The following is a 55,210-nucleotide window of genomic DNA, read 5'->3' as shown; positions in this document are numbered from 1 at the left end:
ACGACCCGGATCCGGTGACCGCGCCGACGGTGCGGTGGATCTTCGCGCAGCGGCTCACCGGCCGCAGCGTGTCGAGCATCGCCGCCGAGCTCAACAGCAAGGGTGTGCCGTGCCCCTCGCGGGCCGACGCGGCGCGCAACCCGCACCGGGCCGGGACCGCATGGGGGTTGACGACCGTGCGGGCGATCCTGATGAACGCGAAGTACACCGGCCGGCAGGTGTGGAATCGCCAACCCGCGCATCACACCCCGCCGCACCTGCCCGGGCCGTTCAAGACCCAGCGGTGGGCCGCCGCCAACCAGTGGGTGGTGTCCAGACGGACCGTGCATCCGTCGCTGCTGGATCAGTGGCGGGACCAGCCCTGCCCCGCCTACCGGTGCCGGACCGGCCGCCTCGTCGCGGGCGACCAGCCGGAAGGGCTGGGCCGTCACCAGCGGGACCGTGACTACACCCGCGACTATTACCGCCGGCTGTACCGGGAGGCGGGCACCTACCAGGTGATCACCGCCGAGCACACCGGCATGCTCACCCGCCCGCAGCGGGAACGCGTCGAGCGCGCCTTCAAACTCGGTGAGGCTTCAAGGCGCCGAACGTGCTGTCCTGCACGCCCACGCTGGAGATGGGCATTGACATCGGTGACCTGTCGGCGGTCGTGCTGGCGGCGTTGCCGCGCCGTCCCGCGAACTACGCCCAGCAGACCGGACGGGCCGGTCGGTCACGTCCATGCCACCCGGTGTAGCCGCCAACGAACATCATCCGGCGGGATGCTCTGAAGAGCGCCCGGTGATCTCACGGGCCGCTGCTGCGCCGTCGGAGACCCTTTACGCTGGAATTCTGGCAAACGTCATGACTCGCCGCGCCTCCGGTCTCCGGGAGGGCCATATGCGTATTAGTGATCTACTTCGCGTCAAAGGCGGACAGGTCGTAACAGTCACCCCAGACAGCGACGTACGGTACCTGCTCACCGTGCTGGCTGAGCACCGCATCGGCGCGGTCGTCGTCTCGCGCGACGGCACTTCGGTCGGCGGAATCGTCAGCGAGCGCGACGTCGTTCGGGCGTTGGCCAAGCGAGGCGCGGCCGTGTTGTCCGAGCCGGTTACGGCGATCCACACGGCCGAGGTACATACTGTCGAGCCGGATACCCACCTTGAGCAGGTCATGCGGATCATGACCGAACACCGGGTCCGGCACGTGCCGGTCGTGGTGGCCGGCACCTTGCAAGGGATCGTCAGCATCGGCGACGTCGTGAAGAACCGCATCGATGAGCTTGAAACCGAGCGGTCCGCATTGAGCAACTACATTTCGGGCACCCGCTGACGATTCACGCAGGGGGAGCAAGCCGCGGCGTTCACCACCCCGCTGGCCGCCGCCACTCCCAGCCTGCCCGCGCAGCCGCTTGACCTGGAGCACGCTACAGGGTTGACACTGGGGTCGTGATCGTGGAACTGCGGGCAGTACCGGATTGCCCGAACCTGGACGCCACCCGGAAGCTGCTGCACGCCTGCCTGGCCGACGCCGGCGTGGCGGTGTCGGTGATCGAGCGGATCGGCGCCTACCCGTCGCCGTCGGTACTCATCGACGGCGTGGATGTCACCGGCGACGACCCGCACGGGCCGGCGGCGTGTGTGCTGCGGCCTCCGACCGCCGACCAGATCCGCACCGCGCTGCGCGCCGCCGCTGGCCCGGCCGGGGCCGGCCGGGAGGTCACCGACTCTGCATCGGCGGCCGAATACAGCCAGCTGGGCGGGGCGATCCGCACCGACCGGCCGCAGCGCGCTGCCCGCCGAGGTACGTGCGGTGCACCGGCAGGTGCTGCGGCACTCCAGCAGCCGTAGCTGACCGGGCGGTCGGGCAGGCGGCGGCTGGCGGGATGCTGCGGGTGGCCGGGCAGATCACCGATGCCGGCCACCCTCAGCCGTTGGTCAGTTCAGGCCATTGTGGACAGCGGTGGTGAGCGTGCCCGTGTCTGTGTCGCCGTCCAGCGACCACACCATCGTGCCGCCGAGGCCGTTCGCCTTCACGTACGCCGTCTTCTGGGCGATCACCTGCGGATCGTCGTACGACCAGAAGTTGCGTCCGTCGAAGAGCCAGGACGCCCCGGCGCTGGCGTCGTAGAAGCGGCTGCCGTTCTTGGCGACCAGTTTCTTGTAGTCCTCGATCCCGGCCTCGTAGGTGCCCTTTGCCGGACCGGAGGAAGGCCGGTAGAGACCGTTGTTGGCGTTGGTGACGCCGGTCCAGCCGCGCCCGTAGTAAGGGATGCCGATGGCGAGCTTGGCCGCCGGGGCGCCGCCGCTCACGTAGGTGCGGACGGCCAGGTCGACACTGTACCGCTCGGGGGCGGGATCGGCGGCGGGGGAGAAGAGTTGGCCCTGGTGGTTGGTGGTCGGCTCATACGCGCCGTGCAGGTCGTACCCCTGGACGGTGGCGAAGTCGAGGTAGCCGAACAGCGGCGCCACCTCGATCCCCGCGGCGATCTTCGCCGGGTCCGCGGGCAGGAACGCGGTCAGCGAGTACTTCCGGCCGACCTGAGCGCCGTACTCGTCGAGTTGCCGGCGGAACTCGGCGGCGAGCAACGTCAGGTTCTGCTTGTCCTGCGCTCGGATGACGTTGCCGGTATTGCCCTCCGATCCCGGCCACTCCCAGTCCAGGTCGATCCCGTCGAAGACGCCGAACGCGCTGCCCGGCCCGCCGTGCGGGGAGGTCCCGAATATCGGCAGGTTGCCCTTCAGGAACAGATCGACGCAGGAGGCGACGAACGCCTGCCGCGATGCCGGGGTCAGCGCCGCGTCGGAGAAGTACTTCGACCAGCTCCAGCCGCCGATCGACAGCTGCACCTTGAGGTTCGGGTACATCGCCTTGAGCTTGCGTAGCTGGTTGAAGTTGCCGGCGAGCGGCTGGCTGATGACGTCGCCGACCCCGTCGACCGAGTCGCCGGCCTTGAACCGCTGCTGGTAGTCGGCCCACGCATCGCCGACACCGGCCTGGTTTGCCTCGAAGCAGCGGCCGTCGGCGCCCACGTTGGCGAACGCGTAGTTGATGTGCGTGAGCTTCGCCGCCATCCCCGAGGTGTGCAGGTTCTTCACTTGGAAGTTACGGTGATAGATGCCCCATTGCGTGAAGTATCCGACCTTGACGTACGGGGCAGCGGTCGCCGCGACGCCGGCGGCGCTGGCCTGGGTGGCGGTGTTCACCACCGCGAGGCCAGCCGCGACCAGTATGGCTGCTGCGGCGGCGCGGGCTGTGCGCATCCTCATGACACCTCCACCATCGTGGTGCGGGCCCGTTCGGGTGCGGTGAACGGTATCGATGAAAGATCTTGCGGCGCAAGAGTTACCGGAAACTTTCTTGACAGTCGCACTCTCGCTGCCGGGGCGTGCTGGCGGTCCGCGCCGTGCGGTCGGCCGGCGGCCAGGGCCGTCCGGTTGCCGCCCGAGATCAGGACCCAGGTCAGGCAGGTATTGGCGGTGCCGGTCAACGGCGGACCGGCCGTGCCGGTCCAGCCGGGATACCGGCCTGGCCTGGGGCTCTGCCGTGGTCACGTCGGACGTCAACGGCAAGCGGACCGACGTTGCGCACGACCCGCTCGGCCGCATCACCCAAGTGTGGCTGCCGACCGCAAGCGGTCAGCCTGGCATGTCGCAAACCGGCGCCATGCGAGCACTTCAGCGGTAGCGGACCCGCGAATCGCGCACCTTCATTCGCTGGGATTGCTTGCTTGGGAGGCGCCGTTTGGGAAGGCGACGCGGATCTGGCGGTCGTCGATGTCCAGGTCGAGCCGGATGGAATCGCCGCCGGTGACGTGCCAGCCGGTTGTGTCCTGGCCGTCGACGGTGACGGATACCTCGGCGGGGCTCGGGAGCTGGTCGATCGTGAAGCTGGTGCGATAGCCTCGCCGCGAGGGCGTGCCGGCCGTGGTCTCGATGGTGAGGATGCGCTGGGCCATGTCGGTTTGGGCTCGGCGGATGCCCATGTCGGGGTAGTCGACACCGCGCAGAGTCGGTCGCGACGTCAGTCCGCGTTGGGGCTCGTTGAAGACCCGCCACCACGCCCCCGGGCCGGCGCACTCGGTGAGCATCATCGTGGCGTTGAGCTGTCCGCGGGGCCAAGTGGAGTCGTAGCCGAACCAGAATGCGAAACGGTCGTTCTCGTGGCCGAAGAACCGGGGTTGGAAGTCGCTCTCGGCGATGGCCCGGATGCGGTCCTCGGTGGCGGTGTCCCCAACTTCGCGTGCCATCCACAAGGCTGTACAAAGCTGGTGCGGGTCGAGGCCGAGCTGGCTCGGGGGCACATCAGGGTTACTCCAGCCGAGTCGGTGCATCGACAGCTCGTACAGCCAGGCGGCGAACTCACGGTCCTGCGGGTGCAAGTACAGCAGGCAGGGAAGCACCATGTGGGCCACGAAAGGTCCGGGCAGGGTCATGAGGCGTTGTTCCATCGGGTCGTAGTAGGACGCGAACGTGTCCAGCTCGCCGGTGCGGGTCAGGCTCATGTAGTGCCGGCGGGCGTAGTCGATCCAGCGCGGGAACGGCTCGTGCAGGTTGGTTCCGAGCAGCGCGTCGTAGAGCTTCAGCCCGAGCCCGGCGGCGCTGACGCAGAATGGCCAGATCTTGGTGTTCTCGCAGTGCGGGCCCTGCGGGCGGGCCCGGAACTGGGCGGAGATGAACTCCGCAATCCGCGAGTGGGTCCAGGTGAACCGGCGGTTCTGGTACCCGGTGATGTCGAGTGGCTGGTGCTCGTTGGTGTCACCGGACACGTAGCGGCGTATCCCGAGCAGCAGGTTCAACCAGCCCCGGTAGAACAGGTTGCCGTCGGCGCCGACCGGGTCCGGCTGCAGCCCCCATGGTTCGACCCCGTTTCCGGTCCATCCCGGCATCGAATAGCGGCCACGAAGCGGCTCGGGAATTCTGACCAGCCACTCAGGTGGGTAGCGGTCCACACCGGGATCAGGCCCGATCAGCGTGCACCAGTCGACTGCGCCCCAGAATGATGTATAGCGGTGGATGAGTTCGTCCGCGATCCGGGTGTAGACCTCCTGCCATGCCGGGGTCGCTTCGAGCATGAGCGGAAGGACGAAACCCATATATGCGACGTCGAACCGGGGAAAGGTGCACATCGGCGCAGCGCTGTAGCGATCCCACCACGGGTGGGGTTCGCCCAGGTCACTCCAGTCGTCAGCAGTCGTCGCCTTGTCCCACATGAACCGCAGCCAGCCCAGCGCGCGGTCGTTCAGTCCGGCCGCGGGCCTTCCCGCCCGGGCCGGCGTCGTCGGGCCAACCGCGGTCGCGGTAGCCGTCGGCACGGGCATGCATGTCGGTCAGGTCGCGGCGCACGGCTGACTGTACGACGCCCGCCGGGGCTCGCCAGGCGTTCAGGTTGCCGGCCAGGTACCGGGTCGGGTGCGGCACGACGAGAACCACCTGACATCGCGCCGGTTGGTTGGGCGGAACCGGCGTCCGAATGGTTCAACGCGGCTCACAGCCGGTGACCTCTCCGCACAGGCGGTGACGGCTGGCCGGCATCCCAACGCCGCGGCCAGTCGAGCGCCGCCCAGCCTGCCAGCGCGGGCCCGGCCGCGGTCAACATCATGCCGCGGAGCACGCGCGGCGGTTGGTGGATGGTTGTCACCGTCCGTAGCGACAAGTTGCGGCGGCTCTCCGATCGTGGTGCCCGGACGTGCCGATGTCAGTGCGTTCGAGGATGTCTCGCCGAGTCGAGGGCCTGAAGCCTGCGTCAGATTCAACGGCCCGCACGGTGATCGGCCCACACGAGCGCGGTCAATATGCTGGCTGCGCCGCTGTATGAATCGCGAGCTGCCGGTGGGTGGTTGGCAGCGGTTTAGCCGGCCACTGCGTCGAGTTGGCCGAGGCGCCCGGTCTTCAGGTGTGCGATGTTGCCGCCGGAGTCCATAGCGGCGTCGAGCAGCATGACGAAGGAAGTGCCGAGCAACGGGACGTCGGCTGGGTCGTCGGCCAGGCGGAACCGGGGCGTGGACCGTCCGGGCTCGCCGATCTCCACCACCCGGCACAGCACCCAGTAGGTGATCATTGTGGACACGTCGGTCGCCGAGGCGATGGTCCGGCCGTCGGCCAGCTCGATGAGCGTCTCGGTCCACAGGTCCAGGATGTCGGTGTCGATGTAGCGGCGCTCGTTCGCCGGCACCAGCCGCCAGCGGCCGCCGAACAGGGTCGCGGAGCCGACGCGGTGGTAGAGCGCGATCACCTCGACGGGCGCTTCACCGGGCACCTCCTGCGCCGGGGTGGTGTCGTGCTCACGCACGATCCGGTCGATCACGTCGTCGATCTCGATGACCGCGGGCGCCACGTGCCACGCGGCGACCGGCCGCAGCGCGCCGTCGGGGTCCTGGGCGACGCCGACGAGGCCGGCGTACAGGGCCACCACCCGGTTGTCGCCGGAGACCCGATCATTGACGTTGACGACCACGCGCGACAGCGTGGCGGGGATCGAGGAGCTCTGGACGCCTGGGCCGGTGTAGAAGCTGCGGGGTTCCACGATCACGTCGCGCGGCTCGCCGATCGGGAGCTCCAGCAGTGTGTTCGGCACGTCGACCGTGATGCCCTTGAGGTACGGATAGAAGCGGGCCGCCCAGCCGGTGATCACATTGCCGCCGTACGCGTCGATCGGGTTGTAGATCCGCCGCCAGAACTCCGGGTCAGGGTCACCGGCCGAGGCCCGGACGAATTCGTCAGCGATCGGCGCGAGCGATCGGCACCACGTCTCCAGGCCAAAGCCGGCGATAGCGTCGACCCGCGCGCGGATGCGTCGCCAGTCCTCGACGGTGCCGGTCAGCGTAACGGAGGGGATGCCGCAGATGGATTGCAGCCACAACGAGAAATACGGCGAGTAGACGTCGAGCAGCACCACCCGCCCCGCCGTTCGCTCGACGTCCGTGCTCGTGGAGAAGTCACACTCGAACAGGTCGGCGTCGATGATCTCGGCGGCGAGCAGCTTGGTGAACAACTCGGTCGTGTGCGCCCACGAGGCGGTGTCGTGCGGCACCGCCCCGTCGATGGTCACGGTAAGTCGCTTCTTGCCGGTGTGGCGGACCAGCCGCGGGCGCAGCTGCTCGGCGTGCAGCCGGACGTGCTGGGCGACGCCGTGCGCGATGGTCAGCCACACCGCGTCGGGCGACAGCACCAGCGGCCGATGGTCGGCGAACGCCCGGGCGACAGCGCTGAGCAGCGGGTGCACCCCGTCCGGGTCGAGCACCGGCAGCGCCGGGTCACCACCGAACGCCAGGGCGTCAGGAAACAGCCCGCCGAGCGGCCGGGTCGGCAGCGGCGCGCCGGCGGGCGTCACATCATCGACCGGAAAGGTGATCATGCCCGAACCATAACCACCGACCGCGCACCGCACTGCCCCGCTGCTACGCGGCGACCGCGCCGACCACGGCGGTCGAAACCTTTGCGCTACAGCGCCTGAACGTCGCCCATAGGTTCCCGGGAGTTCCTAAACCCCGTCCTGGTGATCGGCACGACAGACATGCGTTGAGCGGGACTCGGCGACCCCCCTCAAGCGTGCACCGCGACGCACAACGAGGCGCGGCGCAGGCGAACGCACTCGACGCGGATCTTGCGGGGCAAGATCTCGTGAGGCCGGTTCGAATCCGGAGCAGACCCGCGCCGCCGCTCGCCGGTTCAGCCAACCTTGGGCTGGCGGCGGTTCGACAAGCGGGCGGCCAGCGCGATGACCAGGTTCCCACCGCCCAAGAGCGTGCCGAGGTACATCATGGCTCGGGCGGTTTCGCGGGCGTCGTTGCGCCTGTCAGCCGGGGAGTCCACTGCGTTGATGTGGACATGGTCACCGTCGAGGCGGACCGGTGCGCCCCGGTAAACGGTCACCTGCACCGGGGTTCCCACGCCGGAGCCGTCGACATGGTGCAGCGACACGACCATCGTCAGGTGCCGGCCGCCGGCGAATACGGCGCTCGTCTAGCGATCGGCGACACCGCCAAGGCAGCTCCGGACGAAACGTCACTCTGGAGGTGTCGTGATCTGCCGCGAGTCTCGCGCGGCGGCCGACCTGAAGACCGGCACGCTCTGTGGCGACAGCTCGGCGCCGCCGGTGCGCAGTTGTGCCGATGTCAGTGCGCTCGATGGAGGCAGCGGGGCTGGGGTGACGTCGTGTCTACGGGAGTCAGGCGACGTGGTTGTCGTACGTCGCGCGGTTGGCGAGCACATCGTCCATGTGCATTTCGGCCCAGGCCTTCAAGCCGCGCATCATCTGGTGCAGGGAGAGGCCGAGGTCGGTCAGCTCGTAGGTGACCGTGACGGGGACGGTCGGCACCACAGTGCGGGTGATCAGACCGTCGCGTTCCAGGGAGCGCAGCGTCTGAGTCAGCATCTTCTGGCTGACGCCGGCCAGCAGGCGCGACAGCTCCGAGTACCGCATCGACCGGGGTTCACCGGCGCAGTCGGCGCCGAACTGATGCGAGCCGTCGCTGCGTAGCGCGGCCAGAACCAACGTGACCCACTTGTCCGCGATTTGGTCGAGCAACTTGCGACTGGGACATTGCGCCAGGAAAGCGTCGTACTCCACCTTGGCCTGCGCGCTCTTCTGCGCCGCTGTCGTCGTTGTCATTGAACCGCTCCTTCCACCGCTGGGTGCGTTACGAACCTCTAGGTGCCTACTTCCCGCGAGAAAGTTACCCCCTGATAGTGGAGCAGTCATCCGTGATGCACCAGAACCGCTCAGCGACACGAAAGCCAGAGGTATGAGCATGGCCTCCACTTCCCTTCCCGGCGGCACCTGGACACTGGGAGACCTGACCGTCACCCGGTTCGGCTACGGCGCGATGCAGCTCGCCGGCCCCTGGGTCATGGGACCGCCGGCCGACCACGACGGCGCACTCGCCGTCCTCCGCGAGGCCGTCGAGCTCGGCATCACCCACATCGACACCGCCGACGCCTACGGGCCGCATGTCACCAACCAGCTGATCCGGGAGGCGCTGCACCCGTACCCCGAGTCGCTGCACATCGTGACCAAGGTCGGCGCGAACCGCGACCAGCAGGGCGGCTGGCCCCCTGCCCGTGACCCGGAAAGCCTGCGCCGCTCTGTGCACGACAACCTCGAGAACCTCGGTCTCGACGTGCTCGACCTGGTCAACCTCCGGCTCGGCAATGCTGAGGGACCCCAGCCCGGTTCGGTCGCCGAGGCGCTCGAGACGCTCGTCGAACTCCAGCAGCAGGGCCTGATCCGGCACCTCGGACTGAGCAACGCGACGCCGGAACAGGTCGCCGAGGCGCACACGATCGCCCCGATCGTGTGCGTGCAGAACATGTACAACCTCGCGCACCGCCAGGACGACGAACTGATCGACGCGCTCGCCGACCAGGGCATCGCCTACGTGCCGTTCTTCCCGCTCGGCGGCTTCAACCCGCTGCAGTCCTCGGCACTCTCGACAGTAGCCGCCCGGCTGGAGGCAACACCGATGTCTGTCGCCCTGGCCTGGCTGCTGCAGCGTTCACCGAACATCCTGCTGATCCCCGGCACCTCGTCCACGACACACCTGCGCGAGAACGTCGCCGGCGCGGGACTTTCGCTCTCCGACGACGACCATGCCGAGCTGGACAAGATCGGCCGCTAACGCAACATCCGCCGGCCTGGGCTTGCCATGTTCGACCGACTCACCGGACATCAGGTCCACCCGACGCCCCGGCCCGGTCAGATGAGGACGGCATAGGTTACCCGCCGCCCGAGGACGTCGAAGGCGACCTCGGGCGGCATCCTCGCCGACCTACCCGGCCCCGAGGAAACGCACTGCCGCGATGCGCGCGCTCGCCGGCCGTCCACTCGCGGAGTCGGTCTTCGGAGGTTCACGCCGCCGCTCGGCGAGCCGACCTGGCGCCGTGGATGCCGCCGTCACACCGAGTCCTAGACCTGGGAGTATGTGGTTGCTACCGTGCCCCGCCCGGTCCAGACGCGGGGCCGTGGTTTGACATCGGCGTGTTCGGGCCCGGCCGGAGCCGCCACACCCCCGCCCACAACCCAATCGCTACAACCGCGATGACGATCGGGAGCGGTCCAGGCCCAGGGCTGGTGGTCTCACGCACCTTGGTGCACGGACTTGACGCCGAGTACCGCAGCCTCGAGATCCCACCGATGTGCACGTCACGCGGCAGCGGGTTGGAGCCGGAGTCCACCTGGGCCGAGCAGATCCGCCCAGCCACGTCGAACCGGACGTCGTAAACCCGCCGACCCGAGGAGATGTCTTGGATGCCGACCACCTCGGCATCGACCGTACCTCCCCGCGCCTCGTCGACGGCAACCCATCCAAAGCCAAGCGCGGCCGCCGTGCAGCAGACGGCACCGACCAGCAGCCGGCCGCGCAGCGCACGCCGGTTCCGACGGCTCGGGATGTACATGCCTGCTCCTCAGGACTTGCCGTGGTAACCGAGACCGCCCGCGACCGAGTGGCCCCCGAGTTCGCCAAGTGCGCGTGGGATCGCGGTGTCCCGCGACGATCATGGCATCCGCTCATGCCGCCGACAGCGCGCTCCTTACGCTCGAGTACGGCGCTTCGGCATTAACGGATCAGCGTGGCGCTGTCATGGGTCCCGCGAACCTGGGCCACGACGGCGCTATACACGACACAGGGAGCGGCACGAGCCTGCGGCCTGGAGCCGGGCACAAAGCGAGCAGGCACTACGGGGAGGACAACCTTGCCACGAAACGCGATCATTTTCCACGGCACGGGCGGGAACCCGGACGTCGTCTGGCTTCCCTGGTTGGGCCGGCGACTGACCGAACGCGGGTACGCGGTGCAGATCCCGCACTATCCGGACATCAACGTGGAGCCGATCGCGACCTTCCTGCCGAAGGTGCTGGCCAACCACCGCTTCGATGAGCACACCGTGCTTGTTGGGCACTCGGGCGGTGCCGCGCTGCTCCTCGCGCTCCTTGAGCACATCAACGTGACGGTGCCGCAGGCCATCCTCGTCGCCGGCTACTGCACGCAGCCGAACGCCTCCGACGAGCCCGTCCTGCAGGAGCAGTACGACTGGGCGGCGATCAAGGCCCATGTTCGGGACCTGTACTTCATCAATTCGCGGGCGGACCCGTACGGCTGCGACGACAAGCAGGGACGTACCATGTTCGAGCGGTTGGGCGGCACGCAAATCGTCCGTGACGACGGGCATTTCGGCGACTACGACCAGCCATACGACACGTTCGAGTTGCTCGACAAGCTCATCGACTGAGCACCGGTGAGCGATGAGCTGACCCGGCGAATTCCGTGAGCATCGACAGTTTGCGGCATGGCGGTTCGGTGGGATTGTCGACATGGTGCATCGGCTCGCGCAATGCATGAGATCCGAGCCGTCTTGGTGCGCCCGAGCCAGTGGCTCGACATCGGTGGCGACGTTCTTGATCAGCTGCGCGCACACGCCGCCGATCGTGCGCGCCGTCTCACACACCTTCGTCATGCTCCGTACCGGCCGTCGGAATGGTGACCCGGGCCAGGGCGCTCAAGTCCTGAAGCGGAGTCAATGGCGCTCCGCAGCGGCGCTGGGGCAGTCTTGAGCTCCGAATGGCCCCTCTCCTGGGCGCCACACCATCCACTCCGGCCCATCAGCGAATCCGCGAAGCATGGCAATCTCCGGGCGCTCTACCTCGCTGGGCCGAGGCTTGATCTCGACTGACCCCGGGCCGAAGTCGATGACAAGGCCAACTTCGCCGCTCTCCGTGGAGGATGTGACCGTGTGCCCGATCAGTGCGCACAACGCATCGCGGTATCCCGGATCACTGATGCGACGGATGTCTGTGCCAACGGCCACGCGGGGCCAGACGTACACGGAGAGCCGAGGTCCGTCAAAGTCAAGTTCAACGTAGTCCCTGATGAAGATCACGGACGCCAGCTCCTCACCAATCAAGGCAGCAAGCAGCGAGTCGTCGCCATCACCCATGCAGGAATCTTGTCTAATCGGCGCAGCCATGGCAGCTTGACGCGCGCGACGGGTATTTCCCTCGCCAGCCACCAAGGTCAAGTGGCGCAAGTAGCCGCAATCCGCTCGGGTGGCGTTCAGCGCCCGCGGCCGACCGGCGTTGCCTGGGAGATGGAAGCTGATTGGCACGGACGGACCTTGCTGGCATGATCATGCGACCGTAGGGCGGCCGCTCGGACGCCGCCATGATCGAGGTGGTGCAGTGGGACTCTTCAAGCGGCAACCGCCGACTCCCGTCAAGCGGCTCATGGCCGCCGCCGGGCTGCCGACCGCAGGCGGTGAAATCCCCGTGCACGACGTTGTCATGGAGGTGGTACGTCGCAGTAGCCAGCGGATCGCGGCGACCCTTGTCGTGGTCGAGGACTTGCTTGTCGAGGAGGGCGACATGTCGCGTGTCGCGCTGGAGTTTCTCGAGGATCTTCAGAACGCGGCGTCGCACGGAACGGATGGCCTGCTCACCACAGAGGAACTGTTGCCGTTGCGAGGGCCTCGGACGGTGGACGGCTGGGAATCAGTGGACCAGTTCTGGGCCACTGTCGTCGCCTGGTGCGACGACAACGGGGTGGAGCTGGAATCGAGTGCATCGCTCCGCGCCGTCGAGCATCCGGGACTGCGATCGATTATGTGGCCGTCGTGTCGGAGCCTCGCCGACGGGCGACGGGTAGGCCTCAGCGACGTGGTGCTGTACGAGAAGGCGACTGGCGCGTCGATGGCCGCCTTCGGGCACCACCCGACGGGATGACGGGGCCGCGGGCGCTCGTCAGGATCACTTGATCAGCTGCGCGCACATGCCGCGATGAGCGCGGCCCCATCCGCCTCTCGGTGGATCACCCCAAGATCAATGAGACAGCCCGACCTCCGGTGCGTCTCACCTGCCTGAGGCACGGCAGCTCTGCGTTCCGCGCATGCCTCATGATCACCGAGACAGGACAGCCGGCCTGGTCCTGGTCGACGGCGTGCGGTACCTCGAGCCGCAACGTGCGGCGTTTGACGCGATGCTGGAGGGCTGGGCGGCGCAGCAGCGCACCCGGTTCCTAAAGACCCGTACGATCGGACCGCGACTGGGTCTGGTCCGACGGTTCGCGGCGTTCTCCAACCAGTACCCGTGGCAATGGACCCCGACGGAGGTCGAGGCGTTCTTCGACTCGCTGCGCGGTGGCGAGCGGCCGATCGTGGTGTCCACGGCGCGCGCCTATCAGACCGTGCTGCGGTTGTTCATGGCCTACGTGACCGACGCCCGGTACGGCTGGCCGCAGGTGTGTCTGGACCGCTTCGGTGAGGTGCCGGCGCAGATCCTGCACGAGGACAACAGCATCGTCCACGTCAGCACGTTCGAGGGCCGGCCGCATCGTCGGCCGCTGACCTACGACGAGGTGCAGGCGCTGTTCGATGCCGCTGACGGGTTGGCCGAGGATGTTCGCGTACGAGGCCGAAAGGGCGCGCTTGTGGCGCAGCGCGACGCTGTGCTCCTGAAGGCGATCTACGCGTTTGGGCTCCGGCGTGCGGAGTGTGCCGGCCTGGATCTCGCCGATCTGCGGCGCAACCCGAAGGTGCCGGCCTACGGCCGGATCGGTGGCGTGTTCGTGCGGTACGGCAAGTCCAGCAACGGCGGCCCGCCGAAGCGGCGGACCGTGCTGACGGTGCCGGAGATGGACTGGGTGGTCCCGGTGCTCGAGCACTGGATCACGGAGGTCCGGCCCCGGTTCGGGCCGGGTGCCCACCCGGCACTGTTCGTCACTGAACGCCGGGGGCGGGTCAGCAAGGGCATCATCAATCGGGCCTTTTGCACGGCGCGGGATACCGCAGGTTTGCCGGACGAGCTGGACCTGCACTGCCTGCGGCACTCCTATGTGACGCACCTGGTCGAGTTCGACTATCCGGAACGGTTTGTGTCCGATCAAGTCGGCCACGCCTACGCCTCGACCACCGCGATCTACACAGGCGTCTCCGACGCCTACCGCAACCAGCTGCTGACGCGGTCGCTCGCGCAGCGCCACGGCGACCTCTGGGAGTCCGAGCGATGATCAAGAAAATGGGTGTGCGCTGGAACCTGCGCCAGCTCATGGCCACGCGCGACATGTTCAACACCTCGGACCTGGTGCCGCTGCTGGCCGAGCGGGGCGTCGACCTGTCCCGGGAGCAGGTCTACCGCCTCGTCACCCAGCCGCCGCAGCGGCTGTCGATGGACACGCTGGCCGCGCTGTGCGACATCCTCGACTGCACCCCGAACGACCTCATCGCCATCGAGGTCACCAACGCGACCGTGGCGAAGCCCGCGGCCGGAGCCGGCGCGCCACCGCCGGTGCAGCGCACCCAGATCCGCCGGCCGAGGGGCGCATGAGCACCGACCGGTGTGATCCGGCCTGCCCGGGGTGTGGCCGGGCCGACCGTCGAGACCGCCGACACAACCTTCCGCGTCTACCACCAGGACCAACTGCTCGCGGACGCCGCCCGTCGCTGGCGCAGCGGACCGGTGTGGTCGTCGAACTCACGACGCCGCCGTCCGTGTCGCGGACGGTGCGCGGCTGAGCGGGGCGGCGCGGGAGGCGCTGGTGGAGGCCGTCCACGGCATGCTCGTCGCCCTGGCCCGGGTCAGCCCCCGCCTGATGGTCCGGGCCGTACCCGAGGACGGCGGCGTGCTGGTCACCATCCTCGGCGCGGCAACACCGGCCGGGCCGCTCGACACCGAGGCGGTCGGGCACGCGCGCAGCCTGCTCCGCGCGGCGGGGGGAGAGCTCGTCCTGGAGCCGCTGCCCTACGCCGAACTGCGTGTGCCGGGCGCGGCCGCGAGCTCGTAGACCTCGGTGGCCGCGCCACCAATCAGCGATCGCTGACGAATTACGGGTCGACCCAGTAGGCGAGGGTCGGCGCGTCTGCCTTCCCACTTTCACGGCCGGTCGCCAAGGCGTCGCGAATTTTGTTGGACCTGTTCCAATTCGTATTGACTTCGGCGATTTAGAGGTGGATTGCGCGTGGATGCGAGGTGGGCCAACAAAAATTGAAGTCGGTGACAGGATGGCCGCAGGTGTCGCCAAGCACCTTCATATCAGACAAGCCGCGCCCGGCGGCCATCCGACCAGGGGAGTTACCGAGTGCACATCCGAGTGTTGGCCGTCGGCGCCGTCGCCCTGTCGACCGCGTTGGCCCTCCTGCCAACGACGAGCGCGTTCGCCGCCGCCACCGCCGCCACCGGCTCCACCAAACCGACGACGTTCGACCAGTTCGCTGCCCTGCCCTACGACCAGCAAGCCGCAGTCCTCGCCCCGCTGCGCGCGGCGGCCGGGGCGCTCGACGATCTCGGCCGCGGCAGCCGTTCGGCAGACTACGGGGACGTGGTCATCGACCCGGTCGCCGACACCGTCACCCTCTACGCCACCTCACCGGCCGGCGCCGCGGCGCTCATCGCCGACGCCAAGCGCAACCATCCGGACGTCGACACCGGCCTGATCCGGGTCAAGAAGGCCGCCTACTCGAAGGCCAAGCTGCACTCCGCGCGTGACCGGCTCGCCGCGAGCAGGGCTTCGCTGCCGTACAAGATCGTTAGCATCGCGGTCGCGGTCGATGGCTCTGGGCTGGAGGTCGGCGTTGACAACCCGGCGTCCGCAGCGGCGGCCGCACCGACGGTTGCCGGAGCCGTCGGGAAGGACCCCGCGAGCATCGCCGGGGTTCCGGTGGTGGTCTCGCAGGGCGAGGGCATGCTGGGGCAGTCCAGGTACGCCGACAGCGCTCCCTATTACGCCGGCGGCTACATCGCTTCCGGCGGTTATGGCTGCACCACCGGCATACCGGTGGCGAACAACAGCGGTGGCGGGTACGCGATCATCACCGCTTCGCACTGCGCGCACACCGGCGCGACCATCTACAACGGTGGCGGAACCTACGAGGGCACCGTCTCGGCCTACAACGAGGGGTGGGACGCTGCGAAGTACCCGGTGACGTCGTCTGGCGCCTACGAGTTCGACGGCGCACCGTCCGCGTACGACCCGCGGCCGCTGTCCGGGACCAAGTACTCGTACAACGGCGACTCGGTCTGTCAGGACGGCTACACCTCCGGCGTGATCTGTGGCATCCAGGTCGTCAACCAGGATGTTCAGAACTTCATGGTCCGGGGCGAACGCTACGGCAACACGTTCGCGGCGCGCGGCGTCATCGGGCGGCGGGCCAATAGCACCGCGGTACGTCCGGGCGACAGCGGCGGTCTGGTCTTCGCCATCCCCTACAGCGGCGCCACCGTCCGCGAGGTTCGCGGCATCGTCAGCGCGTCGGTCGACGGGCACTCCGACGAAATCTTCTGGACCGAGGCGCTCGACATCTACAACGCGTTTAAGGTCCACCTGGTCTGACTCCTGTTCTTGATCACTGTCTGCCGAAACGGGTCCGTCCGCGCATTGCGCGTGCGGACCCGTTTCCCGTCCCCCGCCCCCAACGAATCGTCGGCCCTGTTCGTCTTACGGGGTGTGAAGACAAGGAGACCCGGTGGCTGACTGGGAGGACGCACTGGTCAAGCTGTTGCAGACGCGAGGCGTCGCACTGATGCGTCACGCGCGGCTGCTCACCGGGAACGAACAGGAGGCCGAGGATCTGCTGCAGGACGCGCTGGTCCGGGTGTTCACGCGCCACCGGCGCGGGAGAGACCCGGAAGCGTTGGAGGCGTATCTGCGCACTGTCATGGCGAACCTTGTCCTGGATTCGCGGCGCCGCAGTGTGCGCTGGCTGCGACTGCGCCACAGAGTGGCGACGCCGGTCACCGCCGGTGAGGGTCTCGGCGAGGCGAGCGCCGCGCGGCAGGACGTGCTGGCCGCGCTGGCCGCGTTGTCGCCGCAACAGCGCGCGTGCTTGGTGCTGCGGTACTACGACGATCTGCTGGTGCCGGAGATCGCGGCCAGTCTCGTCATCGCCGAGGGGACGGTCAAGCGGCACTTACACGACGGGGCGAAACGGCTGGCTGCGTTGCTGAGCGTGGCGGAGGAAGGCGGTGAGAGCGATGGCGGGCACCGATGAGGACGGCGAGATCGTGCGAGCGATTCTCGAGGAGGCGGCCGATATGCCGGTCGACCGGGTACCGAACCCGGCCGCGATGACCCGGCGGGTGCGCCGGCAGCGGCGGGTGCGGGCGGTCGAGATTGGCGGAGCGTCGATCGCGATCGTCGCAGTTGCACTATCGGTCGCCGTGGCGATCGGCAGAACGGGAGGATCGGGTGATGGCACGAACGCGGTGCAGGCGGGCGGTCCGGTGACATCCGATGGCGCGGCACCGGGTCCGACCGCGAACTCGGGCTCCGCGAGCACGCCTGGACCGCCGGACGGCGGGAACGCCTCCGGGCTGACCGGGATTGCGTGCGGCCAGCCGTTCACGGTGAAGTACGTCCCCCAGGGCCCTGCGAACGTCCGAATCGCAGCCGCCGGCGTGCACCGCGGCGGCGGCGCGGCGGCGATGCCGGACGTCGACGTGCTGGTATCCGCCGACCAGGCGGTGCGGATCTCCGGTTCGCCGGCCCAGTTGGGCATTCAGGCGGTCATCGTGCGCGACGGCGTGACAGTCGACCGGATCGGCGGCGCGGACCGGCCCGAGGACGCAACGAGCACACCGGGTCAGGACAGCGGCGGTGGCGCGATGGCACGCTCCTGGCCGGTGGCGCCCGGCGCGCCGCACGCGGAACGGATCAGCCGGTCCCGATGGACCGCGTGCCCTGGCGTCGACTGGGCGGCGATCAACGCGGCGCCCGAGCAGTACCAGCTGGTGGTGCTAATGCCCGCGCCGATGGTGTTCGGGCCGGCCGGGCCGCTGGCCGACCCCTCCGACACCGTCATCGGGGCGGCGGTGACACTGGCGGCGGCGCCGGCCTCGTGAGAGCGGAAAGCCGCCACCCGGCGGGCGGCGAGCACGGACAAGGTCGAAGGGCATGGCGCACACCCTGCGCCGCTGGCTGCTCGCCTGTCGAACATGTACCGACCCGAGCAGGTGGCCGGTGTCGCCGCCAAGAACCTGCCGTCCGAAAGGCCGACGGTTGTCCGGGAGAGCTACGACACGCTGCGGAGGCGACGTGAGGCAGCAGGCTCTTCTCCTGCCGGCGTTCGGCAGCTCGTTCAGGGCTCCGGTACGACGGCTTCCAGCGCACGCCCAACAACCCATGAGTGCTGGCGCTGACACAGGTGCCTTCAGCTTGGCGTCGCTGCTGACGTGCAATGCGTGCGACCAACCCTTGCAACCCTCATGGGACGCCAGCGACCAACGCGCCTACGTGTTCCTGTACGGGTGTCGGCGCTTCGTGGCCGACGCTGCGGTGGTGCTCGTCGCACGGTCGCGCCGGCGACCCGTTTCGCATGCATCAATGACTCCGATCGGTGGGCGCTTGTCCATCACGGACGTACCGCTGGTCGCCGAGGTCTGGAGCAGCAACACCATCCCACGCCGATCTGCCGGTCCGGCGCCGCGGCGGGGCGCCGTCCTTGACGAGCTCGCCGCGACCGGGGCCGCGGCCCGGGCGGCGTCAGCGCCGATCGATGACCTGGGCGGCTGGCGCACGGCGCGGGCCGGACGGCGGCATAGTGGCGCGGCCGAGGCGCAGCAGCAGATACGGGTAGCCGACACAGCCGATCATGATCTGGACCGCCTGCCGCGTGGCGACCACCTCGACAGCCGCGCTCAAAGGCAGGACCGAGACGCCGGCGGCGGTCGCGGTCAGCCAGCCGGCGGACAGCGCCTCACCCGCGCGCAGCCAGTCCTCCGGCTCGTCGGTGTGGCCGTAAAGCAGCGCGAATGTCGCGCCCCGGTCATCGGCGAGGCCCGCCGGCCCGGCGCCGATCGCCCGGTCCCCTGATCCGGACCAGGCGGGCCGGCCGCCGGAGGCGACCCGGGCGAGGTCGAGGACCTCGTCCGGGTAGAGCACGTGCAGCGACGTCTCCTCGGCCCGCACTGCGGCGGTGACCGCCTTGAGCTGCGCGGCTGCGATCCGCGCGCCGGTTACCGGCGACCGGTCGGTGCGGCGCAGGCGGATGCTGCTCATGAGCGGAGTATTCGCCGGCCCCGCCAGCGAGCGCTCCTCGAGCCGCAGCGACGCGAGCCGGTCCGGATCCGCGGGGTCCGGCCGGCGGTTCATCTTGAGCCGCCAGCCCTCCGCCGCCAGCGCGATCCGGGCGTGGTGGAGGGCCGCCCCGCAACTGATGATCGCGAGGCGGCCGTCGACGTCGACGTCATCGACAATGCGGTCGCGGTCGAGGTACAGAGCCAGGGTGTTGCCTGTGAGCCGCCACCGCCACGGCTGGCTGTCGAGGATGGAGGGCGCGAACCCGGCCGCGTTGGCCGCGGCCAGGAGCGCATGGACCACGGCCTGGGCCCCGATCGGGTAGATCGTCGCACCGGTCGGCACCGCATCGACCGACTTCACATTGGCCGGGCCCGTCGAATCGTGCCGACGACCTGGCCTGGGGTTGAATTGCATGACCGGCATTGGGCGGACCTCCGGACCGGCGCCGCAGAACGGCGGGTGAGGGCGAGAAGGAGTAGTCGCCCGGGCCACGCGCGGCCGCATCAGAACGGGCCGCGACGGAAGCCTACGCCTTTCGATCCGCAGGCCCCATGACAGCCGGCGGCGCCGCACCCGCCATGAAGGGTGGGTCATGCCGGGAAGGCAAGGCTACCACTCCGTTGATGCCGATCCCCGGCCCGACGGACGTATCGAATGACGATTTCTTACGGATTTCTGAGCACCTACTCGCCGACCCGGTGCGGCCTGGTGACGTTCACGGCGTCGTTGCTACGCGCGCTCACGTCGCCGGTCGGCGGCGACCGGGCACCTGCTGCGGCTCGGCGATGACGTCGGGTTGCTCGAGCACGCCGACCACGCCACCCCCCGTCATGAGCGCGGCTATTGCGTCGGCGACGTGGTGCGCGGCCTCATGGTGGTCTGCCAAGAGCGGACCGGTCCGGGGTGTTGTTGTCAACCCTGCAGCATGCCCCCCGGCGGGCCTGACCACAGGCCGAATTGCGCGGCGGCGTTCGAGCGGTGCACGCCACCTCGGAGAGAAGATCTGCATGACCGATGACGTTCACGACTCCGTCTCCGCCGGGCGCCGCAGTGCGCGGCTGGAGTCGCGCACCACGTTCCCGACCCCTACGGCCGCGCTCGACGGTGCGTGGTGGCCGCGCAGCCGGGGTAACGGGGGCAGCGCCGGCGAGCTCATCGCCCTCATCGGCGCGCTGGATTCGTCCACAGCCCTGGGGTGGGTGTGGCGACAGGACCCGGGCGGGAAGCCGGCCGCGGCGCATCGGTTTGGTGGGCGTGTCCATCGCATCCGTGCCTTGCGGGTATCAGGCCGCCGCGTAGGCTTTGTCGCCGAGCTCGCGCAGGATGTGATGCGAGCGTCGAGCGATCTTGCGGGCGACGGAGATGGCGGCCCGTTTGTGGTCGATACGCTCCTTGACGCTGGTGTAGAAGTCGTGATCCTGGGCGCGGGTGCGGATGGCCATGCAGGCTGCCTCGTACAACGCCCAACGCAGCAGCGGCGGTCCCTGCTTGGCCAGGTGCCCACGGGAGCGTTTCCCGTCCGAGGAGTACACCGTGACGCATGGCGGAGTGGCCGGCTGTGAGATCGCGGTCGGCGGCGACGTGTGGGGCTCGCAAACCAGATTCGGCTACGTTGCCTGCGAGTATTCGTTGATCAACCCGCCCAGGATCGGGCGTCGTCGGACTCGAGCGGCGTCTATCGACGGAGAGCCTATCTTTCAAGCGCTTGGACAGCTACTCGTTCTGCGGTCGTCGTGGCCTCCTGGCTCATTAGGGCGCAGACGTCCTGCCTACGACAGGCGTTCGCCCGGGTAGCGCGCATGGCCGCGCGGACGTCGTCAACGGATGCGGTAACGGACGATGGCCAGGAACCCGGTGAGCCTGTCGGGTAGAGGAGTCGATCGCGTTGTTGGGGACGCCGCCGGTGGAGCGGCTGTACTCCGGGGTGGCGAAGACGGCGCCGTTGCGGCCCGACAGTGGCTCGTCTTGGTTGAAGGTGTCGCGCGGATCGCCTTGCGCCTCCGACCCTTCAATGCGCGACCGGCTATGACGTTCTCGCCGGCCGAGCTGTCACGATCAGTGCCCGAGGCGGTGGTCGGCCGGAGGAAGTCGCTGCAGCGCGACGTCAGCCGCGGGTGAGCCGGTCGCTGACGGACAGAGCTTTGTCCAGGATCGAAAGTCCGGTGGCCGCGTCGGCGTCGGACAGATTGCACGGGGGCACCAGGTGCACGCGGTTGGCGTTCGTGAAAGGCAGCATGCCCAGTTCCTTACAGGCAGCCACGACGTCCAGGGTGCCCTGTGAGGTCATCGGTTCCCGGGTGTTGCGGTCGATGACCAGTTCCACCGCCCAGAAGACGCCGATGCCGCGGATGTCGCCGACGCTGGGGTGGTCCTCGGCGATGCGGCGCAGGCCCGGTCCGAGGACGTCTTCGCCGAGGCGGGCGGCGTTCTCGATGGTGCCCTCGGCCGCCATGGCCTCGAGGGTGGCGACTGCCGCCGCGGTGGCCAGCGGGTGTCCGGAGTAGGTCAGTCCGCCTGGGTACGGCTGGTGGGCGAACGTCTCGGCGACGGCGTTGCTGAGGATGACGCCGCCCAGCGGGACGTATCCGGAGTTGACGCCCTTGGCGAAGGTGATGAGGTCGGGTCGGACGCCGAAGTGGTCGAGGGCGAACCATGCGCCGGCGCGGCCGAATCCGGCCATCACCTCGTCGAGGACAAGCACGATGCCGTACCGGTCGCACAGCTCGCGGACGCCGGGGAGGTAACCGGCGGGGGGAATCATGATTCCGGCGGTGCCGGGGATGGTCTCCAGCACGATGGCGGCGATCGTCGATGGCCCTTCGGCTTCGAGGGTGCGTCGCAGGTGCGCCAGGGCACGTTCGCACTCCTCTTCCTCCGTGACCGCGTGGAATTCGGAGCGGTACAGGAACGGGCCGAAGAAGTGCACGACGCCGGCGCTGCCGGTGTCGCTGGGCCAGCGCCGCGGGTCCCCGGTCAGGTTGATGGCGGTCTGGGTGCCGCCGTGGTAGGAGCGGTAGGCGGCGAGCACCTTGGGCCGGCCGGTGTGCAGGCGGGCCATACGGATGGCGTGCTCGTTGGCGTCGGCGCCTCCGTTGGTGAAGAACACCTTCGACATGCCCTCGGGAGCGCGTGCGCTGATCAGGCGGGCTGCCTCGGACCGGTGCTCGTTGGCGTACTGCGGAGCGACGGTGCACAACCGGTCGGCCTGGTCCTTGATGGCCTGGACGATGCGGGGGTGGGCGTGGCCCAGGTTCGTATAGACCAGTTGCGAGGAGAAGTCGAGGTACTCGTTGCCGTCCTCGTCCCACACCCGGGATCCGCGGGCGTCGGTCAGGACGATCGGGGTGATCTTGGCCTGGGCCGACCAGGAGTGGAACACATGGGCCCGGTCCAGGTCGAACGTGCGTGAGGGCATCAGGCGCCTGCCGTCATCGGTTGCTGGGAAAGGACAGTTCGAGGCCGCCTGCCGGCGCGTTCCAGCGCGAGGTGACTACCTTGCCGCGGGTGTAGAACTGCACGCCGTCGGTGCCGTGGGCGTGGCTGTCGCCGAACAGCGAGTCCTTCCAGCCGCCGAAGGAGTAGTAGGCCACCGGTACGGGCACCGGGACGTTGATGCCGATCATGCCGACCTGGACGTCGGTCTCGAAGCCGCGAGCGGTGCCGCCGTCGGTCGTGAAGATGGCCGTACCGTTGCCGTAGGGATTGCTGTTGACCAGCTGCAGCGCCTCGGCGTAGCTCGCCACGCGGACGACCGACAGCACCGGTCCGAAGATCTCCTCGGTGTAGATGTCCATGCCGGGTTCGACGTTGTCGAACAGGGTCGGGCCTAGCCAGTAGCCGTCGGCGTCTCCGTCGGGGGTGACGGTGCGGCCGTCGATCACGACCGTGGCCCCGGCGGTCTCGCCGTTGGCGACGAAGGAAGCGACCTTGTCACGGTGCTGCTCGGTGACCAGCGGGCCCATGTCGGGTTCCCGGCTCCCGTCGCCGATGCGCAGCGTCGCGGTTCGCTTGGCGATGCGGGCGACCAGGTCGTCGGCGATGTCGCCGACGGCGACGATGACGCTGACGGCCATGCATCGTTCCCCGGCCGAGCCGTAGCCGGCGCTGACCGCGGCGTCGGCGGCGAGGTCGAGGTCGGCGTCCGGCATGACCACCATGTGGTTCTTGGCGCCGCCGAGGGCCTGCACGCGCTTGCCGGTGAGCCCGGCCCGCTCGTACACGTAGCGGGCGATGGGGGTGGAGCCGACGAAGCTGACCGCGCTGATGTCGGGGTGGTCGAGCAGCCCGTCGACTGCGACCTTGTCGCCGTGCAGGACGGTGAACACGCCGTCGGGCAGGCCGGCCTCCTTCCACAGCTGCGCGATCCACACCGCGGCGGACGGGTCCTTCTCGCTCGGCTTGAGTACCACGCTGTTACCGGCGGCGATGGCGATGGGGAAGAACCACATCGGCACCATGGCGGGGAAGTTGAACGGGCTGATCACGGCCACCACCCCGACGGGCTGGCGCAGGCTGTGCACGTCGATGCCGGTGGACACGGTGCTGGAGTGGGCGCCTTTGAGCAGATGCGGGATGCCGCAGGCGACCTCGACGACCTCTTGTCCGCGGGACACCTCGGCGAGAGCGTCGGACAGGACTTTGCCGTGTTCGCGGGTGATGATCTCGGCGAGCTCGTGCTTGCGGCTGTTGAGCAGCTCCCGGAAGGCGAACAGGACCCGGGTACGGGCGCTGAGCGAGGTCGCCGCCCAGGCGGGGAACGCGGAGCGGGCCGAGGCGACCGCGGCCTCGACGTCCGACTGGTCGGCCAGGCATACCTGCGCTGTGGTGCGCCCGGTGGCCGGGTTGTGGACCGCCCCGCGCCGGGTGCTGTTGCCCGAGGTGAGCGCGCCGTCGATCCAGTGCTCGATAAGGGAGGTGGTGGCTGACATGCGCTGAGAGTAAGTACGCGCAAACGGCGCTGACCATGGTCAGTGTGTCCGGCATCGAACCGGCGACCGCACACTATGTCGGCGAGTGCACGTCTTACGGGGTGAGCGTCTCCCACAGGTGTGGGTGGCGGGTCAGGTAGACCAGCTGCTGGGCCAGCCGTCGATGGGCCGGCGTCTGGGTCGAGGCGCCCCACAGCGGTGCGGTGCTCATTCCGTCCGCCGCCGCCACGACCAGCGCCAGCAGCTCGGGCGGCAAGCCGTCGGCGGCGAGGGCCGCGTCCATCTGCTCGGCGTCGGCCCGGGCAAGCTCGGCGACCGCGGGCAGCGTCATGAGCTGGACGACCAGAGCCAGCGATTCGCGCAGTGTGACGTCGTCCTGGGCCGGTGTCAGCGCCGCCCGGATGTAGGCCCGGGTCAGCCGTCCCGGTGCGGTGTCCGACGGGTCGAGCGCGGCGTCGATGCTGGCTTGGAAGGCGGCCAGCTGGTCGCGGGCCAGCTCCAGGATCAGCTCGTCCTTGCTGGCGAAGTGGTAGATCAGCCCGCCCTTCGACACCCCGGCGAAGCGGGCGATCTCGTCCAGGGAGGCGTGGATCCCGCGGGCGCGGACGACGTCCGCGGCCGCGTCCAGCAGGGCCCGTCGGGTGTCTTGCGGCGTCCGGCCGGCTGTGCGTCCCACGATGACACCGTACCTACGGCCGCGGGATGCGCGGCGACGGGATCAGAGCCCACGCCAGCACCGCCGCGATGAGCGTCAACGCTGCCGCGACCAGCGAAGTGACCTGGACGCCGGTGATGAACGTGTCGCGCGCACCGGCGACGGCGTCCGGTGGCAGCACCCGCAGGGCCGAGCCCAGCGAGTCGCGGACCCGCACGGCGTCCTTGGCCGGCAGCCCGCGTGGCACGCTCACGTTGTGCCGGTACACCAGCGACAGCAGGGAGCCCAGCAGCGCTATGCCCAGCACGACGCCGAGTTCGTTGGCGGTCTCGGTGATCGCGGAGACCGAGCCAGCCTTGCGCGGCGGTGCGGCGGAGATGATGGCGTCGCCGGTCAGCGTCATCGCCAGACCGATGCCGAGACCGATGGGCACGAGCGCAAGTCCGAGCCACAGGTACGGCCTGTGCGCCGCCCCGGCCACCGCCACCAGCCCGGCAGCGGCTAGGGCTAGCCCGAGTGCGATGGCCCGGCCCCGGCCGAGCTGGGCCACGACCACCCCGATGATGGCGACGACGACGATCGAGGCGATGGTCGCGGGCAGCTCGGCCAGACCCGCCTGCAGCGGGCTGTGCCCGCGGGCGAACTGCAGGTACTGCGAGAAGAAGAACAGCAGTCCGGTCAGCGCGAGGATGGCAATGACGTTGGTCGCCACCGCCCCGGAGAACGCCGCGCTGCGGAACAGCTCGACGTCGAGCATGGGTTGTTCCAGCCGCCGCTGACGCCGGACGAACAGCACTCCGGCGGCCACGCCGACGACAACGCCGGCCACGGTCGTCGCGTCGAGGCCTGACCCGACCACGTGCTTGACCGCGTACACCAGTTGCACGATCGCCGCCATGGACAGCACGGCGGAGAGCACGTCGAAGCGGCCCGGTTGCGGATCGCGCGACTCCGGCAGCAGAAGAAGGCCGGAGATCACCACCAGGGCCACCACGGGCACGTTGATGAGGAAGACCGACCCCCACCAGAAGCGCTCGAGCAGGAACCCGCCCACGAGCGGCCCGATGGCCGATCCTGCCCCGAAGGCGGTGGCCCAGATGGCGATCGCCCGCGTCCGTTCGACGCTGTCGGTGAAGATGTTGCGAATCAGCGACAGCGTCGACGGCATCAACGTCGCACCGGCCACGCCGAGCAGCAGACGCGCCCCGATCAGCGCTTGCGCGCTGGGAGCGAACGCGGCCAGCAACGACGCCGCGCCGAACGCGACCGAGCCGGCCAGCAGGATCCGCTTACGCCCGAACCGGTCGGCCAGGTTGCCCATCAGCACCAGCAGGCCGGCCAACGTCAGCGAGTAGACGTCGCCGATCCACAGGATCTCCTCCGCGCTCGGCGCCAGGCTGGCTGTCAGCGCCGGCACGGCCAGCGAGAGCACCGTTCCGTCGATGGCGAGCAACAGCACGGCCGCGGCCAGCGCGGCGAGTGAGGCCCACCGTCGACGGGCTGACAGCGAAAGCTGCGCCGGTGTCGTCAAGGAAGTCATGTCAAAACTGTACCGACTGGTCGGTGAAGTTCGTCAGGATGATCTGCCGCATAGCGGCCGCCCACCTGAGGAGCCCGTACTCAGGAATCGAAGCCCAGGCCGAGCCGGTCCATGACGCGCAGCCAGAGGTTGCGCTTGCCGGTGGCGTCCTCGCGGGCCATCGACCACCGGGTGAGCTGGATGCCGATCCAGGCCAGCGGCTCGGGCGGGAACGGCAGTGGCTTCTGGCGAACCATCTCCAGCCGCGTCCGTTCCGTCGGTTCGCCCGCCAGCAGGTCCAGCATCACGTCGGCGGCGAAACGCGAGGCGCCGACCCCGAGGCCGGTGAATCCCGTGGCGTAGGCGGTCCGGCCGCGGTGAGTGGTGCCGAACAGTGCGCAGAACCGGCTGGAGGTATCGATGACGCCGGACCAGCGGTGGGTGAAGCGAATTCCCCGCAGTTGCGGGAACGTGGCGGCGAAGTTCTGGGACAGGACCTCGAATGTCGCGCGACGGTCGTCGTGCTCGGCCGAGATGGACCGTCCGTAGTGGTAGATGGCGTCGTAGCCGCCCCAGAGGATGCGCCGGTCGGGCGTGACGCGGTAGTAGTGGAACTGGTTGCCGGAGTCGGAGACCCCGATCGAGGGGTCCCAGTTCAGACTGGCGAGCTGTTCGTCGCTGAGGGGCTCCGTGGCCAGCACGTAGTCGTAGACCGGGACGATCGACCAGCGGGCGCGCGCGAACGGGCTGCGGAAGACGTTCGTCGCGACGACCACTTCCCGGGCGTGGATGACGGCGCCGGTGTCGGTCGTCGCTTCCATCCCGTGGTGCCGGCGTTTCAGGTCGAGCAGTCGCGTCTGCTCATGCAGCCGGACGCCCAGACGTTCGGCCGCGTCCGCCAGCCCCCAGGCCAGCCGCGCCGGATCGAGGACCGCGCCCTTGCCGGGCGTGTAGCGGCCGGCGAGGTAGGTCGGGGAGTTCACCACCGCGCGCACGGCGTCCGCGTCGAGGAAACCGGCCTCCTCGGGCTTCAGATTCGCCACCTCGTGCGCCCTGGTGGCGACGGCGAGGTTGCCTCCGCGGGCGAAGCCGCAGTCGATGCCGTACCGGTTGACGGTCTCCTCGATGCCGTCGAGGTTCCGCAGCCCGAGCTCGTGCAGGCGGCTGTACTCGGCGGGCCACCGGCTGAGCCCGTTGCTCTCGCCGTGGGTGATGCTGGCCTCGCAGAAGCCTCCGTTGCGTCCGGTGGCGTGCTCGGCGATGCGGTCGGCCTCGATGAGGACCACCGAGCGACCGGGGTGACGCTCCACCGCGCGCAGGGCGGTCCACAACCCGGTGAAACCGCCTCCGACGACGAGCAGGTCGGCTTCCAGGTGCCCCGTCGCGCTGGCGCGGGGCGCCGGGCGCGCGGGAGTGTCCAGCCACAACGGCATCAAGGCGGAGCCGTCGAAGGATCCCACCGGCCACGCTGCCGCAGCCGGATGGAACGAGGTCAGGAAGGTTTCGGGACGATCAGGCACGACTGGTCCTTCAAACGAGGGACGTGAGATCGGGGTATCGCGCCCACCTCAGGATGCGACACCCGATCGCGCTGGTCTGCCTTACTCTGCGATATCGCGCCCCTCGTCGCGGCTGACGATGTGTCGCACGATCCGATCCGGGTCCGACAGTCTGCAGACTGCTCAGCTGCTGAGCGCGGAGATCGAGGGCGTCGGTCCGAGGATGCCCTCGATCGCCTCCACGAGCAGGCTGCGCGCCGAGTCGAGGTCGACCAGCCGATACCGCAGGGCCGGGGTGAGTCCGTCGAGCATGGTGACGAGCAGCAGACCCACGCGCTCCGGATCGTGCGAGGCGCTGATGCTCCGGTCGGCCTGTCCGTCGGCGACGGCATCGGCCATGAGCGCGATCCAGGCCTGCTGCCGCTCCTTGACCGAGCCCTCGAGCTCGGCCGAGAAGCGGCCGATGGACCAGACCTGGTGCCACAGCTCCCAGCTTTGACTGATCTCCGGATCGGGTGCCAGGCAGCCGAGGGCGTAGGCGATCACCCGCCGGCGGCCGTCGAACGTCTCGCGGGCGTAGGAAACGACCGCCTTCTTGGCCCGCACGTCGGCCGCTGCGAACGCACTGGCGATCAGCTCGTCGCGGGAGGCGAAGGAGTTGCTGATGGGGGGTTGTGACACGCCGGCTTCCGAGGCCACGTCGACCAGACGGAGGGGCGCGCATGCCGGACCGGACGATGGCCCGGGCGGCCGCGGCCGACGAGCTGTTCCCGTCGTTCCTCGGCTGACAATCTCGAGTACGTTCGTCCGGTCCTCGGCATCTTTGCAGGCTATAGCGTGTGAGAGCGGTCAGGTCACGCCGCCGGTGCGGGCCGGCGCGAGAGCCAGTCGGTCGCGGACTCGTAGGCGGCCGCGGCCTGGATGACCAGCGCGTCGGCGTGGTGGGTCGCGACGATCTGCAGCGCGAGAGGCAGCCCATCCGTCGTGAACCCGGACGGCACCGTCAGGGCCGGGTGACCCGTGTCGTTGAACAGCGCGGTCAGCCGGTGGAAATCGATGGCCGGGTGGGCGACAGGCACTCCTGCCACTTCGGTGTTGCCGCCGATGTACCCGGGGTGGGGGAAGCGGCATGGTGGGCGTCACGAGCAGGTCGTACTCCTCGAAGACGCGTCCCACGGTGTGAGCGCGCTTGGCCCGGGTCTGGTACGACACCCTCCACCAATCGGTCGAGGACATCGCTGCGGCCCGGAGGGCCAGCTCCTGGCAGATCGGGTAGCTCTCGTCGAAGGACAGGTTCGGGTCGGACTCGATCATGCCCGTGAACTGAGGCGCCCAGAAATCGAGGAAGAACTCGATGGGGTCGGGCAGCCGGAGCTCGACCGGCTCGACGATCGCTCCCAGGCTCTCGAGCACTCGCAGGGCCGCCTCGAAACCGCTGCGCACGAACGGGTCGATGGTGCCGTACCCGAGGTCGACCGAGTAGGCGATGCGTCTGCCCGCCACGGAGGGGCGCCGCGCCGCGTCGAGGAACGAGCCGGGCAGCGATGACTGCGCCCCTGCTCGAGATCGAGAACCTCCGTGTCGACCTGCGCGGCCGCCATCGAGGCGACCCGCCGCGTCGCGTGATCCACGACGTCAGCCTCCGCATCGAACCGGGGGAGTCGGTCGGTCTCGTCGGCGAGTCGGGTTCGGGCAAGTCGATGACGCTCAAGGCTGTGATGGGCCTGCTCCCCCAAGGCGCCAAGGTCTCGGGCGCCATCCGGTTCCGCGGCCGGGACGTCACCGCCTTCGGTCGCAAGGACCTGGCCGGCTATCGCAGCCGGCAGGTCGCGATGATCTACCAGGACCCCCGAGCGCACACCAACCCGCTCGTCAAGGTGGGGGACTTCCTCATCGAAGGGGTGGTCGCCGCCAAGCAGATGACCCCCGACGAGGCTCGTGACAAGGCGTGCGCGATGCTGCGCGACGTCGGTGTGCCGGACGCGACCCGGCGCATGGCCCAGTACCCCCACGAGCTGTCCGGCGGGCTGCTGCAGCGCGTGATGATCGTGATGGCGCTGATGCCCGATCCGTTGCTCGTGCTGGCGGACGAGCCGACGACGGCGCTGGACGTGACGGTGCAGGCCGAGGTGGTGTCCATCCTCATCGAGCAGATCCGCGAGCGGTCGGTGGGAATGCTGTTCATCACGCACGACCTGGACCTGGCGGCGGCGATCAACGACTCCCTGGCCGTCATGTACGCCGGGGCCATCGTCGAGAAGGGTTCGGCCACATCGGTCTACGAAGCCTCGCGTCACCCGTACACTGCCGGGCTGCTGAACTCGCGGCCGAGTGTCGAGGAGGTCAGGCGACTGCAGACCATCCCCGGCCGACCGCTGTCGGCCTTCGAGGCCGGCGACGGCTGCGTCTTCTCCTCCCGGTGCCACTTCGTCACGCAGCACTGCCGGGACGAGCGGCCGGCGGCCCGGCCCGTCGACGGGCACATCGTGGCGTGCCACCGGGTGGAGGAGTTGGACAAGTCGATGGTGAGGCAGGCCGCATGAGCGGAATCGTGTTGGCGGTGCGCGACCTCCGCAAGGTGTTCGTGACCAAGGGGCCTGGCGGCCTGACCGAGCACACGGCCGTGAACGGCGTGACGTTCGAGGTGCCGGCCGGCTCGTGCCTGGCCATCGTGGGCGAGTCCGGCTCGGGCAAGACCACGACGGCTCGGATCATCGCCGGGCTGGAACGGCCCGATTCCGGGGAGGTGATCGTGCAGGCCCGCCGGAGCGGCGCTGTCTCCCGCGCGGGCCGGCGACCGGTCGGCGCGGTCCAGATGGTGTTCCAGGATCCCTTCGGCTCCCTCGATCCCCGGCAGCGGGTCGGTAGTGCGATCGACGAAGTGCTGCGTCAGCACAGTCGCAGCAGCGGCCGCGAACGTCGGGAGCGGGTGCTGGAGCTCCTCGACCAGGTGGGCCTCGACGAGCGGCACTCGCGGGAGCTTCCCCGTCACCTGTCCGGTGGGCAGCGCCAGCGGGTGGCCATCGCCCGGGCGCTGGCCATGGAACCCGAGATCCTCATTCTCGACGAGGCGGTCTCGGCGCTCGACGTGAGCGTCCAAGCCCAGGTCCTAAACCTGCTCATCGACATCCGTAAGCAGACCGAGGTCGCCTACGTGTTCGTCTCGCACGACCTGGGAGTCGTCCGCCAGATCAGCGACGAGGTCGTCGTCATGTCGAACGGACGCGTGGTCGAGCAGGGACTGACCGCCGAAGTCCTCGATCATCCGCGGGAGGAGTACACCAAGCAGCTCATCGACGCGATCCCTCGACCGGGGTGGGTCCCGCGGCGGCGCTCGGCCGCGGCGGAACCCACTCGCTGACCCCCCGGCGTCCCGCCGTCACCCGGCCTCGAGGGCCCGCGTCTTCTCGGCGATGCCGAGACCTCGCAAGGCGGTCTCGACCACCGTCCGGACACGCTCGGCGGGCCACAGGTCCGGGTGCTCGACGGCGGACAGGGTGATCCCGTTGGTCATTGCCCGCAGGAAGCCGACGGCGGAGTCGAGTTCGTCGTCGGGGACGAGACCCACGAGACGCTCCCGGATCAGGCTGCGCATGCGCTGCTCCATCGCGTCGAAGAAGTACTGGATCGACTGCTGCTCCCCGCGGTGGGGGATGAGCGCGATCCGTCCCGCCTCGGTCTCGATGTCCTCGGCGTCGCTCGGCACCATCCACATCAGGAGGTTGTAGATCCGCTCGGGACCGGACGCGCCCTCATCGAGCTCCTGGAGCATGGGCTCGTAGGTGGTGACCAGCTCGTCGGTCACCGCGGCGAACAGCTCCTTGCGGGTGGCGAAGAAGTGGGTGACCAGAGTGATCGAGCCACCGAGCTCTTCGGCCAGGCTCTTCAGCGTAAGCGCCGGCGTGCCACCTCGCGCGAGGATGCGGATGGCCGCGTTGGTGATCTCGAGGCGGCGAGCGTGAACGTCGATGGGACGAGGCATGCGGACCCTCTCAAACGGTGGTGAGCGGAGACTCACCGCGTAGTGCAGCGTGCGCTATATTGCGGGCGCTATACAAAGCTCAGTCTATACGTCTCAACGACCGTAGAGGAGTCCGGCATGTCCACTGCCGACGAGGAGATCCAGGTGGTGGCGGCTGCCTGGGAGAACGTGCCCGCGCTGCAAGGCCGGGAGTTCGTCGGGCACTGGTTCAGTGCTTCGCCCGAGCGCAACGAGGCGTTCGACGAGGTGACCTACGTGCTCGACAACGTGCACCAGCTTCACGGAGGCAACTTCCCGGACGGCCTCATGGAGGGCTTCTACGTTCTCGCCCTCCTGGACCACCTCACCAATGCGGTGGTTTACGTCGACGACGAGCGGTGGAGCGGCTGGAACTACGGCCTTGACAGGGTCCGCTTCGTCAGCCCCCTGACTGTGCGCGACCGGTTCCGCGTGCGCGGCATCGTGCGAGAGGTGGAAGTACGCAGGGACGGCTATCTCGTCCTCCTCGATTGCACGTACGAAGTCGAAGGTCGCACCAAGCCGGCGATGGTCGCGCAATGGCGTGTGCTCTGGACGCTGGAGGATGGAGGAGTCGCATGACCACGGAAAAAATCGTCTGGATGTCCGGTCACGAGATGGCGCGGGCCATCCGGGCCAAGGAGCTGTCGTCCGTCGAGGCCGTCACCGCTGTGCTGGAACAGCTTGAGAAGGTCGAACCCCGCATCAACGCCTTCGTCACCGTCACCGCTGAGCAGGCCCTGGAACAGGCGAGGCTGGCCGATGCGCGCACCGTTGCGGGCGACGAGCTGCCCAAGCTGCACGGCGTTCCCATCACGGTCAAAGACCTCACGGCGACGGCCGGCGTCCGGACGTGCTACGGCACCGACGCCTTTCGCGATCACGTGCCCGACACCGATGACGTCGACTGGGCCCGGTTGCGCGCCGCCGGCGCCATCCTCATCGGCAAGACGACCACGCCGCCCTTCGGCATGCTGGGCATCACCGACTCGCCGGTGACGGGCAGGACGTCCACCCCCTGGGCCGCCCCCACCCACACTTCGGGCGGATCCAGCGGTGGTGCGGCCGCCTCGGTGGCCTCCGGGGTGGCGCCGTTCGCGTGGGGTTCCGACGGCGGTGGTTCCATCCGCGTGCCGGCCGCCTGCTGCGGCGTGGTCGGGCTGAAGACCACGCCGAACCGGATTCCGGGCGGTAGCGGCGAGTCGCCGTGGAACACGACCGCGGTCGTCGGCCCGCTGACGCGTACGGTTCGCGACGCGGCACTGCTGCTCGACGTCACCGCGGGTCCGCACCCGGCACTCCCCTTGTCGTTGCCTCTCACCGGCGAGAGCTACGAGGCGGCGACCATCAACGCCACGCTTCAGGGGCTGCGGATCGCCTTCTCGCCGGACTTCGGTAGTGCCGAGGTCGACCGCGAGGTCCTGGCGATCGTGACGGCTGCGGTCGGCACCTTCGAGTCCCTGGGCGGCGCGCGCGTCGATGAGGTGTCGATGTCGATTCCGGACCCGATCCAGTACTTCGGGGACGTCTACGGTCCATCGTTCGCGGCCGCGCTGGAGATGGACACTCCGGCCGGGAAGCTCCGCGACACCGGCGTGCACCCAGCCATCGAGTACATCGCGCAGAAGGGCCGGGAGATGACCGCCCTCGAGTCCTACTTCACCGAGAACGTCACGCGGACCAGAATCCTCCGTGGCTTCCTCGAGGTGCTGGGCGCGTACGACCTGCTCGTGTCTCCGACCATGCCGGTCGCGGCGTTCCCTCACCCCGGCCCCGAGGCCGGCAACACGCACGTGAACGGCAAACCCGTGCGCGAGCCGATGCTCGACTTCCACCGGCTCACCGAGTCGCCGACGCACGCCATGCTGCCCGCGATCTCTGTCAACTGCGGCTTCACGGTCGATGGGCTCCCCGTCGGCTTGCAGATCATCGGACCGCCGCTCGCGGACGCGGCGGTGCTGGCGGCCGCGGCCGCTTTCGAGTCCGTCACCGACTGGGGGAATCGCCGCCCGCCAATCGCCTGAGGGGGTGCCCGCGATTTCTGGCTAGTGTAGCGAGCATTATGTAGCAGATACTATTCACGCTTCGCCGCCACCCGAACGCGCCCGGCGTCGACAGAGCGATGACTTCGGCGCGTCCTCACGAATTTGAGAGCCTCATGACTGATCGCCTGCACATCTCACCACCGAGAGATGCTCGGCATGACGATGCCGCAGGCCCTGGACCGCGCCGCGGCGAGGTGGGGGTCCCAGGTGGCCCTGAAGATGATCGAGGGCAGTGACCTCGTCGAGCTGACCTGGGCCCAGCTGCGGGACTCGGTCGCGTCGCTGCGCTCGGGACTGGGTCTCGCCGGCCTCGACGCCGGCGGGAAGGTCGGCATCATGCTCGGCAACCAGATCGAGTTTCCGCTGGCCTGGCTGGGGTGCATCGACGCCGGCGCCGTGACGGTTCCGCTCAACCCCAAGTACACGCGCCGGGAGGTGGAGTTCGTCCTCGAGGACGCCGGGGCGACGTGGCTGATCACCACCTCGGAGTGCATGTCGCGGCTGTTGCGCGACGGCCGGATCGGCCCCGTCGCCCAGGATCACGTCATCATCGTCGATGGGGTCCAGGGCGGGACCGGTCCGGCGTTCGCCGACCTGCTGGCGGCGCCCATCACGGAGCGTACGCATGTCGCGCATGTGCTCGACGTCGTGAACATCCAGTTCACCTCGGGCACGACCGGGATGCCCAAGGGCTGTCTGCTCACCCACCAATACTGGGTGGAGTTCGGCGCGTACGCCGGTGCGCTGTTCGACGACCCGCAACGGTTGCTCGCCGACCACCCGTTCTACTACATGCAGAACCAGGCCTACTTCACCATGGCGCTCGCCGGCGGCGGCGCCCTCTACATCACCCAGGGTCTCAGCATCCGCAAGTTCATGGGATGGCTGCACGATTACCGCATCGACTTCGCGTGGCTCGACGACTTCCTCCTCGACCTGCCGGAAAGCGTCGGCGACAAGGAGCTGGCCATCAAGAAGGCGCCCATGGCCGGGCTTTCGGGGGCCACCCACGCGGCCATGGAGAAGCGGTTCGAACTGCAGTTGCGGGACTGGTACGCCAGCACGGAGGCCGGCAACGGCACCTTCGTCCCGTGGGAGCGCACGGACCTCGTCGGCACCCCCACTATCGGCCTCGCCTGGCCGACCAGCGAAAGCAAGATCATCGGGCCTGACGGTGAGGAGGTCGCCGCCGGCGAACAGGGCGAGATGTGCCTGCGCGGCTCCGGCATGATGCTCGGCTACCACAACCGGCCCGAGGTGAACGCGGAGTTGTTCCTGCCCGGTGGTTGGTACCGCACGGGTGACATCGTGACCAAGACCGCCGACGGCCTGCACTTCTACGTGGGTCGCATCAAGGACATGGTCAAGCGCAGCGGCGAGAACATCTCCTGCGCCGAGGTCGAGCACGTCATCTTCGGTATGCCGCAGGTGGCGGAGGTCGGGGTCGTGCCGGTGCCGGACGAGTTCCGTGGTGAGGAGGCGAAAGCGGTCGTCGTCCTCAAGGCCGGGGCCAGCCTCACACCGGGCGAGATCGACTCCTGGTGCCGTGAAGGGCTGGCCGCCTTCAAGGTGCCGCGCTACATCGAGTTCCGGGACGCGCTGCCGATGACCGCGAGCGGTAAGGTCGCTAAATCCGTGCTGCGTGCGGAGAGCGAGCCGCTGCATGCCAAGGTCGTCGACCTGCGCCCCAGCCGCGCCGCGTCCTGAGCGTCGTCGTCGGTCCGTTCCGGAGGCAAGGTGCGAGAACAGTGATGGCTCACCTGACGTTGCGCAGCGCGTTGTGCCTGCCGGTCTTCCGGCGGGCCGAGCCGATCGTCCTCGCCGGCGAGGACGAACTGGACCGCCCCATCCGCTGGATCCACGCGACCGAGCTGCTCGCCGTCGGCGACCTCCTGCGTCCGGGCGACCTGGTCCTGACGATGGGCACGGGTATGCCCGAAGACGACGACGGCGAAGGACTGAAGAACTTCGCGCAGGCGCTGGCCGACGTCGACAGCGCGGGCCTCGTCGTCGAGCTCGGGCGGCGATGGAGGGACACGATGCCGCCGACCGTCGTGGCAGCGTTCGCCGCCTGCCGTGTGCCCCTGGTGGCGCTGACCCACGAGGTGAAGTTCGCGGCTTTGACCCAAGCCGTCGGCGAACGGATCATTGACGGGCAGCTAGCCGAGCTCCGCGAGGCGCAGCGGGTGCACGAGACGTTCACCGAGCTGAGCTTCACCCAGGCCGGCCCCGCCGAAATTCTCCAGGCCGTCCAACGTCTTTCCGGCGGGGCCGTCGTGCTGGAGAACGGACAGCACCGGCCGCTGGACTACCTGGCCGGCTTCGACGATATGAGCGGCTTCCTGGATGGGTGGCAGGCGCGTTCGTGCCGGGTTCAGATCGCGGGCCGGACCGGGTGGGACTCCGCCAACGGGTGGCTGATCACCCGCCTGGGCACGAGTGAGCAGTCGTGGGGCCGGCTCGTCATCTCCTGCCCGTCCGAGCCGCCACAGCGTCTCATCGCGGTCGCCGAACGGGCGGCGGCGGCGCTCGCGCTGCACCGGTTGCACGACCGTGACCGGGACAACGCCGTCCGCCGGACCCACCGCGAGCTGCTGGAGGCTCTGCGCACCAGCCCCGACTCCGAGGAGGTGGCCCGCCGGTGCGAGATGGCCGAGTTCCCGACACTGCGCCGCCATTTCCTGGGGCTCGTGATTCGCCGGCGCGAGATCTCCCGGGGCGGCGCGGAGACCAGCGAGATCGCGGCCGCCACCGCGTGGGCCGCGTACGGGATCCGGATCCCGGCCCTGGTGACCGAGGCCGACGGCGACGTCCGGGTCCTGCTGTCCGTACCCGCGGGCGGCGACCTCCAGACGGCCGCCGACCGGCTGGCGCATCGGCTCCGCAGTCACGTCGACGTCGTGGTGGCCGCCGGTAGCGTCGCCGCGGACCGCAACGGCATCGACCGCAGCGTGCTCGAGGCCGCTCACGTGGCCGACGCGGTTCCGGTCGGCGGCAAGGGCGGCGAGGAACTCGTGCACCGGCTCGAGGATCTGCACCTGCGCGGGCTGCTCGCGCTTCTGCGCGATGACGAGCGCCTGCGTCTGTTCGTCGACCGTGAGCTCGCACCGCTGCGGCGCGACCGGGACGAACGAGGAGCCGACCTGTACGCCGCGCTGCGGGCGCTGGTGATGCACCCGGCGAGCAAGACCGACGCCGCGGCCAGCCTTCACCTCTCCCGCGCCGCGTTCTACGACCGCCTGGCCAAGCTCGAGGCGCGGCTGGGTGTCTCGCTCGACGATCCCGATGTCCGGGTGTCACTCCACGTGGCGCTGATGGCGGACGAACTGTCGAGCAGGCCCCCCACATAGAGACAGATCGCCACCCGGGCGGACCGCCTCCCCACGACACACTGTTCGGCATGCGTCACGTGCTCAATACAAGCGGACCGATACCGACAGCACCGGTCGACGAGTCCCAGGTGATCGAAGGCTCCCCCCAGGCCGGATCGCGCGCGCTGGCCGCGGTGGCCGGGGCCGAGGTGGGCGTGTGGGAGATGACGCCCGGGACCTCGACCGACGTGGAGATCGACGAAGTCTTCGTGGTCCTGTCCGGGTCGGCGACGGTCGCCTTCGAGGACGGGTCGATCCTGACGCTGTCGCCGGGCGCCGCCGCCCGGCTGCACGCGGGCGACAAGACGACGTGGACCGTCCACGAGACCCTTCGCAAGATCTATATCGCGTGAACAGGAGCAATTAGTTGTCCGAGACCATCAGCAACTTCATCGACGGCCAGCTTCAGGAGTCGGGGACCCAGTCGTTCATCCCGCTCATCGACCCCACGACCGGCCTGGAGGACGGCCGGTCGCCGGTCTCGCTGCCGTCGGAGGTGGACGCCGCGTTCGCGGCGGCGGAGCGCGCCCAGGGGGACTGGGGACGACTGCCGCCCGGTGTGCGCCAGAAGTACCTGCTCGACCTGGCCGACGCCATCGCCGCACGACGCGACGAGCTGAGCGCCCTGCAGTCGCGGGACACCGGGCAGTTGTTGCGGTTCGTGGCCAGCGAGGAGATCGACCAGGGCGTCGACCAGCTCCGCTTCTTCGCGGGCGCGGCCCGTCTGCTGGAGGGCAAGTCGGCCGGCGAGTACCTGGCCGGGCACACCTCGAGCATCCGCCGGGAGCCGATCGGGGTCGTGGCCCAGGTGACGCCCTGGAACTACCCGTTCGCGATGGCGATCTGGAAGATCGCTCCGGCGCTCGCCGCGGGTAACACCGTGGTGCTCAAGCCCAGCGAGACCACCCCTCGTTCCACCGTCCGGCTAGCCGAGATCGCCGGCGGCGTGCTCCCCGCGGGCGTGTTCAACGTCGTCAACGGGGACGCCACGACGGGCCGGCTCCTGGTCGAGCACCCCACGCCTGGGCTCGTCGCGATCACCGGGTCCGTGCGGGCCGGGATCGAGGTGGCCACGTCCGCGGCGAAGTCGCTCAAGCGCGTCCATCTCGAGCTCGGCGGCAAGGCCCCGGCCGTGGTCTTCCCGGACGCGGACCTGAGGACCGCCGCCGCGTCGATCGCCGCGGCGGCGTACTTCAACGCCGGCCAGGACTGCACGGCGGCCACCCGCGCCATCGTCCACGAGGACGTCTACGACGAGTTCGTGGCGCTCCTCGTCGAGCAGGCCGAGGGCACCCGGCCGGGCGCGCCCGACGACGAGGGCGCGGCGTACGGGCCGCTCAACAACGCGAACCACCTGGCCAAGGTCAAGGCCTTCTTCGACGACCTGCCCGCGCACGCGAAGGTGCTGACCGGCGGTCAACAGGTCGGTGAGCGCGGCTACTACTTCGCGCCGACCGTCATCACGGGCGTGCGTCAGGACGATCGCCTCGTGCAGGACGAGATCTTCGGACCGGTGCTGACCGTGCAGTCATTCGCGACCACAGACGAGGCGGAGCGGTTGGCCAACGGCGTCCCGTACGGTCTCGCGGCCAGTGTGTGGACCAAGGACCACGGCACCGCGGATCGGCTGACCCGCGAGCTCGACTTTGGCTGTGTGTGGATCAACACGCACATCCCGTTCGTGTCCGAGATGCCCCACGGCGGCTTCGGCGCCTCGGGGTACGGCAAGGACCTGTCCGGCTACGGCTTCGACGACTACACGCGGATCAAGCACGTGATGAGTGCTCACTACTGAGAGCCGGCGCCGCGCGGTCGGCGACGACCGCGCGGCAGACGACCGGGACGACCGCGGACAGCAGGCCCACAGCTGTGGCCGCGGCGAAGGCGCCGCCGTCGCCGCGGGTGTCGACCAGAAGACCTGACACGAGGGTGCCGAAGGACCCGCCTAGCATCATCGCCGTGACCAGCCACCCGAAGGCCAGCGGCGCGGACGCGGGCGGGGTACGCCGGGAAGCGCCGTACTGCAGGGCCGCCATCCCGGGAGCGAAGCCGAGCCCGGACACGAAGAACCCGGCCAGAACCAGGGCCGGGGAGTTGGTCAGACCGGCCAGGCCGGCTCCGACCGGGGCGCTCGAGAGCATGACGATCAGACCGGCCCGTCCGAGGACCCGGTGTCCGACGAGCGCGCCGCCGATGAGCGAGGCGCGCTGGACAACGCGATCGCGGCGCCGGTGAGAACTCCTTGCCCCTCGAACTTGGCGACGGCGGCGACCTCCATGGCGGTGAAGGAAGCCACGAGCATGAACGTCGCCAGCATGGTCGCGATCATGGCGGCGTCCCGCAGAACGCCGCGCCCACCTCGCGCCGCGCGCGGGATCTCGGCCGACCGGGGGCCCAGCGTCAGCAGGAACCAGGTCATGCCGAACCCGGCCACCAGCCCGGCCGCGATCAGGCCGGCCCCGCTGAACCCCGAGGCGGCGAGCGTGGTGGCGAGCAGCGGCCCGACGATCCAGATGACCTCTTGCGCGGTCATGTCGAGGGTGAACATCGCCGACACGTTTTTGGCGGGCACGAGCGCCGGGTACAGCGACCGGACGACCGGCACCACCGGGGGAGTCGAGGCGCCGATGACGACGGCGAGCGTCACCGCGACGGCGCCGTTGAGCGGCGCGGAACCCAGTACGAGCATGCCGCCGGCGTGTACCGCGCCCGCAACGGCCAGCACCCGCTGCGCGCCCCACGCCGTGACCGCCCGGCTCAGGCTCGGCGTCGCCACTGCCTGGCTGACGCCGAGCGACGCGACCGCCGCGGTGGCCGCGGCGTAGGAACCCAGCTGAGCGTTGACGTGCATCAGGACGGCGATCGACAACATCGCATCGGGCAGTCGCGTCAGCAGCTGCGACAGCGTGAGCCGCATCAGCCCCGGCGTGCGCACAAGGTCCAGGTACGTGCGCATGCGCAATTTCTCCTCGACGTAGCTGATGTCCGGCGTACGCCGTTGTCGTGATCATCGCCCGCGGAAGACCTCGGACGGGCCGACGGACTGTCGGCACTTGCCGGGCGGGACCGGCGGATGGTCATCGCGCGGCGGGTCTGCGCACACCTCGACGATGCGTCCGGTGAGCAGGTCGGTGAACTGGAACAGGTCGGCGTGCCCACCGGTGCGGGTCAGGCCCGGACCGCAGGCGATGACCTTCGGCCCCGGCAGCTCCTGCTCATGGAACAGCCGTTTGAGGTAGAGGCCGTTCCAGGAGATGTCCCGGGCGGTGGTGAAGCCTCGCTTGAGGAGCTTCTGGGCCTGATGGACCGAGCGCATCGCCCGCATCAGCTTGGGCTCGGCGATGACCCCGAGCTCCTGGTCGCTCATGTCGGCCCGGCCGCCGGCCAGGTGCACGTGGGCGTCGATCAACCCCGGCATGACGAAGTGCCCGTCGAGGTCGATCTCGTGAACGTCGGCGTCCGGCCGGTAGTGGCTCATCGGTAGCACGGCAGTGATCCGGCCGTGCTCGACGACGACCGCGTGGTGTGGCCGCGGCTCACGACCGAGTCCGTCGACGACGGTGACCGAGGTGAGGGCGAAGCGGCTCTGGATCTTCATGCAGCTACCGCGTCTGCCCGGTTGCCACCGCGAAACCGGCAATCCACTCCGGGATCGGCCGGTAGAACCGTGAGGTCATCGTGTAACCGCCGGAGGCGGCGAGCGACGCGAACGCGGCGATCCACGTCCGCACCTCGTGGCCGGAACCGCCGCCCTCCGCGCCCATCCACTCGACCGTCCAGCCGTCGACGTCGGCCAGCGTGCCGTTCTCGAACGTGTCCAGGACGAGGTTGTCCCAGGCCAGGTTGATCGGAATCATCGTCGTCGACCCGGCCGCGTACGCACGGCCCGCGTTGACGACTCGTTCCTCGCCGCGAGCGCGTTGCTCCGGCGTCGGCGGGTGACCCTCGATCAGTGCGTCGGCCACCCGCGGCGGAGCGCCGTCCAGCACCGGCACCGGCGGGTCGTGGGACAGCCCGCCGGAGCCGAGGAAGAGGACGCGCTTGTCCAGCTCGGCGGCGGCCTGACCGATCGCGGTACCGAGCGCGCGGATGCGGGCGACCGGCCCGAGCGGCGTGGCGACACCGTTGACGAACACGGGGACGACCGGCACGCGATCGATACCGCCGAACAACACCTCGAGCGGCTGGACGAACCCGTGGTCGACGGTCATCCGGGCCGAGATTGTGAGGTCGACGCCGCGGTCGAGGACGCCGGCCGCGATCGCTTTCGCCGCATCCGCGTCCACCGAGAGCGGCCCGGCGGCCGATCCGAAGTCGCCGACCGCGGTGGCCGCCGAGGCCAGGCAGAACGGCGGCATCTCCCGGTAGAAGAAGCCGTTGTAGTGGTCGGGCGCGTAGAGCACCACCAGGTCGGGGGCGAAGTCCCGGATGAAGACGCGGGCGTTCTCCACCGCCTCGTCGACGGCAGCCAGCACCTCGGGCGCCGGGTCGTTCTTTCCGATCAGCGGTGAGTGGGACAGGCCGACGGCGGCGGCGGTCATCAGATTCCTTCCGTGGATACCCCGGCCTTCAGGCCGGGGAGGAAACGGAACCCCTGCGGAGCAGGACAGGACAAGCCGATCCGCCGCCAAGGCGGACCGGCGTCTACCCGCATGCTGCCGCAAGGTTCACAAACAAACCTGCTAACATGTGAAGCATGTCCAGGACCGTGAAGCGGGCGTTCAAGTACCGCTTCTACCCGACCGACGCGCAGGCCGCTGAGCTCGCGCGGACGTTCGGCTGCGTCCGGAAGGTCTACAACCTGGCCCTCGCCGCCCGCACCGAGGCGTGGACGCTGCGGCAGGAACGGGTCAACTACAACGCCACCTCGGCGATGCTCACCGCGTGGAAGCAGACCGAGGAACTGGCGTTCCTCAACGACGTCTCGTCCGTGCCGTTGCAGCAGGCGTTGCGGCACCTGCAAGTCGCGTTCACCAACTTCTTCGCCAAGCGTGCCCGGTACCCGAGCTTCAAGAGCAAGAAGAAGTCCCGGAAGTCGGCGGAGTACACGACCAGCGCGTTCCGCTACCGCGACGGCCGGATCGTCCTGGCCAAGATGGCCGACCCGCTGAACATCGTGTGGTCCCGGCCGCTGCCCGACGGGGCCGCGCTGTCCACGGTGACCGTGTCGCAGGACAGCGCGGGCCGCTGGTTCGTGTCCCTGCTCTGCGACGACGTGATCGAGCAGGCCCCGGCGTCCGGCGCTGTGGGGATTGACGCCGGGCTCGACAGCCTGCTTACCCTGTCCACCGGGGAGAAGATCACCAACCCGAAGCATGAGCGCCGCGACCGGACCGCTCTCGCCCGAGCCCAGCGGAACCTCGCCAAGAAGGAAGAGGGCTCCGCGAACCGGGCCAAGGCCCGGCTCAAGGTCGCCCGCGTCTACGCCCGGATCACCGACCGGCGCCGGGATCACCTGCACAAGCTGACCACTCGACTCGTTCGTGACAACCAAACGATCGTGATCGAGGATCTGACCGTCCGGAACATGGTCCGCAACCACACCCTCGCTCGCGCCATCTCGGACGCGGCGTGGCGACAGTTCCGCACCATGCTGGAGTACAAGGCCACCTGGTACGGCCGCGAGGTGATCGCGGTCGACCGCTGGTACCCGTCCTCCAAACTCTGCTCGGCCTGCGGCGCGCTGGCCCAGAAGCTGCCGCTGAACGTGCGGAAGTGGACGTGCCGGTGCGGCACCGTCCACGACCGCGACGTCAACGCGGCCCGCAACATTCTCGCGGAGGGGCTCTCCGTGATTGCCTGTGGAGGCGGTGTAAGACCTCAACGAGAGTCCTCTCGGACGGGGCAGTCGTCGGTGAAGCAGGAAAACCCGAGGGCGACCAAGGGAATCCCCGTCCTTTAGGGCGGGGAGGATGTCAAGCGACGTCTCCTTCGGGAGCGGGCGGATGGATGACGAGCTTGCCGGTCAGCTGGCCGTCGATCATGAGCTGGAAGCCCTTGGCGATTTCGTCCAGCGGCAGGGTCTGGTCGATGACGGGGCGCACGCCGGTGGCGTCCATCATGCGGAGCATCGCGACCAGTTCGGAGCGGGTGCAGCCGGTCGAGCCGAGGATGCGCTGCTGCAGGTAGAAGACCCGGTTGAGGTCGGCCGGCGGATTCGCACCGCTGGTGGCCCCGGCGACGACGACCGTGCCGCCGGGGCGGAGCGACCGCAGCGAGTGCGACCACGTCGCTTCACCGACGGTTTCGATGACGACGTCGACCTTCTCGGGCAGCCGTTCGCCGGTGGGGACGGCCGCGCGGGCTCCCCAGGACAGGGCGGCCTCCCGCTTGGCCGAGCTCCGGCTCGTCGCGTACACCACGGCGCCGGCTGCGGCGGCCAGGCTGATCGCCGCGGAGGCGACACCACCGCCGGCGCCCTGGACGAGCACGCGGTCTCCGGCCGTGATCCGGGCCTGGGTGAACAGCATTCGGTAGGCGGTGGTCCAGGCCACGGGCAGGCTCGCGGCCTCGTCGAAGGTGAGCCACGCGGGCTTGGGCACCAGGTTGCGGGTGGGCACGGTCAGGTACTGCGCGAATGCGCCGTTGTGCCGCTCGGAGAGCAGGGCCCGGTTCGGATCGAGGGTCTCGTCGCCACGCCCGGCATCGGGGTCGGCGATCACCGGGTGCACGATGACCTCGTTGCCCTCCTCGTCGATGCCGGCCGCGTCGCAGCCGAGGACGATGGGAAGCCGCTCGGCGGGGTGACCGACTCCCCGCAGGGTCCACAGGTCGTGCATGTTGAGCGACGACGCGAGGACCCGGACGACCGACCAGCCGGGCTTGGCCACGGGGGCCGGGACGTCCTCGACGACCAGCCCGGACAAGGGGTGGGAAGCGCTCTGGGAGACGGCGCGGGCAGCGAGCATGACGCTACGATGACCGCGCTGTGATGCGGCCGGACAGCTCGTGTGCCGCCGTGCGGAACGCGCCGTGGCGGCCGCCGAGCGGACCGGCTGTTCTGGACTCGTGACTTCCGCCCGAGTGACTTCCGATCACGAAGCGCTGCTGGCCGACCTGGCCGCCGTGCTGCGTCGTGCCGAAGCCGACCGTGCCGCCATCGCGCCGCTCACCAGCGGGCGAACGCTGAGCAGTGAAGACGGCTACCGGATTCAGGCGATCAACACCGCGCTGCGGGAAGCCGCCGGGGAGCGCATCGCCGGCCGCAAGGTCGGGCTGACATCGGAGGCGATGCAGCGCCAGCTCGGCGTGAACGAGCCCGACTTTGGCGTGCTGTTCGATTCCATGCTCCTCGAGGACGGCGCGGCGCTGGCGCTCGACGAGCTGGTCTCCCCGCGCGTGGAGGCGGAGTTCGCGTTCCGGCTCCGCACCGATCTGGCCGGCGCCGCGGTCACCGAGGCCGAGGTCCGGGCGGCCGTGGGCGAGGTGCTCCTCGCGCTGGAGATCATCGACAGCCGCATCGCGGACTGGAAGATCACGCTGCCGGACACGATCGCCGACAACGCGTCTTCGGCCCGTATGGTGGCCGGCCGGCCACTGGCCGCCACCCCGGAGCTGCTCGCGGCGCTGCCGGGCACCGAGATCACGCTGTCCGCGGACGGGCACGCCACAAGCAGTGGCCTCGGATCGGCCGTGCTGGGCGACCCGCTGTCGGCCGTCGTCTGGCTGGTGCGGCGGCTCGCCGGATTCGGGGTCGGCCTGCGCGCCGGTGACGTGGTGCTCGCCGGAGCCGTGCACGCCTCCGTCGAGCTGACGCCCGGTCGTGAGGTGGCCGCGTCGGCCACGGGCTTCGAGACGGTGCGGGTGAGCGTCCGGTGAGCAACCTGCGCCGCCCGGCCGAGCTGAGCCCGACCCTGGACGTCTCCGGCCTGGTCGACGCCGACGGCGGGCTGCTGGACCGGGCCATCTTCACCGATCAGACGATCTACCAGCAGGAACTGCGCCGGGTGTTCGCGCCGAGCTGGCTGTTCCTCGCCCACACCAGCCAGTTCACCAAGCCCGGCGACTTCTTCACCACGTACCTCGGCGAGGACCCCGTCATCGTCGCGATGGACAAGACCCGGCGGATCCGGGCCTACCTGAACTCGTGCCGGCACCGCGGGGCGCGCGTCTGCCGGGCCGACTTCGGCACCGCCAAGGCCTTCACCTGCACGTACCACGGCTGGGCGTACGACGTGGCCGGCACGCTCATCAGCGTCCCGAATCAGGCCGGTTATCCGGAGAGCTTCGACACCGGCGACTGGGGCCTGGTCGAGGTGCCTCAGGTCGACTCGTACAACGGCCTGATCTTCGGTACCTGGAACCCGCAGGCGCCGTCCCTGCGCGAGGCACTGGGCGAGATGACCTGGTACATGGACGCGATGCTCGACCACGACGGGCAGGGCACCGAGGCCGTCGGCGGCGTCCACAAGTGGGTGCTCGAAGGCAACTGGAAGCTCGCGGCCGAGCAGTTCGCGACCGACTGGTACCACGTCAACATGAGCCACGCGTCGGCGCTGATGGCGCTCTCGCCGACCGGCAAGGGCCCGCGCGAGGAGATCGTCCACCGATCCGGACGCCAGTACGCCGACCCGAACGGCCACGGCGCGGGCTTCCCCGTGCACCCGAAGAACCGGTTCGACGCCCAGCCCGTACACCAGTGGTTCGACTACGCCGCGGCCCGCGAGCGCCTCGGTGAGGCCCAGGTGGAGGGGCCGCTCACCAACGGCCACGCGACAGTGTTCCCGAACTTCTCCTACCTGCCGGTCAACGGCTCGATCCGGATCTGGCACCCGAAGGGCCCGGACCGGATGGAGGTGTGGGCCTGGACGCTGGTCGACAGGTCCATGCCCGATGAGGTCAAGGAAGCGCAGCGGCTCTACAACCTGCGGACATTCGGACCGAGCGGCATCTTCGAGCAGGACGACGGCGAGAACTGGAGCGAGGTCCAGGCCATCTCACGCGGCTTCGTCACCAACCGCACACCGCTGAACTATCAGATGGGCCTGGGATCCGAGCGGGACGACGGCCGCTACCCCGGCACGACCAGCGAGCTCTACAGCGACGCCGCCGGCCGTGCGTTCTACCGCCGCTGGCAGTCGCTGATGAACACGTCCGCGTGGCACGAGGAGAACACATGATCCGGGTCGCTGCCCTCGACGACATCCCGGAAGGTGAGGGCATCGCGGTCGACAAGAGCATCACCGGCACCGAGGACAACATCGCGCTGCTGCGCGACGAGGACGGTTCGGTGTGGGCGCTCAACGACACCTGCACCCACGAGACGGCGTCCCTGGCCGAGGGCTGGGTCGAGAACGGGCACGTCGAGTGCCCGTTGCACTCGAGCAAGTTCTGCCTGCGCAACGGCGCGGTCGACGGGCTGCCCGCCACTCGCAGCACCGTCGCCCACCGGGTCGAGGTGCGAGACGGCGAGGTGTACCTGTTCCCGGGCGAGGCGCCCGCATGAATCGGGTCGTCATCGTGGGCGGCGGAATCGCCGGTGTCAGTACGGCCGCGGCCCTGCGGGCCGGCGGCTACGAGGGCGCGCTGACGCTGGTGGACGCCGGGGAGTTCCCGTACGACCGGCCGCCGCTGAGCAAGGAGTACCTGGCCGGCAAGGCTGACCTCCGGCAGATCGCGCTGCAGCCACCGGAGTGGTACTCCGCGCAGGCGGTTGAGCTCCTGCCGCGTACCTGGGTCACGGCACTGCGGCCCGAACGTGTCGAGTTGCGTCAGGGGCCCGCGCTTGCCGCAGATCGGGTCGTGCTGGCCACCGGAGGACTGGCCGTCCGACCCCCGATTCCGGGCATCGACGACCTGCGGATCCACACGCTGCGGACCGCCGATGACGCCGACCGCCTGCGCGAGGTGCTCGCCGGTGAGGTGCGGTTGCTGGTCGTCGGGGGCGGGCTCATCGGGGCCGAGGTCGCCTCGACCGCCGCCGGGATGGGCTGCGAGGTCGTGCTGGCCGATCCGGTCGCGGCGCCGCTGGCCGATGCGGTGGGACCGGAAACCGCCGCCTGGCTGCACGCTCAGCACGAGACGTGGGGGATCCGGACGGTCACGACCGGCGTCGTGGCGTTCCGGGCGACCGCGGGTGGTGTGCAGGCCACGCTGGCCGGTGAGGACCGCCCGCGCACGTTCGACGCCGTGCTAATCGGCGTCGGCATGACGCCCGATGCTCGCCTGATGCCGTCTCCCGCGGTACTGACCGTGGGAGACGCCGCGGGCGCCGGGCACTGGGAAGCCGCCCAACGGGACGGGCAGCGCGCGGCCGCGACGCTGCTCGGCCACCCGGCGGCGGAACCGTCCGCACCCTGGTTCTGGAGCGACCGGCACGGCCGGCACGTCGAGGTCGTCGGACGGATGGCTGACGCCGACCGGACCGTGATCCGCGGATCCCACGGCGACGCGCCGTTCGCCGTGTTCGGTCTGCGCGGCCGGTACGTCGTCGGCGCGGTCGCGGTGGACGACAGCACCGCGGTGCGCACCGCTCGCCGGCTCATCGACCGCGACGTCGCGGTGGACGCCGAGTGCCTCGCCGACCCGTCGACGAACCTCCGTGGCTTGCTGAAGGGGCCGAAATGACGATCACGGCCGACCGGGACACGCACTTCGAGGTCGAGCAGTTCTACTACCGGGAAGCCGAACTGCTCGACGAGGGCCGCTACACCGACTGGCTGGACCTGCTGGCTGATGACCTCGTGTACTGGATGCCGACCCGCACCAACCGGCTGCGCCGCCAGCAGGCGCTCTCGATCGCGGCGCGGGGTGAGGCCGCGTTCTACGACGAGACCAAGGAGAGCCTGGCCTGGCGGATCCGCCGGTTCGACTCTGGCATGGCCTGGGCGGAGGACCCGCCGTCGCGGACCCGGCATCTGATCACCAACGTCCGGGTGGCGCACGCCGAGAATCCCGCGGAATTCGTGGTGCGGTCCAACTTCCTCGTCTACCGCAACCGTCTGGAACGCGAGGAGAACGTGTTCGCCGGCGAACGCACCGACGTGCTCCGGCTGTTCGAGGGCGCGCTGCGGGTGGCGAGCCGCACGATCCTGCTCGACCAGAACGTCTTGCTGGCCAAGAACATCAGCACCTTCTTCTAGGAACACTCGCGCTGCTAAGGACTTTCGTGAAGAACGATCAGATTCAGACGTCGCTCGGCGAGATCGCCGTTGCCGAGGCCGGCGAGGGACCGGTGCTGGTCATGCTGCACGGCGGCGGCCCCGGCGCGTCCGGCGTCAGCAACTACCACCAGAACCTGCCCGCTCTGACCGAGCATTTCCGGGTGGTCCTGCCGGACCAGCCCGGCTTCGGCGGCAGCTACCGCCCTACCGAGGACGACCTGCAGGCGCGCTCGATCACCGAGATCACCGTCGACGCGCTGCTGCAAGCGCTGGACGCGAAGGGGATCGACCGTTTCCACCTGCTCGGCAACAGCCTCGGCGGCGCCGCCGCGATCGCGCTCGCGCAGACGCATCCGGACCGGGTGGACAAGCTCGTCCTGATGGCGCCCGGCGGCGGCTGGCTGCCCTTCGGGCCTACGCCGACCGAGGGCCAGAAGGAGATGTTCCGCTATTACAACAGCGGCGGGCCGACCGAGAAGAAGATGGCCGCGTTCATCCGGACGATGGTTTACGACCACAAGCAGTTCGGTGAGGACGTCGTCTGGTCGCGCTACGAAGCGTCGTTGGACGACAGCCACATCGCCTTCTACCACCGCTACAACGCGGCCTTCGGCCGGCGGGGCGGGATGGATCCGCTCTGGCGGGACCTGCACCTGATCAAGGCGCCGACGCTGCTGCTCTGGGGCCGGGACGACCGTACGATCACGCTCGACGGCGCGCAGATCATGCTGAAGCAGATCCGCGACGTGCAGTTGCACGTCTTCGGCCGCTGCGGCCACTGGGTGCAGCTCGAGCGGGCGCGGGAGTTCGAGCGACTGGTCATCGGCTTCCTCGGGGAGGCGTCGTGAGCGGCTGGCTCGAGGGCGACGTCGCGCTGATCACCGGTGGTGGCACCGGGATCGGGGCCGCGGTCGCCGAGCGGTTCGTCGCCGAGGGTGCGTCCGTGGTGATCTTCGGGCGCGGCGCCGACCGGCTGACCGCGACTCGGGACGCCTCGATCGATCCGAAGCGGGTGCACACCGTCGTCGGTGACGTCCGGTCCAGCGACGATCTCCAACGGGCCGTGGCCGAGGCGGTCGACCGGTTCGGCAAGCTCGACACGCTGGTCGCCAACGCGGGTGTGTGGGACTACCAGCGCCAGCTGACCCGTCTCTCGGCCGAGCAGCTGGACGCCGGGTTCGACGAGGTGTTCGGCATCAACGTCAAGGGCTACCTGCTCGCCGCGTCGGCCGCCTGGCCCGAGCTCGTGAAGACCCGCGGCAGCATCGTGATGACGCTGTCCAATGCCTCGTTCTACGTCAACGGCGGCGGCCCGCTCTACACCGCGAGCAAGCATGCGTGCCTCGGGTTGATGCGGGAACTGGCCTACGAGCTCGCCCCGAAGGTGCGGGTCAACGGGGTGGCGTGCGGCGGCATGCGGACCGACCTGCGCGGCCCGAAGGCGCTGGCGCTCGAGGACCGGTCGCTCGCCGTGTCGTTCGACCGCCGGGCCGCCGACGCTCCGCCGCCGCCGATTCCGCTGCACGACTCCAGCGTCGACCCGGCCGACTTCACCGGCCCCTACGTGCTGCTCGCCGCGCGCGGCCAGAGCGGCGTCATCACCGGCCAAGCCGTCCAGGCCGACGGCGGCATCGGCGTACGTGGTTTCGCGTCCGCCGCCGGCGGCGACCACCTCTGAGGGGACCTCGATGTATCTCGTGCCCTTCGCGCCTCGCCGGAAGTACGTCGACTCGTGACCGCGAGCCTTCCCGACCTGCCGGGGACCGCGCTCGAGCGGTGCGCCGCCGGGCGGCTGCGCGACGCCTACCCGGTCGGTGAACACGACGTCGAGGTCCGCGTCCTCGACGAGTCGCTGGAACCGGACCGGCTGACAGCTCTGCTCACGGCCGTCGTCGAAGCCGTCCAGGCCGCCGATCCGGCCTGCCGGAAGGTCGTCTTCGCCGCCGCCGAGGGCGATCTCGGCCGCGTCGCGTCCGCCGAGCAGGCCGGGTTCCGGTACGTCGTCGACGTCGACCTGCCTGGCACCTCGCTCAGCCTGCTCGTCGCCGAACCGGCGTGGGTCACGCGGATCGACGACGACACCGACGCGATCACGGCCCGATCACCGAACCCGTAGAAAGGAGACGGCCGTGACACTGCGTTGCGCGGTCGTCGGATCCGGCAACATCGGTTCCGACCTGCTGATCAAGATGACGCGCTCGGAGACGCTCGAACCGCGGCTCCTCGTCGGCATCGACCCCTCCTCCGACGGCCTGCGCCGCGCCCGCGACATGGGCATCGAGGCGACCGCGAACGGCGTGGACGAGCTGATCGCCCGCGCGTCCGAGTTCGACGTCGTCTTCGAGGCCACCTCGGCAGCCGCGCACGCGGCGAACGCTCCGCGCTACCGTGCAGCCGGGCTGACCGCGCTCGACCTCACCCCGGCGGCCGTCGGACCGTACGTCGTTCCCGCGGTCAACCTCGACGAGGTCCGGGCGGAACCCAACCTCAACCTGGTGACCTGCGGGGGACAGGCGACCGTCCCGATCGTCGCGGCGATCAGCCGGGTCGCGCCGGTGCGTTACGCGGAGATCGTCGCAGCCATCTCCAGCCGGGCCGCAGGGCCGGGCACGCGGGCCAACATCGACGAGTTCACCGAGACGACGTCGGACGCGCTGGTGCGGGTCGGCGGCGCCGCGCGCGGCAAGGCGATCATCATCCTCAACCCGGCCAAGCCGCCGATGATCATGCGGAACACGGTGTTTGCCGCGGTCGACGCGTCGGCCGATCCCGATGCGGTGCGCGCATCGATCGAGGAGATGGTCGAGGTCGTCCGCTCCTACGTACCGGGTTACCGGTTGACCGCGCCGGTGCAGCTCGACCGGGGCGCCGGCCCGGGTGGCACCACCAAGGTGAGCGCATTGATCCAGGTCGTTGAGGCCGGCGACTATCTGCCGGAGTACGCCGGCAACCTCGACATCATCACCGCCGCCGCGATCGCCACCGCCGACCGGCTTGCCCCGCAGCTCGCCGCTGCCCGCTGAGAGGACTCTGCCGTGGAAACCCCTGTCATCGGCGGCCCGCGCTCCACCGACCCGCTCGCCGGGAGGCGTATCGAAATCTGTGACACGACCTTGCGCGATGGGGCGCATTCGATGTCGCACCAGTTCACGGTCGAGAACGTCGAGGAGATCACCGCCGGCCTCGACGCCGCCGGGATTGACGTCATCGAAGTCACCCACGGCGACGGGCTCGGCGGGTCATCGTTCAACTACGGCTTCGGCCGCTGCGACGACATCGACCTGCTCGGCGCCGCTCGGAAGCAGATCACCCGGGCCAAGCTCGCGGCGCTGTTGCTGCCCGGTATCGGCACCATTCACCAACTGCGGCAGGCCGCCGACGCCGGGATCGACGTCGTCCGGATCGCGACCCACTGCACCGAGGCGGACATAGCGATCCAGCACCTCAAGGCAGCGAAGGAACTCGGCCTCGAGACCGTCGGCTTCCTCATGCTCTCCCACATGACCAGCCCGGAAGGGCTCGGCGAGCAGGCAACGATCATGGCTGAGGCCGGCGCCGACACCGTGTATGTCGTTGACTCCGCGGGCGCGCTGTTGCCGCACCAGGTAACCGAGCGCACCGCCGCCCTGCGCGCCGCTCTCGGGCCGGGCATCCGCCTGGGGATGCACGCGCACAACAACCTCGGGTGCGGGGTCGCCAATGCGCTTGCGGCGGCGGAGGCTGGTGCGGCGATCCTCGACGGGTCGGCGCACGGGCTCGGCGCGGGAGCGGGCAACGCGGCGACCGAGGTGCTGGTGGCCGCCCTCGACCGGGCTGGCGCGGAGACCGGTGTCGACACGCTGGGACTGCTGGACGTCGCCGAGGACGTGGTGGCCCGGATCTGTGCGGGCAAGCTGCCCAGCCTCGACCGGGGCAGTGTGCTGCTCGGCTACGCCGGCATCTACAGCTCGTTCCTGCTGCACACCCGCCGGGCGGCCGAGCGCTACGGCGTTGCGGAAGCCGATATTTTCCTCGAACTCGGTCGCCGGCGGGTGGTCGGAGGGCAGGAAGACGTGATCATTGACGTCGCCATCGAACTAGCCGCTGGACGAACCGTCACCCAAAAGTGACGATGGGCGGGTGGCGACGGAGATGAACGACCTGCTGGCTCGCAACATCCGGCGGTTCCGGGAGGAACTGCAGATCTCCATGGGTGAGCTGGCCCGGCGGTCCGGTTTGTCGAAGCAGACGCTGTCGAAGATCGAGCAGGGGATCGGGAACCCGACGATCGACTCGATCAGTTCGATTGCCGACGCGATGCACATCCCGGTCCGCCGGCTGGTCACCGAGTGGGGAAATCCGCTGTTCGTTCAGCGTGGCGCGGCGGCAGCGTGGGACGAGGACGGCGCCGCCTGGGCTCTGCGCCGGATGGACGAGGTCTACGGGTCCGGGTACGTGCGGACGCTGATCGTTCGGCTACGGCGCGCCGGCCAGCAGCGGCAGTCGTTCACTGGTGGGACGCCGGGCACGCTGCATCACGTCTACGTGATCATGGGTCAGGTGCGGGTGGGGCCGGTCAAGGATCTCGTGACGCTCGGCGAAGGGGATTTCGCGCGCTTTCCGGGCGATGCAGAACATCGCATCGTGTGTCTGAGTACCGAGGCGACACTGCACGTCGTGACGACTGTCCCGCAGGTCCCGCAGTTCGCGACCGGCAACTGACCGGAGGGTCGTCACTTTTAATTGACTTTACGTCACTCTTGACGCACAGATCCGGTCCGATGATGCTGGTCACACGGCTGAAGACGGGACTTCGCCGCGGTGAACAAGGGTGTGATCGACGATGACCGTGATGGTGGAGCAGGGCCGTGACGACCGAGCCGCCGTGGACAAGGCCATCGATCTTCTCTCCTCGTTCGGCGGTCACACGAAGGCCGGGCTGGGGGTCAGTGAGCTTGCGCGTCGTTCGTCTATGAGCAAGTCGACCGCGTTCCGGCTCCTGGGCGTGCTCGAACGCAACGGCGTGGTCGAACGCGTCGGGAGCAACTACCGGCTCGGAGCGCGGCTGCACTCGTTGGGCATCCAGGTGTACACACCCGAAGGCGAACGGCTCCGGGACCTGCTCACACCGTTCCTCGCCGATCTGTACGAGCTGACCCACGAGACCGTCCACCTGGCGATGCTGGACGGGCCCGATGTCGTCTACCTCGCCAAGTTGTTCGGGCATCGCCCGGTGCCGTCGCCGTCGAAGGTCGGCGGCCGGGTGCCGGCGCACCGCACCGCGGTCGGCAAGGCCCTGCTCGCGTTCGACCCTGCGGCCACCGACCTGATCGCGAGTATGCCGCTGACCGGCCTGACGCCCTTCACCCTCACCGACCACGGTGCGCTGCTCAAGGAGTTGGCGGCCGTGCGGCAGGACGGCATCGCGTTCGACCGGCAGGAGGCGCGAATCGGGCTCACCTGCGTCGCCGCGCCGGTGTTCGGCCCCAGCGGCGTCCCCATCGCCGGTCTCTCGGTCTCGGGCGCGACCGGCCGCTTCGTCCCGGCCGAGCATGCGGTCGCGCTCCGCCGGGTCAGCCTGGCCGCGTCGCAGCGAGTCCGGCGGGCGCGATGAGCGTCCGCCGCTGCGGTCATCGGTCGGCGACCAGCCGTCGGACTGCGGCCTTGTCCAGCTTGGCCGCCTCGCCGGAGCCGGCCGATTTCCGGCTGGCCCTGTAGCGGCTCGGGCTCCTGGCGTGGGCGACCGTCGCGTTCGACGACATCCCCGCACGGCGCGGACGGTCGGGCTGCGCTTGCGGGTACTCATCGAACGTCGACACAAGACGCGTCGCCGTGGTGGCCACGAGTTCCGCTGCGTGTCCTGGCGTCGTGCTCGAACATCGGGATCACGTCGCACGATCAATTCTTCGGCGGCCTGCATGGCTTTGCCGATTCTCTGCGGAGCGTGTACGACGCAGGTGGTGGTGGCTCGTGGGCCGGACGCAGACGCGTGACGAGGGGCGGTTTCTGGGTGGTCGGCCGCCGTACGGCTATCGGCTGGTGGATGCCGGTCCGCATCCGAATCCGATGCATGCGATGTGGGGTCGTCGGTTGCAGCGGTTGGACCCGGATCCGGTGACATCGCCGATCGTCCGGTGGATCTTTGCGGAGCGGCTGGCAGGCCGGAGCGTGGCCGGGATCGCTGCGGCGTTGAACGAGCGTGCGCTGCCGTGTCTATCGCAGGCGGACAGCGCCCGAAATCGGCATCGGGCGAAGGTCGGTTGGGCGACCACGACGGTGCGGTCGATTCTGGGCAACGCGAGGTACACCGGGCGGCAGGTGTGGAACCGTCAGCCGGCCCGGTACTCGCCGCCGCATCTGCCGGGCCCGTTCCGGACGCAGTGCTGGGTGCGGCCGGATCAGTGGGTGGTGTCGGTGAAGGTGGCGCATCCGGCGTTGGTGTCCGAGGCCGACTTCGTCGCTGTGCAGCAGCTCGCCGCCGGGTCGTCAGCCGGTCGGGGTGTCGCCCATTGTTATCAGCTGGCGGGCTGGCTGCGGTGCGGACGCTGCGGGCGCGCGTTCGAGTCGTGCTGGTCGCATGGGCGGCCTGCCTATCGCTGTCGTCATGGGCAGACGAGTGCACAACCGAGACGCGGCCGGACGAGCAACCTCTACGTCCGTGAAGATCGAATCGTCGCGATCCTGCAGGGCCTGATTCCCGATTGTCGCGAGGATCGTTCTGGACGACGGCTCGCCGAGCACCTGAGTCGACACGAACTCGTCTTGCTCTGCACCGAGACGGTGTGCACGCTCGAACGAGCGTGACCCATTTGCGCAGGATGTCTGCGCGTGGGGGTTTGTGTCGAAGGGATGTGAACCCCCACCCATAGCACCCCTGCATGAAACAGGGACGCATGCGTTCTAACCTATCGACGGACAGCCGTTCCTTCAAGCGTTCCACGGTGATCGTGGCGCCGCTTACCGTGGGCTCGTGACCTGCGGTGATCATGCGGCGGGGGGGGGGGGGGGGGGGGGGGGGGGGGGGGGGGGGGGGGGGGGGGCGCCCGGGGGGGGCCCCCCCCCCCCCCCCCCGCGAGGGTCAGTCCTCGGACTTGCCGGACTGCAGGCCCGACGCGATCAGGTCC

At 69.4% G+C, this 55,210-nt stretch carries 56 protein-coding genes and 2 pseudogenes; 35 read left to right on the top strand and 23 right to left on the bottom strand.

Annotated features, from left to right (window positions below; genetic code table 11):
• Positions 1-14: 14 nt before the first annotated feature.
• The 4 genes and pseudogenes from ACGFI8_RS43730 to ACGFI8_RS43715 all read left to right on the top strand — a co-directional run.
• A pseudogene (locus tag ACGFI8_RS43730) lies at positions 15-215 on the top strand (recombinase family protein); the annotation flags it as partial.
• Between the two features lie 404 nt (positions 216-619).
• Positions 620-739 (top strand): helicase-related protein, encoded by a 120-nt coding sequence (locus ACGFI8_RS43725; protein WP_392813925.1) that lies wholly within the window; start codon positions 620-622, stop codon positions 737-739.
• A gap of 107 nt (positions 740-846) precedes the next feature.
• A complete protein-coding gene (locus tag ACGFI8_RS43720; protein WP_392813923.1) occupies positions 847-1,317 on the top strand; it encodes a CBS domain-containing protein in 471 nt (156 codons plus the stop codon).
• Between the two features lie 116 nt (positions 1,318-1,433).
• Complete coding sequence (locus ACGFI8_RS43715; RefSeq protein ID WP_392813920.1) at positions 1,434-1,835, top strand: hypothetical protein; 402 nt, start codon at positions 1,434-1,436, stop codon at positions 1,833-1,835.
• 87 nt (positions 1,836-1,922) lie between these two features.
• Here the strand turns inward: ACGFI8_RS43715 and ACGFI8_RS43710 are convergent, their stop codons facing one another.
• The 5 genes from ACGFI8_RS43710 to ACGFI8_RS43690 all read right to left on the bottom strand — a co-directional run bounded on the left by ACGFI8_RS43710 (position 1,923) and on the right by ACGFI8_RS43690 (position 8,598).
• A complete protein-coding gene (locus ACGFI8_RS43710; RefSeq protein ID WP_392813918.1) occupies positions 1,923-3,254 on the bottom strand; it encodes a glycoside hydrolase family 18 protein in 1,332 nt (443 codons plus the stop codon).
• A 440-nt stretch (positions 3,255-3,694) separates the two neighbouring features.
• A complete protein-coding gene (locus ACGFI8_RS43705; protein ID WP_392813916.1) occupies positions 3,695-5,299 on the bottom strand; it encodes a hypothetical protein in 1,605 nt (534 codons plus the stop codon).
• A 536-nt stretch (positions 5,300-5,835) separates the two neighbouring features.
• Entirely contained in the window at positions 5,836-7,341 is a 1,506-nt protein-coding gene (locus ACGFI8_RS43700; protein WP_392813914.1) for a DUF4419 domain-containing protein, read from the bottom strand.
• A gap of 314 nt (positions 7,342-7,655) precedes the next feature.
• Positions 7,656-7,913: a hypothetical protein gene (locus ACGFI8_RS43695; protein WP_392813911.1), complete on the bottom strand. Its 258-nt coding sequence runs from the start codon at positions 7,911-7,913 to the stop codon at positions 7,656-7,658.
• Between the two features lie 241 nt (positions 7,914-8,154).
• Entirely contained in the window at positions 8,155-8,598 is a 444-nt protein-coding gene (locus ACGFI8_RS43690; protein WP_392813908.1) for a winged helix-turn-helix transcriptional regulator, read from the bottom strand.
• 139 nt (positions 8,599-8,737) lie between these two features.
• Between ACGFI8_RS43690 and ACGFI8_RS43685 the strand changes: the two genes are divergently transcribed.
• Together ACGFI8_RS43685 and ACGFI8_RS43680 are read left to right on the top strand one after the other, a co-directional pair.
• Entirely contained in the window at positions 8,738-9,604 is an 867-nt protein-coding gene (locus tag ACGFI8_RS43685) for an aldo/keto reductase family oxidoreductase (protein ID WP_392813905.1), read from the top strand.
• 1,075 nt (positions 9,605-10,679) lie between these two features.
• The gene (locus ACGFI8_RS43680; RefSeq protein ID WP_392813902.1) at positions 10,680-11,216 is read left to right on the top strand and encodes an alpha/beta hydrolase; all 537 of its coding nucleotides are present in this window, start codon (positions 10,680-10,682) and stop codon (positions 11,214-11,216) included.
• A gap of 285 nt (positions 11,217-11,501) precedes the next feature.
• Here ACGFI8_RS43680 and ACGFI8_RS43675 read toward each other — a convergent pair whose 3' ends face one another.
• Positions 11,502-11,921, bottom strand: coding sequence for a hypothetical protein (locus tag ACGFI8_RS43675; protein WP_392813899.1), 420 nt, complete (start codon positions 11,919-11,921; stop codon positions 11,502-11,504).
• Positions 11,922-12,162: 241 nt separating this feature from the next.
• On the opposite strand from ACGFI8_RS43675, the gene ACGFI8_RS43670 reads away from it, so the two are divergent.
• The 7 genes from ACGFI8_RS43670 to ACGFI8_RS43640 all read left to right on the top strand — a co-directional run bounded on the left by ACGFI8_RS43670 (position 12,163) and on the right by ACGFI8_RS43640 (position 17,811).
• Positions 12,163-12,702, top strand: coding sequence for a hypothetical protein (locus tag ACGFI8_RS43670; protein WP_392813897.1), 540 nt, complete (start codon positions 12,163-12,165; stop codon positions 12,700-12,702).
• Positions 12,703-12,865: 163 nt separating this feature from the next.
• Complete coding sequence (locus ACGFI8_RS43665) at positions 12,866-13,984, top strand: tyrosine-type recombinase/integrase (RefSeq protein ID WP_392813894.1); 1,119 nt, start codon at positions 12,866-12,868, stop codon at positions 13,982-13,984.
• Positions 13,981-14,301, top strand: a complete 321-nt coding sequence (locus tag ACGFI8_RS43660) for a helix-turn-helix domain-containing protein (RefSeq protein WP_392813891.1) — start codon at positions 13,981-13,983, stop codon at positions 14,299-14,301. The genes ACGFI8_RS43665 and ACGFI8_RS43660 overlap by 4 nt, the downstream gene beginning before the upstream one ends.
• Positions 14,302-14,512: 211 nt before the next feature.
• The gene (locus ACGFI8_RS43655; protein WP_392813888.1) at positions 14,513-14,758 is read left to right on the top strand and encodes a hypothetical protein; all 246 of its coding nucleotides are present in this window, start codon (positions 14,513-14,515) and stop codon (positions 14,756-14,758) included.
• 294 nt (positions 14,759-15,052) lie between these two features.
• Positions 15,053-16,303 carry a hypothetical protein gene (locus tag ACGFI8_RS43650; protein ID WP_392813885.1) on the top strand — a complete coding sequence of 417 codons (1,251 nt, stop codon included), beginning with the start codon at positions 15,053-15,055 and terminating at the stop codon, positions 16,301-16,303.
• A gap of 133 nt (positions 16,304-16,436) precedes the next feature.
• Positions 16,437-16,961 (top strand): SigE family RNA polymerase sigma factor, encoded by a 525-nt coding sequence (locus tag ACGFI8_RS43645; RefSeq protein WP_392813882.1) that lies wholly within the window; start codon positions 16,437-16,439, stop codon positions 16,959-16,961.
• On the top strand, positions 16,945-17,811 hold the full coding sequence (locus tag ACGFI8_RS43640) for a hypothetical protein (RefSeq protein WP_392813879.1): 867 nt from the start codon (positions 16,945-16,947) through the stop codon (positions 17,809-17,811). The genes ACGFI8_RS43645 and ACGFI8_RS43640 overlap by 17 nt, the downstream gene beginning before the upstream one ends.
• A gap of 640 nt (positions 17,812-18,451) precedes the next feature.
• On the opposite strand, the gene ACGFI8_RS43635 is transcribed toward ACGFI8_RS43640, so the two are convergent.
• The 11 genes and pseudogenes from ACGFI8_RS43635 to ACGFI8_RS43585 all read right to left on the bottom strand — a co-directional run.
• Positions 18,452-19,348 (bottom strand): nitroreductase, encoded by an 897-nt coding sequence (locus tag ACGFI8_RS43635; RefSeq protein WP_392813876.1) that lies wholly within the window; start codon positions 19,346-19,348, stop codon positions 18,452-18,454.
• Positions 19,349-19,727: 379 nt separating this feature from the next.
• Complete coding sequence (locus ACGFI8_RS43630) at positions 19,728-19,874, bottom strand: hypothetical protein (RefSeq protein ID WP_392813873.1); 147 nt, start codon at positions 19,872-19,874, stop codon at positions 19,728-19,730.
• Positions 19,875-20,271: 397 nt separating this feature from the next.
• Entirely contained in the window at positions 20,272-20,520 is a 249-nt protein-coding gene (locus ACGFI8_RS43625) for a transposase (protein ID WP_392813871.1), read from the bottom strand.
• Between the two features lie 572 nt (positions 20,521-21,092).
• Positions 21,093-22,403: an aspartate aminotransferase family protein gene (locus tag ACGFI8_RS43620; RefSeq protein ID WP_392813868.1), complete on the bottom strand. Its 1,311-nt coding sequence runs from the start codon at positions 22,401-22,403 to the stop codon at positions 21,093-21,095.
• 13 nt (positions 22,404-22,416) lie between these two features.
• Positions 22,417-23,916: a CoA-acylating methylmalonate-semialdehyde dehydrogenase gene (locus ACGFI8_RS43615; protein WP_392813865.1), complete on the bottom strand. Its 1,500-nt coding sequence runs from the start codon at positions 23,914-23,916 to the stop codon at positions 22,417-22,419.
• 94 nt (positions 23,917-24,010) lie between these two features.
• Positions 24,011-24,592 carry a TetR/AcrR family transcriptional regulator gene (locus tag ACGFI8_RS43610; RefSeq protein WP_392813862.1) on the bottom strand — a complete coding sequence of 194 codons (582 nt, stop codon included), beginning with the start codon at positions 24,590-24,592 and terminating at the stop codon, positions 24,011-24,013.
• A gap of 13 nt (positions 24,593-24,605) precedes the next feature.
• Positions 24,606-26,111: an MFS transporter gene (locus tag ACGFI8_RS43605; RefSeq protein WP_392813860.1), complete on the bottom strand. Its 1,506-nt coding sequence runs from the start codon at positions 26,109-26,111 to the stop codon at positions 24,606-24,608.
• Between the two features lie 80 nt (positions 26,112-26,191).
• The gene (locus ACGFI8_RS43600) at positions 26,192-27,610 is read right to left on the bottom strand and encodes an FAD-dependent oxidoreductase (protein WP_392813857.1); all 1,419 of its coding nucleotides are present in this window, start codon (positions 27,608-27,610) and stop codon (positions 26,192-26,194) included.
• Between the two features lie 162 nt (positions 27,611-27,772).
• Positions 27,773-28,270: a TetR family transcriptional regulator C-terminal domain-containing protein gene (locus ACGFI8_RS43595; RefSeq protein ID WP_392813854.1), complete on the bottom strand. Its 498-nt coding sequence runs from the start codon at positions 28,268-28,270 to the stop codon at positions 27,773-27,775.
• A 173-nt stretch (positions 28,271-28,443) separates the two neighbouring features.
• Complete coding sequence (locus ACGFI8_RS43590) at positions 28,444-28,668, bottom strand: hypothetical protein (RefSeq protein WP_392813852.1); 225 nt, start codon at positions 28,666-28,668, stop codon at positions 28,444-28,446.
• 22 nt (positions 28,669-28,690) lie between these two features.
• Positions 28,691-29,131 (bottom strand): annotated as a pseudogene (locus ACGFI8_RS43585) (amidase family protein); the annotation flags it as partial.
• Between the two features lie 2 nt (positions 29,132-29,133).
• Between ACGFI8_RS43585 and ACGFI8_RS43580 the strand changes: the two are divergent.
• Both ACGFI8_RS43580 and ACGFI8_RS43575 read left to right on the top strand, forming a co-directional pair.
• Positions 29,134-30,132, top strand: a complete 999-nt coding sequence (locus ACGFI8_RS43580; RefSeq protein WP_392813850.1) for an ABC transporter ATP-binding protein — start codon at positions 29,134-29,136, stop codon at positions 30,130-30,132.
• A complete protein-coding gene (locus ACGFI8_RS43575) occupies positions 30,129-30,950 on the top strand; it encodes an ABC transporter ATP-binding protein (protein ID WP_392813847.1) in 822 nt (273 codons plus the stop codon). Before ACGFI8_RS43580 ends, ACGFI8_RS43575 begins: the two co-directional genes overlap by 4 nt.
• 18 nt (positions 30,951-30,968) lie before the next feature.
• Here ACGFI8_RS43575 and ACGFI8_RS43570 read toward each other — a convergent pair whose 3' ends face one another.
• Positions 30,969-31,571, bottom strand: a complete 603-nt coding sequence (locus ACGFI8_RS43570) for a TetR/AcrR family transcriptional regulator (protein WP_392813844.1) — start codon at positions 31,569-31,571, stop codon at positions 30,969-30,971.
• Positions 31,572-31,688: 117 nt separating this feature from the next.
• On the opposite strand from ACGFI8_RS43570, the gene ACGFI8_RS43565 reads away from it, so the two are divergent.
• The 6 genes from ACGFI8_RS43565 to ACGFI8_RS43540 all read left to right on the top strand — a co-directional run bounded on the left by ACGFI8_RS43565 (position 31,689) and on the right by ACGFI8_RS43540 (position 38,800).
• Positions 31,689-32,171, top strand: a complete 483-nt coding sequence (locus ACGFI8_RS43565; protein ID WP_392813842.1) for a hypothetical protein — start codon at positions 31,689-31,691, stop codon at positions 32,169-32,171.
• Positions 32,168-33,613, top strand: a complete 1,446-nt coding sequence (locus ACGFI8_RS43560; RefSeq protein ID WP_392813839.1) for an amidase — start codon at positions 32,168-32,170, stop codon at positions 33,611-33,613. Before ACGFI8_RS43565 ends, ACGFI8_RS43560 begins: the two co-directional genes overlap by 4 nt.
• Before the next feature lie 177 nt (positions 33,614-33,790).
• Positions 33,791-35,341, top strand: a complete 1,551-nt coding sequence (locus tag ACGFI8_RS43555) for a class I adenylate-forming enzyme family protein (protein WP_392813836.1) — start codon at positions 33,791-33,793, stop codon at positions 35,339-35,341.
• 44 nt (positions 35,342-35,385) lie between these two features.
• Entirely contained in the window at positions 35,386-36,984 is a 1,599-nt protein-coding gene (locus ACGFI8_RS43550) for a PucR family transcriptional regulator (protein WP_392813834.1), read from the top strand.
• Positions 36,985-37,034: 50 nt separating this feature from the next.
• Complete coding sequence (locus tag ACGFI8_RS43545; RefSeq protein ID WP_392813832.1) at positions 37,035-37,358, top strand: cupin domain-containing protein; 324 nt, start codon at positions 37,035-37,037, stop codon at positions 37,356-37,358.
• A 14-nt stretch (positions 37,359-37,372) separates the two neighbouring features.
• Positions 37,373-38,800: a gamma-aminobutyraldehyde dehydrogenase gene (locus ACGFI8_RS43540; protein ID WP_392813829.1), complete on the top strand. Its 1,428-nt coding sequence runs from the start codon at positions 37,373-37,375 to the stop codon at positions 38,798-38,800.
• Here the strand turns inward: ACGFI8_RS43540 and ACGFI8_RS43535 are convergent.
• From ACGFI8_RS43535 to ACGFI8_RS43520, 4 genes are read right to left on the bottom strand one after another with little or no spacing between them, the layout of a single operon-like run.
• Positions 38,772-39,146, bottom strand: coding sequence for an MFS transporter (locus ACGFI8_RS43535; protein WP_392813828.1), 375 nt, complete (start codon positions 39,144-39,146; stop codon positions 38,772-38,774). The genes ACGFI8_RS43540 and ACGFI8_RS43535 overlap by 29 nt on opposite strands.
• Positions 39,147-39,151: 5 nt before the next feature.
• Positions 39,152-39,961 carry a hypothetical protein gene (locus ACGFI8_RS43530; protein ID WP_392813825.1) on the bottom strand — a complete coding sequence of 270 codons (810 nt, stop codon included), beginning with the start codon at positions 39,959-39,961 and terminating at the stop codon, positions 39,152-39,154.
• A gap of 51 nt (positions 39,962-40,012) precedes the next feature.
• Positions 40,013-40,603, bottom strand: a complete 591-nt coding sequence (locus ACGFI8_RS43525) for an amidohydrolase family protein (protein WP_392813823.1) — start codon at positions 40,601-40,603, stop codon at positions 40,013-40,015.
• Between the two features lie 4 nt (positions 40,604-40,607).
• The gene (locus ACGFI8_RS43520) at positions 40,608-41,546 is read right to left on the bottom strand and encodes a 3-carboxyethylcatechol 2,3-dioxygenase (protein WP_392813820.1); all 939 of its coding nucleotides are present in this window, start codon (positions 41,544-41,546) and stop codon (positions 40,608-40,610) included.
• A gap of 155 nt (positions 41,547-41,701) precedes the next feature.
• On the opposite strand from ACGFI8_RS43520, the gene ACGFI8_RS43515 reads away from it, so the two are divergent.
• Positions 41,702-42,907, top strand: coding sequence for an RNA-guided endonuclease InsQ/TnpB family protein (locus ACGFI8_RS43515; protein WP_392813819.1), 1,206 nt, complete (start codon positions 41,702-41,704; stop codon positions 42,905-42,907).
• A 13-nt stretch (positions 42,908-42,920) separates the two neighbouring features.
• Here ACGFI8_RS43515 and ACGFI8_RS43510 read toward each other — a convergent pair whose 3' ends face one another.
• Positions 42,921-43,913, bottom strand: coding sequence for a zinc-binding dehydrogenase (locus tag ACGFI8_RS43510; protein WP_392813816.1), 993 nt, complete (start codon positions 43,911-43,913; stop codon positions 42,921-42,923).
• Between the two features lie 115 nt (positions 43,914-44,028).
• On the opposite strand from ACGFI8_RS43510, the gene ACGFI8_RS43505 reads away from it, so the two are divergent.
• From ACGFI8_RS43505 to ACGFI8_RS43445, 13 genes are all read left to right on the top strand, one after another.
• Entirely contained in the window at positions 44,029-44,823 is a 795-nt protein-coding gene (locus tag ACGFI8_RS43505) for a 2-keto-4-pentenoate hydratase (RefSeq protein WP_392813813.1), read from the top strand.
• Positions 44,820-46,124 (top strand): aromatic ring-hydroxylating dioxygenase subunit alpha, encoded by a 1,305-nt coding sequence (locus ACGFI8_RS43500; protein WP_392813810.1) that lies wholly within the window; start codon positions 44,820-44,822, stop codon positions 46,122-46,124. Before ACGFI8_RS43505 ends, ACGFI8_RS43500 begins: the two co-directional genes overlap by 4 nt.
• Positions 46,121-46,450 (top strand): non-heme iron oxygenase ferredoxin subunit, encoded by a 330-nt coding sequence (locus ACGFI8_RS43495; RefSeq protein ID WP_392813808.1) that lies wholly within the window; start codon positions 46,121-46,123, stop codon positions 46,448-46,450. Before ACGFI8_RS43500 ends, ACGFI8_RS43495 begins: the two co-directional genes overlap by 4 nt.
• Positions 46,447-47,571, top strand: a complete 1,125-nt coding sequence (locus ACGFI8_RS43490) for an NAD(P)/FAD-dependent oxidoreductase (RefSeq protein WP_392813805.1) — start codon at positions 46,447-46,449, stop codon at positions 47,569-47,571. The genes ACGFI8_RS43495 and ACGFI8_RS43490 overlap by 4 nt, the downstream gene beginning before the upstream one ends.
• Positions 47,568-48,086, top strand: a complete 519-nt coding sequence (locus ACGFI8_RS43485) for a 3-phenylpropionate/cinnamic acid dioxygenase subunit beta (RefSeq protein ID WP_392813803.1) — start codon at positions 47,568-47,570, stop codon at positions 48,084-48,086. The genes ACGFI8_RS43490 and ACGFI8_RS43485 overlap by 4 nt, the downstream gene beginning before the upstream one ends.
• Positions 48,087-48,112: 26 nt before the next feature.
• A complete protein-coding gene (locus ACGFI8_RS43480) occupies positions 48,113-48,955 on the top strand; it encodes an alpha/beta fold hydrolase (RefSeq protein ID WP_392813800.1) in 843 nt (280 codons plus the stop codon).
• Positions 48,952-49,785, top strand: a complete 834-nt coding sequence (gene hcaB / locus ACGFI8_RS43475; RefSeq protein ID WP_392813798.1) for a 3-(cis-5,6-dihydroxycyclohexa-1,3-dien-1-yl)propanoate dehydrogenase — start codon at positions 48,952-48,954, stop codon at positions 49,783-49,785. Before ACGFI8_RS43480 ends, hcaB begins: the two co-directional genes overlap by 4 nt.
• Positions 49,786-49,839: 54 nt before the next feature.
• Positions 49,840-50,223, top strand: a complete 384-nt coding sequence (locus ACGFI8_RS43470) for a hypothetical protein (RefSeq protein WP_392813796.1) — start codon at positions 49,840-49,842, stop codon at positions 50,221-50,223.
• A gap of 13 nt (positions 50,224-50,236) precedes the next feature.
• Positions 50,237-51,130: an acetaldehyde dehydrogenase (acetylating) gene (locus ACGFI8_RS43465; protein WP_392813795.1), complete on the top strand. Its 894-nt coding sequence runs from the start codon at positions 50,237-50,239 to the stop codon at positions 51,128-51,130.
• A gap of 12 nt (positions 51,131-51,142) precedes the next feature.
• Positions 51,143-52,216: a 4-hydroxy-2-oxovalerate aldolase gene (dmpG, locus tag ACGFI8_RS43460; protein WP_392813792.1), complete on the top strand. Its 1,074-nt coding sequence runs from the start codon at positions 51,143-51,145 to the stop codon at positions 52,214-52,216.
• A gap of 22 nt (positions 52,217-52,238) precedes the next feature.
• Positions 52,239-52,808, top strand: coding sequence for a helix-turn-helix domain-containing protein (locus ACGFI8_RS43455; protein ID WP_392813790.1), 570 nt, complete (start codon positions 52,239-52,241; stop codon positions 52,806-52,808).
• 121 nt (positions 52,809-52,929) lie between these two features.
• Positions 52,930-53,700, top strand: coding sequence for an IclR family transcriptional regulator (locus tag ACGFI8_RS43450; protein ID WP_392813787.1), 771 nt, complete (start codon positions 52,930-52,932; stop codon positions 53,698-53,700).
• A gap of 356 nt (positions 53,701-54,056) precedes the next feature.
• A complete protein-coding gene (locus ACGFI8_RS43445; RefSeq protein ID WP_392813784.1) occupies positions 54,057-54,890 on the top strand; it encodes a recombinase family protein in 834 nt (277 codons plus the stop codon).
• Positions 54,891-55,210 lie beyond the last annotated feature (320 nt).

The sequence above is a fragment of the Dactylosporangium sp. NPDC048998 genome (assembly GCF_043197855.1).
Lineage (GTDB): Bacteria > Actinomycetota > Actinomycetes > Mycobacteriales > Micromonosporaceae > Dactylosporangium.
Note: the sequence above shows the minus strand (reverse complement) of the source record. Positions and strands in the feature narration are given on the sequence as shown.

Coding starts and splice junctions, on each gene's coding strand:
- ACGFI8_RS43530 (WP_392813825.1), bottom strand. CDS start 39,961: ATGCGCACGTACCTGGACCTTGTGCGCACGCCGGGGCTGATGCGGCTC.
- ACGFI8_RS43485 (WP_392813803.1), top strand. CDS start 47,568: ATGACGATCACGGCCGACCGGGACACGCACTTCGAGGTCGAGCAGTTC.
- ACGFI8_RS43640 (WP_392813879.1), top strand. CDS start 16,945: ATGGCGGGCACCGATGAGGACGGCGAGATCGTGCGAGCGATTCTCGAG.
- ACGFI8_RS43665 (WP_392813894.1), top strand. CDS start 12,866: ATGCCTCATGATCACCGAGACAGGACAGCCGGCCTGGTCCTGGTCGAC.
- ACGFI8_RS43720 (WP_392813923.1), top strand. CDS start 847: ATGACTCGCCGCGCCTCCGGTCTCCGGGAGGGCCATATGCGTATTAGT.
- ACGFI8_RS43615 (WP_392813865.1), bottom strand. CDS start 23,916: ATGTCAGCCACCACCTCCCTTATCGAGCACTGGATCGACGGCGCGCTC.
- ACGFI8_RS43675 (WP_392813899.1), bottom strand. CDS start 11,921: ATGGGTGATGGCGACGACTCGCTGCTTGCTGCCTTGATTGGTGAGGAG.
- ACGFI8_RS43545 (WP_392813832.1), top strand. CDS start 37,035: ATGCGTCACGTGCTCAATACAAGCGGACCGATACCGACAGCACCGGTC.
- ACGFI8_RS43535 (WP_392813828.1), bottom strand. CDS start 39,146: ATGCTCTCGAGCGCCCCGGTCGGAGCCGGCCTGGCCGGTCTGACCAAC.
- ACGFI8_RS43570 (WP_392813844.1), bottom strand. CDS start 31,571: ATGCCTCGTCCCATCGACGTTCACGCTCGCCGCCTCGAGATCACCAAC.
- ACGFI8_RS43605 (WP_392813860.1), bottom strand. CDS start 26,111: ATGACTTCCTTGACGACACCGGCGCAGCTTTCGCTGTCAGCCCGTCGA.
- ACGFI8_RS43690 (WP_392813908.1), bottom strand. CDS start 8,598: ATGACAACGACGACAGCGGCGCAGAAGAGCGCGCAGGCCAAGGTGGAG.
- ACGFI8_RS43550 (WP_392813834.1), top strand. CDS start 35,386: ATGGCTCACCTGACGTTGCGCAGCGCGTTGTGCCTGCCGGTCTTCCGG.
- ACGFI8_RS43515 (WP_392813819.1), top strand. CDS start 41,702: ATGTCCAGGACCGTGAAGCGGGCGTTCAAGTACCGCTTCTACCCGACC.
- ACGFI8_RS43555 (WP_392813836.1), top strand. CDS start 33,791: ATGACGATGCCGCAGGCCCTGGACCGCGCCGCGGCGAGGTGGGGGTCC.
- ACGFI8_RS43450 (WP_392813787.1), top strand. CDS start 52,930: ATGACCGTGATGGTGGAGCAGGGCCGTGACGACCGAGCCGCCGTGGAC.
- ACGFI8_RS43695 (WP_392813911.1), bottom strand. CDS start 7,913: ATGGTCGTGTCGCTGCACCATGTCGACGGCTCCGGCGTGGGAACCCCG.
- ACGFI8_RS43510 (WP_392813816.1), bottom strand. CDS start 43,913: ATGCTCGCTGCCCGCGCCGTCTCCCAGAGCGCTTCCCACCCCTTGTCC.
- ACGFI8_RS43495 (WP_392813808.1), top strand. CDS start 46,121: ATGATCCGGGTCGCTGCCCTCGACGACATCCCGGAAGGTGAGGGCATC.
- ACGFI8_RS43560 (WP_392813839.1), top strand. CDS start 32,168: ATGACCACGGAAAAAATCGTCTGGATGTCCGGTCACGAGATGGCGCGG.
- ACGFI8_RS43660 (WP_392813891.1), top strand. CDS start 13,981: ATGATCAAGAAAATGGGTGTGCGCTGGAACCTGCGCCAGCTCATGGCC.
- ACGFI8_RS43455 (WP_392813790.1), top strand. CDS start 52,239: ATGAACGACCTGCTGGCTCGCAACATCCGGCGGTTCCGGGAGGAACTG.
- ACGFI8_RS43580 (WP_392813850.1), top strand. CDS start 29,134: ATGACTGCGCCCCTGCTCGAGATCGAGAACCTCCGTGTCGACCTGCGC.
- ACGFI8_RS43565 (WP_392813842.1), top strand. CDS start 31,689: ATGTCCACTGCCGACGAGGAGATCCAGGTGGTGGCGGCTGCCTGGGAG.
- ACGFI8_RS43525 (WP_392813823.1), bottom strand. CDS start 40,603: ATGAAGATCCAGAGCCGCTTCGCCCTCACCTCGGTCACCGTCGTCGAC.
- ACGFI8_RS43520 (WP_392813820.1), bottom strand. CDS start 41,546: ATGACCGCCGCCGCCGTCGGCCTGTCCCACTCACCGCTGATCGGAAAG.
- ACGFI8_RS43490 (WP_392813805.1), top strand. CDS start 46,447: ATGAATCGGGTCGTCATCGTGGGCGGCGGAATCGCCGGTGTCAGTACG.
- ACGFI8_RS43725 (WP_392813925.1), top strand. CDS start 620: ATGGGCATTGACATCGGTGACCTGTCGGCGGTCGTGCTGGCGGCGTTG.
- ACGFI8_RS43700 (WP_392813914.1), bottom strand. CDS start 7,341: ATGATCACCTTTCCGGTCGATGATGTGACGCCCGCCGGCGCGCCGCTG.
- ACGFI8_RS43685 (WP_392813905.1), top strand. CDS start 8,738: ATGGCCTCCACTTCCCTTCCCGGCGGCACCTGGACACTGGGAGACCTG.
- ACGFI8_RS43710 (WP_392813918.1), bottom strand. CDS start 3,254: ATGAGGATGCGCACAGCCCGCGCCGCCGCAGCAGCCATACTGGTCGCG.
- ACGFI8_RS43575 (WP_392813847.1), top strand. CDS start 30,129: ATGAGCGGAATCGTGTTGGCGGTGCGCGACCTCCGCAAGGTGTTCGTG.
- ACGFI8_RS43620 (WP_392813868.1), bottom strand. CDS start 22,403: ATGCCCTCACGCACGTTCGACCTGGACCGGGCCCATGTGTTCCACTCC.